The organism is Rhizobium laguerreae, from assembly GCF_002008165.1.
Classification (GTDB): Bacteria; Pseudomonadota; Alphaproteobacteria; order Rhizobiales; family Rhizobiaceae; genus Rhizobium; species Rhizobium laguerreae.
This window is the reverse complement of the sequence record NZ_MRDM01000002.1, coordinates 1-54,512: the sequence shown is the minus strand read 5'-3', so window position 1 is coordinate 54,512 and position 54,512 is coordinate 1. Positions and strand designations below refer to the sequence as shown.

The 54,512-nt window shown below is 60.2% G+C and carries 63 protein-coding genes and 4 pseudogenes; 23 read left to right on the top strand and 44 right to left on the bottom strand.

The features are described 5' to 3' along the window. Positions 1-509 precede the first annotated feature (509 nt). The 3 genes and pseudogenes from BS630_RS00390 to BS630_RS00375 form a co-directional block, all read left to right on the top strand. Positions 510-782, top strand: coding sequence for a BON domain-containing protein (locus tag BS630_RS00390; RefSeq protein WP_017959395.1), 273 nt, complete (start codon positions 510-512; stop codon positions 780-782). A gap of 397 nt (positions 783-1,179) precedes the next feature. Next, positions 1,180-1,575: a DUF1236 domain-containing protein gene (locus tag BS630_RS00380; RefSeq protein ID WP_077975751.1), complete on the top strand. Its 396-nt coding sequence runs from the start codon at positions 1,180-1,182 to the stop codon at positions 1,573-1,575. Between the two features lie 99 nt (positions 1,576-1,674). Further along, positions 1,675-1,854: pseudogene (locus BS630_RS00375) on the top strand (DUF1236 domain-containing protein); the annotation flags it as partial. Positions 1,855-1,958: 104 nt separating this feature from the next. On the opposite strand, the gene BS630_RS00370 reads toward BS630_RS00375, so the two are convergent. The 9 genes from BS630_RS00370 to BS630_RS00330 all read right to left on the bottom strand — a co-directional run bounded on the left by BS630_RS00370 (position 1,959) and on the right by BS630_RS00330 (position 12,099). Further along, positions 1,959-2,723, bottom strand: a complete 765-nt coding sequence (locus tag BS630_RS00370; RefSeq protein WP_077975750.1) for a slipin family protein — start codon at positions 2,721-2,723, stop codon at positions 1,959-1,961. 28 nt (positions 2,724-2,751) lie between these two features. Beyond that, complete coding sequence (locus BS630_RS00365) at positions 2,752-4,101, bottom strand: NfeD family protein (RefSeq protein ID WP_077975749.1); 1,350 nt, start codon at positions 4,099-4,101, stop codon at positions 2,752-2,754. Positions 4,102-4,334: 233 nt separating this feature from the next. After that, entirely contained in the window at positions 4,335-4,868 is a 534-nt protein-coding gene (locus tag BS630_RS00360; protein ID WP_077975748.1) for a DUF2062 domain-containing protein, read from the bottom strand. A 209-nt stretch (positions 4,869-5,077) separates the two neighbouring features. After that, positions 5,078-6,328 carry a glycosyltransferase gene (locus tag BS630_RS00355; protein ID WP_077975747.1) on the bottom strand — a complete coding sequence of 417 codons (1,251 nt, stop codon included), beginning with the start codon at positions 6,326-6,328 and terminating at the stop codon, positions 5,078-5,080. Between the two features lie 97 nt (positions 6,329-6,425). Then, a complete protein-coding gene (locus BS630_RS00350) occupies positions 6,426-7,676 on the bottom strand; it encodes a cation:proton antiporter (protein ID WP_077975746.1) in 1,251 nt (416 codons plus the stop codon). A gap of 50 nt (positions 7,677-7,726) precedes the next feature. Further along, positions 7,727-9,628: a potassium transporter Kup gene (locus tag BS630_RS00345; protein ID WP_077976265.1), complete on the bottom strand. Its 1,902-nt coding sequence runs from the start codon at positions 9,626-9,628 to the stop codon at positions 7,727-7,729. Between the two features lie 458 nt (positions 9,629-10,086). Then, positions 10,087-10,344: a GlsB/YeaQ/YmgE family stress response membrane protein gene (locus BS630_RS00340; RefSeq protein WP_077975745.1), complete on the bottom strand. Its 258-nt coding sequence runs from the start codon at positions 10,342-10,344 to the stop codon at positions 10,087-10,089. 167 nt (positions 10,345-10,511) lie between these two features. Continuing rightward, positions 10,512-10,730 carry a hypothetical protein gene (locus BS630_RS00335; protein ID WP_077975744.1) on the bottom strand — a complete coding sequence of 73 codons (219 nt, stop codon included), beginning with the start codon at positions 10,728-10,730 and terminating at the stop codon, positions 10,512-10,514. 493 nt (positions 10,731-11,223) lie between these two features. Continuing rightward, positions 11,224-12,099, bottom strand: a complete 876-nt coding sequence (locus BS630_RS00330) for a LysR substrate-binding domain-containing protein (RefSeq protein WP_077975743.1) — start codon at positions 12,097-12,099, stop codon at positions 11,224-11,226. A 73-nt stretch (positions 12,100-12,172) separates the two neighbouring features. On the opposite strand from BS630_RS00330, the gene BS630_RS00325 reads away from it, so the two are divergent. After that, the gene (locus BS630_RS00325) at positions 12,173-12,808 is read left to right on the top strand and encodes a permease (protein ID WP_204347583.1); all 636 of its coding nucleotides are present in this window, start codon (positions 12,173-12,175) and stop codon (positions 12,806-12,808) included. Further along, complete coding sequence (locus tag BS630_RS38610) at positions 12,784-13,002, top strand: YjiS-like domain-containing protein (protein WP_077975741.1); 219 nt, start codon at positions 12,784-12,786, stop codon at positions 13,000-13,002. The genes BS630_RS00325 and BS630_RS38610 overlap by 25 nt, the downstream gene beginning before the upstream one ends. A 42-nt stretch (positions 13,003-13,044) precedes the next feature. On the opposite strand, the gene BS630_RS00315 is transcribed toward BS630_RS38610, so the two are convergent. The 4 genes from BS630_RS00315 to BS630_RS00300 form a co-directional block, all read right to left on the bottom strand. After that, positions 13,045-13,656, bottom strand: a complete 612-nt coding sequence (locus BS630_RS00315) for an ATP-dependent Clp protease proteolytic subunit (RefSeq protein WP_077975740.1) — start codon at positions 13,654-13,656, stop codon at positions 13,045-13,047. A gap of 46 nt (positions 13,657-13,702) precedes the next feature. Further along, positions 13,703-14,062 carry an SRPBCC family protein gene (locus BS630_RS00310; protein ID WP_077975739.1) on the bottom strand — a complete coding sequence of 120 codons (360 nt, stop codon included), beginning with the start codon at positions 14,060-14,062 and terminating at the stop codon, positions 13,703-13,705. Then, positions 14,059-14,373 carry an ArsR/SmtB family transcription factor gene (locus BS630_RS00305; RefSeq protein WP_003546150.1) on the bottom strand — a complete coding sequence of 105 codons (315 nt, stop codon included), beginning with the start codon at positions 14,371-14,373 and terminating at the stop codon, positions 14,059-14,061. The genes BS630_RS00310 and BS630_RS00305 overlap by 4 nt, the downstream gene beginning before the upstream one ends. Before the next feature lie 135 nt (positions 14,374-14,508). Then, complete coding sequence (locus tag BS630_RS00300) at positions 14,509-15,120, bottom strand: TetR/AcrR family transcriptional regulator (protein WP_077976264.1); 612 nt, start codon at positions 15,118-15,120, stop codon at positions 14,509-14,511. Positions 15,121-15,257: 137 nt separating this feature from the next. On the opposite strand from BS630_RS00300, the gene BS630_RS00295 reads away from it, so the two are divergent. The 3 genes and pseudogenes from BS630_RS00295 to BS630_RS00285 all read left to right on the top strand — a co-directional run bounded on the left by BS630_RS00295 (position 15,258) and on the right by BS630_RS00285 (position 16,916). Next, a complete protein-coding gene (locus BS630_RS00295) occupies positions 15,258-15,647 on the top strand; it encodes a RidA family protein (protein ID WP_077975738.1) in 390 nt (129 codons plus the stop codon). A 336-nt stretch (positions 15,648-15,983) separates the two neighbouring features. Further along, positions 15,984-16,300, top strand: a pseudogene (locus tag BS630_RS00290) (PepSY domain-containing protein). Between the two features lie 16 nt (positions 16,301-16,316). After that, positions 16,317-16,916: a general stress protein gene (locus BS630_RS00285; RefSeq protein ID WP_077975737.1), complete on the top strand. Its 600-nt coding sequence runs from the start codon at positions 16,317-16,319 to the stop codon at positions 16,914-16,916. Positions 16,917-17,032: 116 nt separating this feature from the next. Here BS630_RS00285 and BS630_RS00280 read toward each other — a convergent pair whose 3' ends face one another. From BS630_RS00280 to BS630_RS00245, 8 genes are all read right to left on the bottom strand, one after another. Further along, on the bottom strand, positions 17,033-17,896 hold the full coding sequence (locus BS630_RS00280) for a ferritin-like domain-containing protein (RefSeq protein ID WP_143529383.1): 864 nt from the start codon (positions 17,894-17,896) through the stop codon (positions 17,033-17,035). Positions 17,897-18,085: 189 nt separating this feature from the next. Continuing rightward, positions 18,086-18,805, bottom strand: a complete 720-nt coding sequence (locus BS630_RS00275) for an RNA polymerase sigma factor (RefSeq protein WP_077975736.1) — start codon at positions 18,803-18,805, stop codon at positions 18,086-18,088. A gap of 371 nt (positions 18,806-19,176) precedes the next feature. Next, a complete protein-coding gene (locus tag BS630_RS00270) occupies positions 19,177-19,638 on the bottom strand; it encodes a DUF2231 domain-containing protein (RefSeq protein ID WP_077975735.1) in 462 nt (153 codons plus the stop codon). A gap of 235 nt (positions 19,639-19,873) precedes the next feature. Beyond that, the gene (locus BS630_RS00265) at positions 19,874-20,668 is read right to left on the bottom strand and encodes a Crp/Fnr family transcriptional regulator (RefSeq protein WP_077975734.1); all 795 of its coding nucleotides are present in this window, start codon (positions 20,666-20,668) and stop codon (positions 19,874-19,876) included. A 115-nt stretch (positions 20,669-20,783) separates the two neighbouring features. Beyond that, positions 20,784-21,020 (bottom strand): DUF6894 family protein, encoded by a 237-nt coding sequence (locus tag BS630_RS00260; RefSeq protein WP_077976262.1) that lies wholly within the window; start codon positions 21,018-21,020, stop codon positions 20,784-20,786. Between the two features lie 593 nt (positions 21,021-21,613). Next, the gene (locus BS630_RS00255) at positions 21,614-23,818 is read right to left on the bottom strand and encodes an amylo-alpha-1,6-glucosidase (protein WP_077975733.1); all 2,205 of its coding nucleotides are present in this window, start codon (positions 23,816-23,818) and stop codon (positions 21,614-21,616) included. 17 nt (positions 23,819-23,835) lie between these two features. Further along, positions 23,836-24,930 (bottom strand): glycosyltransferase family 4 protein, encoded by a 1,095-nt coding sequence (locus tag BS630_RS00250; protein ID WP_077975732.1) that lies wholly within the window; start codon positions 24,928-24,930, stop codon positions 23,836-23,838. A 209-nt stretch (positions 24,931-25,139) separates the two neighbouring features. Beyond that, a complete protein-coding gene (locus BS630_RS00245; RefSeq protein WP_077975731.1) occupies positions 25,140-25,436 on the bottom strand; it encodes a DUF982 domain-containing protein in 297 nt (98 codons plus the stop codon). 304 nt (positions 25,437-25,740) lie between these two features. On the opposite strand from BS630_RS00245, the gene BS630_RS00240 reads away from it, so the two are divergent. Both BS630_RS00240 and BS630_RS00235 read left to right on the top strand, forming a co-directional pair. Next, the gene (locus BS630_RS00240; RefSeq protein WP_077976261.1) at positions 25,741-26,418 is read left to right on the top strand and encodes a winged helix-turn-helix domain-containing protein; all 678 of its coding nucleotides are present in this window, start codon (positions 25,741-25,743) and stop codon (positions 26,416-26,418) included. A 44-nt stretch (positions 26,419-26,462) separates the two neighbouring features. Then, a complete protein-coding gene (locus BS630_RS00235) occupies positions 26,463-27,893 on the top strand; it encodes a sensor histidine kinase (protein WP_077975730.1) in 1,431 nt (476 codons plus the stop codon). Here the strand turns inward: BS630_RS00235 and BS630_RS00230 are convergent. Further along, entirely contained in the window at positions 27,841-28,662 is an 822-nt protein-coding gene (locus BS630_RS00230) for a glycosyltransferase family 25 protein (protein WP_077976260.1), read from the bottom strand. The genes BS630_RS00235 and BS630_RS00230 overlap by 53 nt on opposite strands. Before the next feature lie 702 nt (positions 28,663-29,364). Between BS630_RS00230 and BS630_RS00225 the strand changes: the two genes are divergently transcribed. The 3 genes from BS630_RS00225 to BS630_RS00205 all read left to right on the top strand — a co-directional run bounded on the left by BS630_RS00225 (position 29,365) and on the right by BS630_RS00205 (position 33,235). Beyond that, on the top strand, positions 29,365-30,060 hold the full coding sequence (locus BS630_RS00225) for a class I SAM-dependent methyltransferase (RefSeq protein WP_077975729.1): 696 nt from the start codon (positions 29,365-29,367) through the stop codon (positions 30,058-30,060). A 184-nt stretch (positions 30,061-30,244) separates the two neighbouring features. Then, the gene (locus tag BS630_RS00220; RefSeq protein ID WP_245310373.1) at positions 30,245-31,780 is read left to right on the top strand and encodes a winged helix-turn-helix domain-containing protein; all 1,536 of its coding nucleotides are present in this window, start codon (positions 30,245-30,247) and stop codon (positions 31,778-31,780) included. A gap of 951 nt (positions 31,781-32,731) precedes the next feature. Further along, positions 32,732-33,235, top strand: a complete 504-nt coding sequence (locus tag BS630_RS00205; RefSeq protein ID WP_077975726.1) for a P-loop nucleotide/nucleoside kinase family protein — start codon at positions 32,732-32,734, stop codon at positions 33,233-33,235. A 377-nt stretch (positions 33,236-33,612) separates the two neighbouring features. Here BS630_RS00205 and BS630_RS00200 read toward each other — a convergent pair whose 3' ends face one another. The 7 genes from BS630_RS00200 to BS630_RS00170 all read right to left on the bottom strand — a co-directional run bounded on the left by BS630_RS00200 (position 33,613) and on the right by BS630_RS00170 (position 40,566). Beyond that, complete coding sequence (locus BS630_RS00200) at positions 33,613-34,788, bottom strand: response regulator (protein ID WP_245310372.1); 1,176 nt, start codon at positions 34,786-34,788, stop codon at positions 33,613-33,615. 12 nt (positions 34,789-34,800) lie between these two features. Next, positions 34,801-35,148: a response regulator gene (locus BS630_RS00195; protein ID WP_245310371.1), complete on the bottom strand. Its 348-nt coding sequence runs from the start codon at positions 35,146-35,148 to the stop codon at positions 34,801-34,803. A gap of 14 nt (positions 35,149-35,162) precedes the next feature. After that, on the bottom strand, positions 35,163-37,274 hold the full coding sequence (locus BS630_RS00190; protein ID WP_077975724.1) for a sensor histidine kinase: 2,112 nt from the start codon (positions 37,272-37,274) through the stop codon (positions 35,163-35,165). Continuing rightward, positions 37,237-37,791: an SCO family protein gene (locus BS630_RS00185; protein WP_158081394.1), complete on the bottom strand. Its 555-nt coding sequence runs from the start codon at positions 37,789-37,791 to the stop codon at positions 37,237-37,239. Before BS630_RS00185 ends, BS630_RS00190 begins: the two co-directional genes overlap by 38 nt. Positions 37,792-37,817: 26 nt before the next feature. Continuing rightward, complete coding sequence (locus BS630_RS00180) at positions 37,818-38,057, bottom strand: hypothetical protein (RefSeq protein ID WP_077975722.1); 240 nt, start codon at positions 38,055-38,057, stop codon at positions 37,818-37,820. A gap of 241 nt (positions 38,058-38,298) precedes the next feature. After that, positions 38,299-39,306 carry an ABC transporter substrate-binding protein gene (locus tag BS630_RS00175; RefSeq protein WP_077975721.1) on the bottom strand — a complete coding sequence of 336 codons (1,008 nt, stop codon included), beginning with the start codon at positions 39,304-39,306 and terminating at the stop codon, positions 38,299-38,301. Between the two features lie 750 nt (positions 39,307-40,056). Next, positions 40,057-40,566, bottom strand: a complete 510-nt coding sequence (locus BS630_RS00170) for a DEAD/DEAH box helicase family protein (RefSeq protein ID WP_077975720.1) — start codon at positions 40,564-40,566, stop codon at positions 40,057-40,059. A gap of 165 nt (positions 40,567-40,731) precedes the next feature. Between BS630_RS00170 and BS630_RS00165 the strand changes: the two genes are divergently transcribed. Continuing rightward, positions 40,732-40,968 (top strand): hypothetical protein, encoded by a 237-nt coding sequence (locus BS630_RS00165; RefSeq protein WP_131641599.1) that lies wholly within the window; start codon positions 40,732-40,734, stop codon positions 40,966-40,968. Positions 40,969-41,043: 75 nt separating this feature from the next. On the opposite strand, the gene BS630_RS00160 is transcribed toward BS630_RS00165, so the two are convergent. The 9 genes and pseudogenes from BS630_RS00160 to BS630_RS00115 all read right to left on the bottom strand — a co-directional run bounded on the left by BS630_RS00160 (position 41,044) and on the right by BS630_RS00115 (position 46,448). Then, positions 41,044-42,618, bottom strand: coding sequence for a carboxylesterase/lipase family protein (locus tag BS630_RS00160; RefSeq protein ID WP_077975718.1), 1,575 nt, complete (start codon positions 42,616-42,618; stop codon positions 41,044-41,046). Positions 42,619-43,692: 1,074 nt separating this feature from the next. Then, positions 43,693-44,286: a hypothetical protein gene (locus BS630_RS00150; protein WP_077975716.1), complete on the bottom strand. Its 594-nt coding sequence runs from the start codon at positions 44,284-44,286 to the stop codon at positions 43,693-43,695. A gap of 13 nt (positions 44,287-44,299) precedes the next feature. Next, positions 44,300-44,497: a response regulator transcription factor gene (locus tag BS630_RS00145; protein ID WP_077975715.1), complete on the bottom strand. Its 198-nt coding sequence runs from the start codon at positions 44,495-44,497 to the stop codon at positions 44,300-44,302. Next, positions 44,494-44,791, bottom strand: a pseudogene (locus BS630_RS00140) (GcrA family cell cycle regulator). The gene BS630_RS00145 and the pseudogene BS630_RS00140 overlap by 4 nt, the downstream one beginning before the upstream one ends. Next, the gene (locus tag BS630_RS00135; RefSeq protein WP_077975714.1) at positions 44,788-45,186 is read right to left on the bottom strand and encodes a hypothetical protein; all 399 of its coding nucleotides are present in this window, start codon (positions 45,184-45,186) and stop codon (positions 44,788-44,790) included. Before BS630_RS00135 ends, BS630_RS00140 begins: the two are co-directional and overlap by 4 nt. Next, positions 45,152-45,517: a hypothetical protein gene (locus BS630_RS00130; protein ID WP_077975713.1), complete on the bottom strand. Its 366-nt coding sequence runs from the start codon at positions 45,515-45,517 to the stop codon at positions 45,152-45,154. The genes BS630_RS00135 and BS630_RS00130 overlap by 35 nt, the downstream gene beginning before the upstream one ends. Positions 45,518-45,568: 51 nt before the next feature. Next, a pseudogene (locus tag BS630_RS00125) lies at positions 45,569-45,848 on the bottom strand (sigma-70 family RNA polymerase sigma factor). 199 nt (positions 45,849-46,047) lie between these two features. After that, positions 46,048-46,260: a hypothetical protein gene (locus tag BS630_RS00120; protein ID WP_077975712.1), complete on the bottom strand. Its 213-nt coding sequence runs from the start codon at positions 46,258-46,260 to the stop codon at positions 46,048-46,050. After that, positions 46,257-46,448 carry a hypothetical protein gene (locus tag BS630_RS00115; protein ID WP_077975711.1) on the bottom strand — a complete coding sequence of 64 codons (192 nt, stop codon included), beginning with the start codon at positions 46,446-46,448 and terminating at the stop codon, positions 46,257-46,259. Before BS630_RS00115 ends, BS630_RS00120 begins: the two co-directional genes overlap by 4 nt. A gap of 140 nt (positions 46,449-46,588) precedes the next feature. Here BS630_RS00115 and BS630_RS00110 point away from each other — a divergent pair, with 140 nt between their 5' ends. From BS630_RS00110 to BS630_RS00090, 4 genes are all read left to right on the top strand, one after another. Next, positions 46,589-47,236, top strand: a complete 648-nt coding sequence (locus BS630_RS00110; RefSeq protein WP_077975710.1) for a S24 family peptidase — start codon at positions 46,589-46,591, stop codon at positions 47,234-47,236. Between the two features lie 860 nt (positions 47,237-48,096). Then, positions 48,097-48,360, top strand: coding sequence for a hypothetical protein (locus BS630_RS00100; RefSeq protein WP_017963219.1), 264 nt, complete (start codon positions 48,097-48,099; stop codon positions 48,358-48,360). Between the two features lie 11 nt (positions 48,361-48,371). After that, positions 48,372-48,575: a hypothetical protein gene (locus BS630_RS00095; protein WP_025393564.1), complete on the top strand. Its 204-nt coding sequence runs from the start codon at positions 48,372-48,374 to the stop codon at positions 48,573-48,575. Further along, the gene (locus tag BS630_RS00090) at positions 48,572-48,796 is read left to right on the top strand and encodes a hypothetical protein (RefSeq protein ID WP_025393563.1); all 225 of its coding nucleotides are present in this window, start codon (positions 48,572-48,574) and stop codon (positions 48,794-48,796) included. Before BS630_RS00095 ends, BS630_RS00090 begins: the two co-directional genes overlap by 4 nt. A 26-nt stretch (positions 48,797-48,822) precedes the next feature. Here BS630_RS00090 and BS630_RS00085 read toward each other — a convergent pair whose 3' ends face one another. Then, positions 48,823-49,062 (bottom strand): DUF982 domain-containing protein, encoded by a 240-nt coding sequence (locus BS630_RS00085; RefSeq protein WP_077975709.1) that lies wholly within the window; start codon positions 49,060-49,062, stop codon positions 48,823-48,825. A gap of 180 nt (positions 49,063-49,242) precedes the next feature. Here BS630_RS00085 and BS630_RS00080 point away from each other — a divergent pair, with 180 nt between their 5' ends. From BS630_RS00080 to BS630_RS00065, 4 genes are all read left to right on the top strand, one after another. Continuing rightward, the gene (locus tag BS630_RS00080) at positions 49,243-49,431 is read left to right on the top strand and encodes a hypothetical protein (RefSeq protein WP_077976259.1); all 189 of its coding nucleotides are present in this window, start codon (positions 49,243-49,245) and stop codon (positions 49,429-49,431) included. A gap of 9 nt (positions 49,432-49,440) precedes the next feature. Beyond that, positions 49,441-50,463 (top strand): DUF4440 domain-containing protein, encoded by a 1,023-nt coding sequence (locus BS630_RS00075; RefSeq protein ID WP_077975708.1) that lies wholly within the window; start codon positions 49,441-49,443, stop codon positions 50,461-50,463. 111 nt (positions 50,464-50,574) lie between these two features. Further along, complete coding sequence (locus tag BS630_RS00070) at positions 50,575-50,826, top strand: type II toxin-antitoxin system Phd/YefM family antitoxin (RefSeq protein ID WP_025393559.1); 252 nt, start codon at positions 50,575-50,577, stop codon at positions 50,824-50,826. After that, positions 50,823-51,272: a type II toxin-antitoxin system VapC family toxin gene (locus BS630_RS00065; protein WP_025393558.1), complete on the top strand. Its 450-nt coding sequence runs from the start codon at positions 50,823-50,825 to the stop codon at positions 51,270-51,272. Before BS630_RS00070 ends, BS630_RS00065 begins: the two co-directional genes overlap by 4 nt. Before the next feature lie 140 nt (positions 51,273-51,412). Here BS630_RS00065 and BS630_RS00060 read toward each other — a convergent pair whose 3' ends face one another. Next, positions 51,413-51,658, bottom strand: a complete 246-nt coding sequence (locus tag BS630_RS00060; RefSeq protein WP_025393557.1) for a hypothetical protein — start codon at positions 51,656-51,658, stop codon at positions 51,413-51,415. A 59-nt stretch (positions 51,659-51,717) separates the two neighbouring features. Beyond that, positions 51,718-51,966 carry a hypothetical protein gene (locus tag BS630_RS00055; RefSeq protein WP_077975707.1) on the bottom strand — a complete coding sequence of 83 codons (249 nt, stop codon included), beginning with the start codon at positions 51,964-51,966 and terminating at the stop codon, positions 51,718-51,720. A 220-nt stretch (positions 51,967-52,186) separates the two neighbouring features. Between BS630_RS00055 and BS630_RS00050 the strand changes: the two genes are divergently transcribed. Then, the gene (locus tag BS630_RS00050) at positions 52,187-52,426 is read left to right on the top strand and encodes a DUF6894 family protein (protein WP_077976258.1); all 240 of its coding nucleotides are present in this window, start codon (positions 52,187-52,189) and stop codon (positions 52,424-52,426) included. A 1-nt stretch (position 52,427) separates the two neighbouring features. Here the strand turns inward: BS630_RS00050 and BS630_RS00045 are convergent, their stop codons facing one another. The 3 genes from BS630_RS00045 to BS630_RS00040 form a co-directional block, all read right to left on the bottom strand. Beyond that, the gene (locus BS630_RS00045) at positions 52,428-53,150 is read right to left on the bottom strand and encodes a Crp/Fnr family transcriptional regulator (RefSeq protein ID WP_077975706.1); all 723 of its coding nucleotides are present in this window, start codon (positions 53,148-53,150) and stop codon (positions 52,428-52,430) included. Between the two features lie 292 nt (positions 53,151-53,442). Continuing rightward, positions 53,443-53,607, bottom strand: coding sequence for a hypothetical protein (locus BS630_RS37160; RefSeq protein ID WP_017959352.1), 165 nt, complete (start codon positions 53,605-53,607; stop codon positions 53,443-53,445). Between the two features lie 367 nt (positions 53,608-53,974). Then, a partial coding sequence (locus BS630_RS00040; protein ID WP_143529382.1) for a sterol desaturase family protein occupies positions 53,975-54,512 on the bottom strand: 538 nt, incomplete at its 5' end.

The following is a 54,512-nucleotide window of genomic DNA, read 5'->3' as shown; positions in this document are numbered from 1 at the left end:
CGGCTGCGAGGCGTTTGGGGAGCACCCAGCACGTCAGGGCATGGCGAAACCAACATCATTGAGATCTCCACGCGACACGAAGAGACTTGTTCTATGCCCACGATTGAGGAGCATGGCCGGTTGAAGCGTATGAAAGACCAGGCACACGGATCAACGGCATTCTTCCGAGCCGGACGAGGGAAATAACATGGCGAAAAAAGGCCACGATCCTCGACACCGAACCCAAGATTTACCGTGAAGGTGCGAGCGGCACATCACCAACCATTTACCTCGCAAGACGCGTGCTCCATCCGCTGGCATTGATCGGTAAATCATCAGGGAGGTTCTGACTGGAGTTGGGCAACATGCTGAACCTCCCTGACGTCCTTTCAGCAAGGATCAGGAGAATCTAGGCCGGATCGTGCCGGGGGAAAGCCGGACTTAAGTCCGGCTGGCGACGTCAGGACACGCTGCTCATATTAGGTCTGAGGCAATATGAAGGTCCGTGGAGGGGCGGACAGGAGGAGAAAATGAAGTTCGGCCCCGATAACTACAATCACGAAGAGCGCTGCTCGCAAGGCCATAGTTCGGCATCCACGATCGCCACAATCGAAGCAGCCCTTTCCGCCGATCCGGATATCGACAGCAGTGCCATCGAGATCAGGATGCTCGGCCCTGTCGTCCTGCTCGAAGGCTTTATAACCAAGGCTGTGGACCGCGACAAAGCCATCTCGCTTGCTGCGATGATCGTCGGCTGGGAGAACGTCCAGGACCGGATGCTCAGCCGTTTTCCCACGCAATAGCCAGGCGAATCTTACGCTAGAGCCTTTCCGGATTAGATTGCAGCATTCTGTTGGCTCAAACGGAGTCGGATGGTCGACCGGCCGGCGCGTGTCGTAGCCCAGTTCTACGGCCAAGCCGGCCGGTCGATCAGCCGGCCCGTTTCAGCCAACCCGAAGGGCCGGGCATCTTTACGTCAGGGCAAAGGCGATCGGCTCGGACGTGCCTGGGGGTATGCCCGTCGCCAATCGCCTTTGCCCTGACGAAAACCTGCTCCGGCAGAATGCTGCAATCTAACCCGGAAAGGCTCTAGGACCAAGGTCGGAGCGGCCCCGGCCTGAAGTCCCACACCTGGAACACTTCCTCCATCTTGCGGATTGTCTCCTCAGCGGAACCAACCGCATCCAAGGAGGAAAACAGATGAATATCAAACTAGTAGGGTTCGCAGTGGGCGTCCTTATGGCGTCGACTTCTGCCTTTGCGCAGTCGTCCACGGTGACGGGCGCCGCAGGCGGTGCTGCAACGGGCGCGATTGTCGGCGGCCCGGTCGGCGCTGCTGTCGGCGGCATCGTCGGCGGCGTCGCAGGTAGCGTCATCGATCCGCCGCCGCCGAAGGTGGTGACCTATGTTCAGCAGGCTCCGGCCCCGACCGAACGTGTCGTGGTGAAGGAGAGAGTGGTCGTCGGACAGCCCCTGCCGGAGACCGTGGTCGTCACGCCAATTCCCGATGATCCGAACTATGCATACGCGATCATCAACGATCAGCGTGTGATCGTCGAACCTTCCTCCCGGAAGGTCATCCAGGTCATTCAGTGACCTCGGGCGGCTCAGCCGCCCCTTACGACGATTAGGGCACGCATGCGACGCATGAGAATGCGGGACGGCATCGCGTGCCCGAAACCTCCGAGGTTGATCATGAAAAGCAAGCATCTCACCATGCTCGTAGCAGCGCTGTCACTCAGCGTGTCGCCGCTTGCCACACTGCCCGCCGCAGCCCAGCAGGACACCAGGAGCGGCGGCCAGGCCCAATCCGGTTCTCAGACGGGCACCGATGCCGGTTCGCAGTCCGGCTCCAGCGCCAAGGGCACCGCCACCGGCATTATGGCGTTGCCGGTGAAGATCTCAAACGCACTTCTTAGCTGACACCTTGACCGCAGGACCATCGCTCCATCGGCAAAAACAGCGCATTCAAGGCGTCGTCATCGGTCCGGTTTGGGCGGCATCAAATTGCCGAACTCCATCGGAAATGGAAAAATGATCGTCGAGGTCTTTTCGCCGGCGATGACGTTCAATGTACTCAAATAACGAAGTTGCATTGCCTCGGGTTGCCTGGCGAGGATTTCGGCTGCTTCAAGCAGTTTGGCTGCAGCCTGCTGCTCGCCTTCGGCATTGATGATCTTGGCACGCCGCTCGCGCTCGGCTTCCGCCTGACGGGCAATTGCGCGGATCATCGATTCGTTGATGTCGACATGTTTGATCTCCACATTGGCGACCTTGATGCCCCAGGCATCGGTCTGGGCGTCCAGGATTTCCTGAATGTCGATGTTGAGCTTGTCGCGTTCCGCCAGCATCTCGTCGAGGTCATGCTTGCCGAGCACCGAGCGCAGTGTGGTCTGGGCGAGCTGGCTCGTCGCCATCATGAAGTCCTCGACCTGGATCGTCGACCTCTCGGGATCGACAACCCGGAAATAGATCACCGCGCTGACGCGGACCGAAACATTGTCATGCGAAATGACATCCTGGCCGGGCACGTCGAGCACCCGCGTGCGCAAGTCGACCCGCATCATCTGCTGGACATAGGGGATGAGCAGGATCAAGCCAGGCCCCTTGACGCCGGTGAAACGGCCAAGCGTGAAAACCACGCCGCGTTCGTATTCCCGCAGGATCTTGATCGCAGATGCGACGACGACGAGCAGAACAAAGATAATCACAAGATAGAAGGCGAGATCTGAAAACATGCCCATGACTTTTCCTCCTGCATCCTGAAGGCGGTTAGGCCTCCTGCGAACTGCGGACCACTTCGAGCGTCAACCCATCCCGGCCTGTCACTTTCACGCCGTCGCCGGCGGAAAGCGGCTCAGTTGAAATGGCCTTCCAGCGCTCGCCATGGGCGATGACGTAGCCCGAGATGCCCGTCCAACTGTCGACCTTGCCTGAAATTCCGATCATCTGCTCGCCGCCGGTGACGACATCGTGCCGGCGCGAGATGTAGGCGAGACGGGCAATGACAAGGCTAAGAGCGAGGCAGGCGACGGCGATTGCGCCAAGCACCGACCAGGAAACCTTAAGCCCGGGTATGTCCGTGTCGAACAAGATGGTAGCGCCGAGCATCAGTGCGATGCCGCCGCCGACGCCGAGTGCGCCGAAGGAGGGCGAATGCGCCTCGGCCACCGTCAGACCCACGCCGAGAATGATCAGCCCGAGGCCCGCAAAACTCACCGGCAGCAAGGCCAAAGCATAAAGACCAAGCAGCAGGCAGATGCCGCCGATGGTTCCCGGCACCAGCGTCCCAGGCGTCAGAAATTCGAAGATCAGGCCGTAGATGCCGACCATCATCAAGATCAGCGCGATGTTCGGATTGGTGATCACCGAAAGCAGGCGGGTTCGCCAGTCCGGTTCAAGTTCCTGGACGATGAGACCCGATGTTTCGAGCCGGACATCCGTTTGACCGACCTGCACGACCCGACCCTGCGCCTGTGCCAGGAGATCGTTTATATCGGCCGCCACGAAATCTATGACCTTCTCACGCAGAGCTGCGGCGGAGGAAAGGCTTGCGGCCTCGCGCACGGCGCGCTCCGCCCAGTCGGCGTTACGATTGCGCAGTTCCGCAAGCCCGCGGATATAGGCCACCGCATCGTTGATCGCCTTCGCCTCGCCGGCAGCGCCCGGCACTTGCCGCTGCTTGCCGGTCGTATCAGGGCTGTCGTTCCGGTCATCATCGGATGGTCGGCCGCCAAGTGCGATCGGCGTCGCCGCACCCAGATTGGTGCCCGGTGCCATTGCCGCGATATGGCTTGCGTAAAGAATATAGGTGCCGGCGCTAGCGGCTCGTGCTCCGCTGGGTGCAACGAAACTCGCGACCGGTATCGGGGAGGCAAGGATCGCACGAATGATGTCGCGCATCGACGTGTCGAGACCGCCGGGCGTGTCGATCTGCAGGACAACCAGGCTGGCGCCGCGTTCATTGGCCCGCTGAAAGCCGCGTCTTACATAATCGGCCGTCGCCGGGCCAATCGCCCCGCTCATCTTCAGGACTATAGCGACACGCTCCGCTTCGGATGCGGGCGTCGCCAGGCCAAAAGCCGAGAACAACGTCAGCAGCAAAGCAAGGATTGACGGCATCCACCGCCAAAGCTCCAAACGCCACACAATCGTCCGCCGGACTCTCATATCTTGAAATATATGGCAGAACTGCGAAACGGTAAGAGACAAGTCTGAGCTGGCTTGCTCGCTGATGGCGAGCAGGAGGAAAAGCAGCCGGTCGTAGTCGTTTACAAATACGCGACGACGCTTCTCACGGACGTCAAGTCCATCTGCCAGAATTGGTCTTCGCGCGCTGCCGGCTCTTTTGGATCTTACGATCTCCGCCGCTTTCCTCGCTGCTGGAACAGGCGAACGCCTTGCCATGTCAATACATAGAAAACTGCACCGCATAGCGCGGCGAGCGGAAGGCCGCCGACAAGTATCGGCTTTAGAATTGGATGCCAAAGTGGCGCAAAATCGAGGTGCCGGAGCAGCGTGAACAGATTGGCTTCACCCACCCGCTCGGGCGCCCGACCCAAAAGAAAAATGCCGATCCGGTAAGCGGCAGCAAAGATCAGAGGAAAGGTAAGAGGGTTCCCAAACGCCGTCCCGAGCGCAGCCGCGATCATATTGCCTCTGAGGATGAAGGCTAGACAAAAGGCCAAGATGAAGTGAAAGCCGAGGAACGGCGTACAGGACACGGCCACCCCTGCTGCCACGCCAGCCGCAATGGCGTGAGGAGTAGCCTTCAAGCGAAGAACTCGAATGGCGATGTATCGGATGGACCGCAATAGCCCCTTGGATGGCCAAAAGACTTCACGGATCCGCTGAGCCGGTGAGAGCGGCTTCCGTCTCCTAAACAGCATTCCTTACCTTCCGCGGCGTGAGCGCTTGGGTTCACAATCGAATGATATATCGAGAGGCCCGTGTCCGGAACCCAAGCCATCGATCTGTGCAGGCAAGCGAATTCTTCGCGCCGGTCATTGGTACCGCTGCAGCTTATCGCGCTTTCCTGATCTTACCGGTCTGGCACGAATACGGAGTGTCGATTGGGCACGATGTCGTCCAATGCATTTCAAGGATGCGCCTGAAGTTTATCCGCAGCAGCCTCGATGAAACCGACTGCGTTCGCAACCCCATCCTCGTCCCGGATTGGTGCGCCAACCGCATCTGCCTGGCGTCGCATATGTGGATCGTCCATGGCTGCGAGTGCATCTGTCAGGCTCTCGACGGTCAATGCTCTGCGATCGAGTGACAGTCCGACGCCGAGGTCTGTTACACGCCTTGCCCAGAACGGTTGATCGCCGAAAAATGGGCAAATGATCATGGGCTTGCCGGCCCGAAGAGCGGCCGCGGTCGTTCCGGCGCCGCCGTGGTGGATGACCGCGCTCACCTCGGGAAACAACCAGTCGTGAGGGGCGTCGCGGACGACGTGAACATGCTCGGATTTATGGTCCGCGGCCAGGGCACCGCCTCCAAGAGCCAAGATGCCCCGCTTGCCCTGCCTTGCGAGGGCCTCGACAACCGTGGCTGTCATTCGGCCCGGATCGACGCCCGGCATGCTTCCGAAGCCAACGTAGATTGGCGGCTCCCCTTCCGCGAGGAATGCTGCCAAATCGTCTGGGGGTCGCCAGTTCTTGCTGTCGAGAAACCAGTAGCCACTCACCAGCACGTCACTGCCCCAGTCCGGAGGGACCGGCACGACATGGCGACTATAGGCGTAGAGCGCGCCACTCGAAGCGATAGCTGGCGTCCTGCGTCGCGCCAGACCAAGCCGTTCCACCCTCCAGGTCGAGAGCAACGTGCCGAACAGAAGTTCCGCGCCCCTGATCGCCGCGATATGGCTGATCCGGTTGAACCAGCCCAGATCTCTGAAAGGCAACATCGGGCTGGGAAAAGTGGCGGTCGGCGTAAAGCCAGGCAGGGGCGAGGCCAGAATAAATGGGCACTGAAGCGCCTCCGCCATGTGTGGCACCGCGATTGCCTTCGCATGATGCACGAAGATGTCGGGGGTGAAGGCCTGCGCTGCTTTCCATTCCGCGTCTAGCAGGGTTCGCATCATCGGACGGACGTACTTGAGCAGCTTCAAACCCGCACTGAAGCCCTTGCCGCCGGCGATCGCCGCCTTTCCTTCCGGAGTATCGAGAAGAGCGAGAAACTCTCCAGGCAGGGGGGCGAATGCGACGCCGTGGTCTTGCACCATGCTCTCGAACTGAACCGGAGCAGCGAGCTGTACGCGATGTCCTCGCTCGATCAATCCCAATGCCAGAGCGATATAGGGTTGAACGTCGCCGCGCGTGCCGAGCGCATGAATGGCTACCCTCATTGCGCCGTCACCTCGCTTCCGCCTGATTCAATAGCCGATGTTGCCAGTGTCACCGTGCGATTTCGTCGTCCACTCAAGCTACTGTTGTTCTTTACAGTCAAGGGCCGGACGGCCGCAACGAGCGGCTGGCGACTTTCCCCAGCGTGAGTCCCTGAACCACGATCGTGAAAATCACGACGGCATAAGTGGCGGCAAGCAGAGCCGCCTTGAAAGGCGTTTCCGGAAGGGACAGCGCCAAGGCGATCGATATGCCGCCCCTGAGACCTCCCCAGACGAGAACGATCACGGTCCCGCGAACGAAGTCGTACTGTCTGCGGAGCAGGGTCACGGGGATGATGGTCGACGCGAAGCGGGCCGCGAGCGCCACAGGTATCGCGGCGAGGGCGAGCGGCAGGATCGGCGCCTCGTAGCGAAGAACAAGTACCTCAAGTCCGATAAGGAGGAAGAGCACCGAGTTTAGGATCTGGTCGACCAACGTCCAGAAGCCGAAGAGATATCGCTGCGTTACGTCGCTGAGCGCGTCCTTCGGTCCGCGGTTGCCAACGAGGATTCCGGCGACCACGACGGCGATCGGACCGCTCATATGCAGTGCGGAGGCGAGGGAATAGCAACCCATCGCCAGCGCGATGGAAATCAAAACCTCGACAGGATAATCGTCGATCGCCCTCATGGCCAAGTAGGCGACGTAACCTGATAGCAGGCCGATCACTGCCCCTCCCAGTGCCTCGAGGACGAACAGTTCCGCGACCTGCGCCGCGCCAACATCGGCGCCGCCGCTCGCCAGCGCGAGCAATGCGGTGAATACGACGACCCCGACGCCGTCGTTGAACAGCGACTCGCCCGCCATGTCGGTCTCGAGCGCTTGCGGAACCTTGATGGTCTTGAGCGTCGAAAGAACCGCGACGGGATCAGTAGGGCTGATCAGCGCGCCGAACACCAGCGCCCACAGGAATGGCAGCTCTATGCCAAGCAGGGCTGCCAAGACCCACATCGCGACGCCGACGAGCGCCGTTGAAAGCAGCACGCCGAAGGTGGCCATAGCACCAACGACCGCGACTCGTGAGCGAAGGGCGGAAAAGTCGACATGGAGCGAGCCAGCAAACAGGAGGAAGGCGAGAAGCCCGTTCATGACGGTCGTCTGGAAATCGACCTGCCGCACAAGAGCTGCGACATCCGCGTAGATGGAGACGTCTGGAATCGAAAGCTCCAGCAGGACGAGCAAAGCTGAGGCCGCAAGTCCCATCACGAGGATCCCGATCGAGGGGGGAAGCCTGAAATAGCGATGGTTGACCCAGGAGAACCCGGCAGTGAGAACCAGAAGCAGCGAGATGAGATCGAAGACGGACAAGATCGGGCTTCCTCGCAATGTGACAGAAGATCGGCCCTTATCGGCAGCCGCTAGATGGTTGTCTGCAGCCCAAGTTCGACCACTCGCCCCGACGGCAGGCCGAAATAGTCTGTGGCATTGCTTGCATTCTGTGCAAGCGAGATGAACAGCCGGTCTTGCCAGAACGGCAGGCCGCCTTTCTTCGACGGCAGGATCGTTCGGCGGGACAGGAAGAACGAGGTCGACATGATATCGAACTTCAAGCCTAGCTTGCGGGCGAGAACGAGCGCACGGGGTATGTTGGGCGTCTCCATGTAGCCGAACGTGATCACCAGCCGGCTGAAGTGGCGATTGAAGCTTTCGAGGAAGATTTTCTCATCGTCCGGGACGAAAGGCGTGGTCGAGGTCACGACGCTGAGAATGACGTTCTGCTCATGGAGCACCTTGTAGTGCTTCAGGCTATGGAGGAGTGCAGTTGGCGCGCCTTCAATGTCGCTCGTCAGAAACATCGCAGTCCCGGGCACCGTGGGTGGCTTCTTCCGGGCCAGGTTGTCAATGATCGCGGAAAGTGGGATTTCGTCGGCCTTGGTGCGGGCGGCAAGCAGCCGACGCCCCGCCGTCCATGTCTGCATGATGAGCGCCATCGTCGTCGCCACCGCAACGGGAACCCATCCTCCATCTGCGAACTTCGCGATGTTGGCGGCCAGAAACCCGGCGTCGATCAGTGTCATCGGCACGATGACGGCAAGAACCGTCGCCAGCTTCCAGCTCCAGATCCGCCGCATCACGATGAAGAGGAGGATCGAAGTGATGAACATTTCGCCTGTCACGGCGATGCCATAGGCGGCGGAAAGGCCGCTCGAGTTTTGGAAGAAGAGCACCAGAGCAGCCACGAAGATGAACAGCAGGTTGTTCACCTGCGGCATGAAGATCTGTCCGGACTGAGTTTCGGAGGTGTGGAGGATGCGCAGGCGAGGAAGCAGGTTGAGGTGCATCGCCTGACGGACAAGGGAATAAGCGCCTGAGATCACGGCCTGGCTGGCGATGACCGTTGCCGCGGTGGCCAGACAGACCATAGGAATCCGCGCCCACTCCGGATGCATGCTGAAAAAGGGATGCTCAGCCATCTGCGGGTTCGCGAGCACGAACGCTCCCTGCCCGAAGTAGTTCAGAAGCAGACTGGGGAAGACGAGCGAGAACCACGCCGTGACGATCGGACGGCGTCCGAAATGTCCAAGGTCGACATAGAGGGCTTCCGCGCCAGTCACGGCAAGAAAGACGGCCCCAAGCACCGCGATGGCTGAGCCGATGTTGTTTGCGATATACCAGAGTGCGTGGACCGGATTGACTGCGCCCAACACCGACGGGTCGTCAAATATGTGGATCGCCCCGCTGAGGCCAAGGACGATAAACCACAGAGCCGTTACGGGACCGAACACCGACGCCACGCCGCTCGTGCCGAATCGCTGGACGAAAAACAGCACGGCGATGATGGTGAGAGTGATCGGCACGACCCAGTTGGACAACGCCGGTGCGACCACCTCGATGCCCTCGACCGCAGACAGTACTGAGATCGCAGGCGTGATGATCGCATCACCGATGAACAGCGAGGCGCCGATCACGCCTAGGACAAGCACCCATTTGGGGCGTCCGGCCAGACCTTCGCGGGCGAGCGTCATGAGAGACAGCGTGCCGCCTTCGCCCCGGTTGTCTGCCTTCAAAACGAACGTTACGTACTTCAAGGTGACTACGATCGTGAGCGCCCAGACGATCAGTGACAGGATTCCAAGGATGTCCGCACGATGAGCTCCAGATCCGCCGGTGGCGTGGAGAGCCTCTCTGAATGCATAAAGCGGGCTAGTTCCGATGTCGCCATAGACGACGCCCAGGGTAGCGAGAACGAGCGAGGGCAGTCCTCGCCGGCTCTGGTGTTCCAGTTCCGGATCCGCTGATCGCAGCTTTTCATCGGTCAAATGGGCTGTCCTGTTGTAGGCAAGGTGTATGCTGGAAGCTGCCACCGGCTTGTTCTGATGGCAACGCGAAAACTTATGCCAAGCGATTGCATCCACCTTCCGAAAAAGGTCGTGAGGGCATCATCACAGGCTACCCACAGTGTTAAGGCTCATTGGACATTGAGAATCGCCTTACAGAATCGATCCGTGATTTTGCCGGGCGGTTACTGACGAGTATATTCGCGAACACCCATCTTTGGCGGAACATGATGAATGTGCTGTCGCGCCGGAGAATCTATGCACCTGAATGAAGATGCCGAGCGTGCCGAGCTTGTCCAATGAACATTGCGAATAGGCGCCCGTTTATCCGCTATCTCGATCGCAATATCCAGATGTCGCCGCGACCGCGTCATGCCGAGTTGAAAACGCCGTTATGGGGATGCCGAAGGCGGCCGGTTGCGAAGCCGCCTCCTGTTTGATCAGACAGTCCGTCTGACCATTCTCGCAACAGCGATGAGGATACAGGCTCCGATGAAGCCCGCGATCAGATAACCCAGCCATCCGCCAAGGACGACGCCGAAGAGCGACAGGATAAAGTTGGCGACGATGGCGCCGACAATACCGAGAAGGATGTTCATCAGCACGCCCATGTTGCTCTTCATGAGCAATTCGGCGAGCCAGCCGGCAATGCCGCCGATGATGATGGCGGCGATCCAGCCGATACCTGCACTTTCCATAGTAATTCCCCCTTGTGAATGATGAGCAGCCGGCGCGGGCAATCACGTCTCGCAGATCCGGGCTAAACCGATTGCCGAGCGACAAGACTGTAATCTTCGCCGCGCCAGTTGGTTCCATAAGCCCCCGCCCCAAAGCGCTCGCGTGCCCCTCCCCGATCGGCTTCAGGTCACTTGTCGGCCGCCGGCCAATCGTTCGCAGGCTCCTCTATGACGGCAGCGTCGTCCTCCGCAGGATCGGGATCGCGCTCGAGGGCTGCGCGCAGATTGACGATCTCCTTGATGATCGTATCGAAGACGTCCTGCTGCCTGGCCCCGGCCACAACGCAGTCGTCGACGAGCTGCTCCAGCTTGGCGCGAAGCCCGGCCTGCCAATTATTCTTGCTCATGACCTCCTCCTCCTCTGATCGATCCACACGGTGCATGGTCGCTCGCCTGTTCCACCGCCTTTTATGGGCGGGCGGCGGTTTCCGCGCTCAGGAGACAGTGATCGATGTGTGGCCCTGGTTGACGGTTCGATCCTCGCCAATCCTGTTGTCCGGGATGAGATCGCGGCGAACGGGTAAGGTGCTCGCCTGGCATTTCGTTGCCCGCACCGAGAAATCGGAAAAACCGGTGCGTTCACCATCTCCGTCACGTCCGATTGGCACGCCGCGACCTCGGCGGATTAACCGATAGCCGCAGCAACGGTTCCGCCCCTGCCTGGACTCTTTTGCGTCCGTGAAACTGTCTCGCCTTCACCTCTAGATGTGGAGCCTTTCCGGGTTAGATTGAAGCAATCTGTTGGCTCAAACGGAGTCGGATGGTCGACCGGCCGGCGCTCTTCAATCGGGAATTTCGCCAATGCTACGGGCCATCGGCTCCCTGTTAGGGTTAGGCAGTTTATTCGAGCGATCGAACTGTCTTCGACACGATCGCGGCTAGGCTGTCTGCAAGGCCAGTTGGCGCGGTGTTTGATCGCGTGAGGACGAGCGCAGTTTCCCCGAGCTGCGGAAGGATGGCATCCGAAAGTCGCCGGACTCGATCGGTGAACGCACCTTGCGGCAGGACGCCGACAGCGATCCCGGCCGAGATGGCGGCTCGAACACCGGCGACACTTTCGCTCGTGCAGACGATTTCATAATCCACTCCTGCTTTTTGCAGCAGATCGAGACAGCGTTCCCGCCACCAGCACGCCCGATCGAACAGGGCCACGGGCAGCGGACGACGATGCTCAATCTCGTGAAATGCCGACCCGGCCCAAATGGCGGCTTCTCGGTGAACGACGATATCGCGGGCGCCGACATTCTCAGGGGTATGCAGCGCTATATCGAGATCGCCCGCCGCGAGAGCGGCAGGAAACTCCACGCTCGTGCCGCACCGCACGAGGATGCGAGCGCTGGGTTGCTCTAGCGAAAATCCGGACAAGATCGAAGGGAGCAAGGTATCGCTGTATTCTTCGGGTATGCCGAGGCGGATTTCGCTCTTGTCGTCTGGTCCCCGCATAGCGATGACGACCTGATCGAGTGCTTCAACGACCTGACGCGCGATCGGCAGCAATTGTTCGCCGCGTGCCGTGAGGGAAACACCGCGTCCATGCCGATCGAACAATTGCTGCGCCACAATTTCTTCGAGCTTCTGCACCTGAAGGCTCACAGCGGATTGCGTGCGGAGCAGACGCGCCGCGCCGCCGCTGACGCTGCCGGCCTTGGCGACCGCCAGGAAGCTACGCAGCAGGTCGCTGTCGAGCTGCGGAACTGAGGTATCGCCTTGGCTCATATCTAGTATTTAAACTATTCGTTTTATCAATGGAAGAGCCCGCCATAAACTGCCCCTCAACAGGATGGTGGTCATGAACATTGCGCTTCCGAATCTACAAAAGCCAATCATGTGGGCAACGGCCGTTATCGTCACGGCCGCCGCGGCGATCTCTTGGCCGGTGAAAGCCCAGGAAACTCTGCAGTTCGTGCTGGAGAGCTTCGTTGACGTAGCGCCGACGATTGCGATCGGGCTTGTTCTGTCGGCGTGGGTTGCAGCGAGCGGAGCCGGGGCCGTCACGGCAAAGTGGTTCCAGGGGCGGCCTGCCTCAACGATCGTGATCGCCTCCGCGATCGGCTCCGTAACGCCAGTTTGCGGCGTGACCGTACTTCCGCTGATGACGGGGTTTCTGACGGCGGGCGTGCCGCTTGCGCCCATCATGGCGTTCTGGCTTTCCTCGCCCGTCACTGATCCTGCAATGTTTGCCGCCACATGGGCCGTTCTCGGCCCTGCTTTCGCCATCGGAAAGATGGTCGCGGTCTTGGCGCTCGGGATAATCGCGGGAACAGGGACGGCGGCGCTGTCGAGTACAAGCATGGTGCAGCGTCCGCTGCGCGCATCACGGATCGCGGCGGGCGGCGAGTGCGGCACTTGCGCGTCGGCTGGCTTCTCGTTTGGTTCGCTGGCGATCGGATACGCGTTCGGATGGACTTGGGCGTTGCTGCCATGAAAGGCGGCCGGATTGGAACTACTTTGGCGGCGTTCTGGCGCACGCTTTGCGCACGCTACCACTCACAAAGAAATCGACCGCTGTCCCGGCTCGACGATCATCTGCTTAGTGATCTCGGGATAACCCGCGAGCAGGCGGGTGAACTCGACCGCCGTCACGCGCATCAAACGAAATCGAGCGACAAATCCGTTTAGTATGGTGCTCTTGTCGCGAAAATCCGGGAATTTCACGACAAGCTATAGGCTGTCCGTGTCTTCCCGAACCTTTAGAATACGGTCGATAAGACCCCATTCCAATGCTTCTTCCGCCGTCATGAAGCGGTCGCGATCCATCCCGCGTTCAAAGTCTTCATAAGAGCGCCCGCAATGCTCCGCATAGAGCCGCGTCATACGCTGCTTGGTCTTCAGAATTTCTTCGGCATGAATCAGCATGTCGGAAGCCTGCCCCTGGAAGCCACCGGATGGCTGGTGAATGAGGATACTGGCATTGGGCAAAGCAGCTCTTCCGCCGGCCTCGCCTGCCATCAGCAGGAACGATCCCATGGAACGGGCTGTGCCCATGCAAAGCGTATGAACCGGCGCGCGGATGAAGCGCATGGTGTCGTACATGGCGAAGCCGCTGGTCACGGCGCCGCCCGGAGAATTGATGTAAAGATTGATCGGCTTGTTTGGATTCTCGGCCTCGAGGAACAGCAACTGCGCGCAGACCAGAGCGGAAACGGTATCGTTCACCTCGCCGTTGAGGAAGATGATGCGTTCGCGCAGAAGGCGGGAGTAAATGTCAAAAGACCGCTCCCCTCTGCTGGATTGTTCTATGACCATAGGGACGAGTTGCATCGCTTCGCGCATCGGCGAACTCCAATCTTCCAGAATTTAAAGGGGAGAGCTTGCCGCGTCAGGCGGCGAGCATGAGGAGCGGACTGTTGCTGTTTGCGGCCGTTTCCGCCATCCGGTCAAGCCTCGCGTCGGTGAGCTCGTGGATGATGCGCAGGCGGGTGCCGCCGGTCGCGTTCGGGACGATCGTGAACGTCACCGTGCTTTCAAGGAAAGGTGGGGCATCGTCGCGCAGGCTATAACGGACTTCCTCGCCAGGAGTGATCGTGGCCGGGGTGGGATCGGCTAAAGCGTCTTTCGGCAACCAGTTTTCCCGAAATTCCGGAATGCTGATTGCCCGCCAGACCTTTTGCGGCGGTTCATCCAGATCGAATTCCAGTTCGATGCCGCCTTTCTGCTCCTTGGCCTTTCCATCCTTCATTGATCCATATCCTTCAGCAAGACCTTGAGAGCTTCGATGCGGGCAGGCCAGTAGGCGCGATATTTCGCCAACCATTGTGCGATGAGAGCCAGCCCCTCCGGATCGACTTCGTAATTCACGAACCGCCCCTGCCGTTCTTCCCTCACGAGCTTTGCGCTCCGCAAAACCGAGAGGTGTTGCGACATTGCCGGCTGGCTGATCTCCATGCCCTCGCGCAGGGCACTGGCATTCATGCCGCCCGCCGCCAGCTTCTCGAAGATCGCCCGGCGGGTTGGGTCGGCCAAGGCTCGGAAAATGTCGTTCTCGATCATGCCTACACATAAGCATACACTTATGCGATTCGCAAGTCCGCAAAACTCTGTCGCATAAGTTGGAGTTTCGCGGCGGATCTTTGCGACGCCGTTACTGCGGTGAACGTCCCTTCGCTCAACTTGGCCCTTGGTCGATCACAAAGGCTGCACCAGCAGACCTGCCGCCAAGGCATGAAATGCCTCGACCGCCTTTGGCATCACGCTCTGCGGATCTTCGCTGGCGGCGATCCAGAGGGCGGCATTGAGAGCCGCGCCGCTCAGCAACCGGGCGGCCGCCTCTGCGTCAAGCGGCTTGAGGATGCCTTGGGCGATCAGGTGCTCCACAGTGCTCTTCGTCACCTGCAGGCAACTGTTCTGGCTCGGCCACTGCGAGGGATCGCCCAGCACCGCCGGACCGTCGAGCAGAACGATGCGCTGGACCTCGGGATTGAGCGCCATCTCGATATAGGCCGCACCCTCGGCAAGCAGGCCCTGCCAATCGCTCCCCGCACGCGCCCCGATCTCCTGCGCGCGCACGGCCATCTCCGTGTCGATCTGATCGACGACCGCCGCCAGCAGGCCGCGCTTGTCTCCGAAATTGTGGTAGAGCGCGCCGCGTGTCAGACCGACGTCAGCGGTCAATTCGTCCATCGATGCTGCGGAATACCCCTTTTCCGCAAAGGTCTTGCGCGCCGCCGCGATCAGCTTGACGCGATTTTCCTGCATCGTTTCGCTGCGTTTCCTTGCCATGCAATCCCTCAATTTCATATACGAAGCGTATATGGACTTGACATACGATGCGTATCTCATACATTTCATATACGAACCGTATACCAAATTGGGCGCGAGATGTGAAGCGATACGCCGCGCTCAACGGTCGTTGTCAACAATGAAGAGAGATCAGAATGACAAAACGCGAAGCAATCTTTCCGGCCGACAGGCACGCTCTTTACGAGAAGCACGGATACTCCGCCGCGATCCGATCCGGTGATCTGCTGTTTGTGTCCGGACAGGTCGGCAGCCGTTCGGACGGGACTCCCGAACCCGATTTCGAAAGCCAGGTGCGGCTCGCCTTTGAAAACCTGAAGGCGACGCTGAGTGCCGCCGGCGCAACGCTGGATGACATCGTCGACGTCACCAGCTTCCACACCGACCCCGAAAGCCAGTTCGGAACGATCATGGCGGTCAAGCAGGAGATGTTCAGCAAGCCACCCTACCCGAACTGGACGGCCATCGGCGTCAACTGGCTCGCCGGCTTCGACTTCGAGATCAAGGTCATCGCCCGTATTCCGTGAAGTCACTGACATTGCCGGGGCCGCATCCGTCACCGCACGACCTGCCTGCAGGAGAGCGGCCCCGCGCTGCCCCTCTTGGATATAACAAAACACAACTCTAGGAGTTATAGGATGGGCCTACACCGAGGCCCTTCCTCAAGGCGCCCGTGGGATCGTCGGTTACCCCACACCGTAACTTTCTGCTTACATTGCCCCGGCGCCGCAGAGAATAACCCGCAGCGCGCCACTTTCCCATATATTTAGAAAAATCAACTACATAATCTCGCGGAACAAAGATCTCTCCTGCGTGTTCTGACCGCATGGATCTCATCTGATCCGGAAATGGAAGAAACGCATATGAACAAGATCGTCTTCGCGGCGGCAATTCTGGGCGCGTCTGCCATTGCAGCCTTTGCCCAAACCACACCGGCTCCATCCAAGGATGGAAATACACCTGCGGTTGCAACCCCGGACACCAAAAATCCGACCGCGCCCGTTGAGGGCGCCAACAGCTTTACCGAAACTCAGGCTAAGGATCGCATTGCGGAAGCGGGTTACACCGACGTCAAGGATCTCAAGCTCGACGACAAGGGGATCTGGATGGCCTCGGCATCAAGGACGGGAAAGCCGTCTCCGTTGCTCTCGATTATCAGGGCAACATCGTCGCCAAGTAACCCAAGGAGAAGCATGATGAGAACTGTAACCGGACTTTTCGACGACCACTCGGACGCTCGCTCCGCCGTCACCAAATTGGAAGCGGCAGGCTTTCCCTCAAACGACATCAGTATCGTCTCCAACAAGGCTGGCCGCGTCCATCGCGACTCTGACGTTGGCAAGGATGCCGCGACCGGCGCCGTCATCGGCGCTGCCGTCGGTGGCGCCGGCGGCCTGCTCACCGGACTGGGCCTGATGGCCATTCCCGGTGTCGGGCCGGTGGTTGCCGAAGGCTGGCTGGCCGTGACTGCGGCCGGGGCTGTCGCCGGCGCCGTCACCGGCGGTGCGGTTGGTGGCCTGATCGGCGCCCTCACTGACTCCGGCGTTTCGGAAGACGATGCCCACCTCTATGCCGAAGGTGTCCGCCGCGGCGGCAGCCTGGTCACGGCCAAGGTCGACGACGCCCGCGCCTCCGAGGCGCAGGCTATTCTCCAGGGGTCAAACTGCGTCGACCCGGTCGAACGTCGGCGTGCCTATAAGGAGCAGGGCTGGACCCACTTCGACGACACGCTCGATCCATACGCCCCCGAGCAGATCGCACAGGAGCGCGACCGGTATCCGCGGACAGGCATTTAATCGAGTTCAACCGTCCTTGCACGTCGCAAGGAGGGTTGAAGCGTTGATCTCACGCAGAGCGGCGGATACCAATCCGCTCAGTTTCCGCTGGCCAATCGTCACGCGTCGCAACTGGCTCAGGTGGTCTTGAGCGTGCCGTTCATCCCTTCCGGATAGAAGCCGCCCTTGCTCACTCCGTCCTTGTCAGTGAGGTAGACGATCCGGAGCACCTCCTGCGGCGTTCTGGTGAACGCGATCGCATCGGGCGTCGAGGGAACGATGTTGGCTTTTCCGTCCCCCTGGATCCCCTGGTCCTTATCGTCTGATCCGTCGATTTTGTCTCGGGCATCGGAGACCGCGTTGGCGGCCTTCCAGGCTTCCTCTCCCTTTCGGTATAGCGTAGATCGCGCCATTCCCATGTGATAGGCCTCGACCGCCAGGATGCCTGCGGCAGCGGCGAGGAAGTCCTTGTTTTTCAGAACTGTCGCCGCACCGGCATAGGCGGTGACGCCGACATCCTCGAACACCATCCCGCCGAGAACGAAGTTCGTCTCGTTGCCGAAAGGGTCGAAGTCCGGCCCGAGGCCCGCCGCTTCCGCGACGGCTTTGAAGCCCGCACCGAAATCGATGGCCGGCCTGTCAACCGCGTTGGTTCCAAGCGTCTTGCGGTAGAAGCGGACGTGCGCGAGTTCGTTTTCCGCGACTTCCTGCATGAATTTGCCGATGGCGGGCGTCTCGAACGAGACTTGCTTTCCACCAACGACGTCGCCGGATTTCGAACCGGCATCGGCTGCGTCGATGCCCATTCCGGTGGTGCCGCGGAGGTAGTATTCAGCCTCCATATATTCGAGGTTGAGCGCAAAGCGGAAAATGTCCTCGTCCGATATGTCCTGTGCCAATACCGGCGAAGGCCGCGCAATTCCGCTGAGTGCCGCTCCGGCACCGAGTACGATAAGTCCCTGAAGCGACTGACGCCGGGATAGGTCAAGTGGGGCCTGCATGGCGATCTCCTATGTTTGTTGATTCAGCACCGCTGTCAGCACCGCGGCACAGAATGCGTTTGCCTGACGATTAGATGATCCGGGCGGCCAAAATATTCCCGTGTCCCGCTACCAGGGCCCTGCGAAAGGAGCCGGCGTAATCTCGGCGTGGACGGCGTCTAGAATGCTGCAATCCAACCCGGAAAGGCTCTAGGTGCGGTCAGTCGCCGCGTTCAACAGCTGCGTATCCTTTCGAACCAGGCGAATTGAGAGCCGATCGAGGACTGATTGCGCGAGGCGGTCACAACGAGCGCCAGCGAAGAGAAACGTATCCGTGAACACGGCGGCGAGCTTGTCCCGCAGCGCTTCGCGGAGCAGCCGGCGTGCGCGATAAAGACGGGTGCTCACTGTCTGAGGTCGCAATGCCAAAAGAAAAGCCGTTTCCTCAATGCTCATTTCCTCGACATCCCGCATGACAAAGACGATGCGAAAGGGCTCTGGCAAGTCACCGACGGCTCGCTCCAGCAGGCCGCGGATTTCAGCGAGAGCGGCCGCCTCTTCGGGATCAGGCTTGTGTGCGCTGAACGGAGCGACCATGCCTTCGATGGCTTTCGCGTCTACGGTGGGTCGCCTTTTCCGGCGGCGTCCCAGCGCCTCGTTCAGCGCGATCCGGGTGAGCCAGGTCGACAGCCGCGCCTCCGCGCGGAATTCGGCCAGATGGGTGAAGGCGTGGATATAGGTCTCCTGAAGTACGTCCTCCGCCTCGATGTCGTCATTCAGGACGGCGCGGGCGACCCTGTGAAGCCGCAGATTGTGACGCTTGATGATTAGCCAGAATGCGGCGGGGTCAAGCTGTCGCGCGTGTTCAACCAGCCCCGCGTCGTCAAGGTCCTCGATCCTCACTGCCTCGGTGGATCCGCTCGGCTTCATCGTAGGCGCTCCAGATGCATCAGCTTACTATGAGATAAGCGTTTTCCGGCTTTTCGATCTGCGGCTAGGTGGAGACTTGGGACTCTACCGGACCAGAGGTCTGCTGACCAAGTAAATCGGACTTGTTGCGGAGCAGTTCTATCTTCCGGTTCTGGCGCAACTGAAACTTCCAGCGTGGTCGCCGGCGATGCATGCTTTCAGGAAGCGGCAAAGATAATCTCTACGGCCGGCATGAGGGTGCAAAGCAGCCTTATCCTTCGATAACCAAAAAGGTCCGCAGCCCAGGCCTCGAGCCTGGGATTCACGCGCCGCCGATGGAGGGCAGCATGGATCCTCCGGTCGACGGAGTTTGCGGAAATTTGCCGCCTTCCTCACCGCGCCGAATTGCTCGTCTCTTCGCTGACGCCGACCCGGTGGCGATACACCATTTCCCAGCCTTTCCAGCCGTTGAACAACAGCAGCGCAACGGCGATCAAAGACAGCGCCAGGCCGGTCGGCACGATGAAATCAGGGCCCTGTACGACCCGCCGCCAAAGGCTGACGGCCTCGATCAGAACGAGGACGATGTTGCCGATCATGTGGAGCCAGGCAGCCCGCAAGCTGCGGATGCGGCTATCGCCGAAGAAATCGGTCAATCCGGCGAGTGCTGCCAGGGCTGCCATGACGAGGCCGGCCGTCAGCATCCAGTTCGACGCCGCCGGCCAGAACGGGTCGTCGGATTGGCTGTGGAGGATATCGGTGACGAGCGTTCCGACAAAGAAAGCGACCGGGAACGGGATCAACATCGGATGGATCGGATGGCCGGCAATGTTCAACGTGCTTTTCGGGTTCATGTGCTCGCTCCGACGTGCTCGGCTTATGTGCTGTGAAAACAAGCAGCGGCATGTTCGGTTCCCGGTGCGTCGGGGACGAAGACAATTTCGAGCTGTTGGGAAGCAGGTTTGCGAAGGCTTCAGGTTTTCCAGGGCTTCTCTGACAACAAACTTTGAGATCACGGCTGAGCGTGATCGTCACGGCTGAGCGTGATCGTGATCACGGCTGAGCGTGACGTCCTTCTGCTTGATCATGTCAATCCCGGAGGCAGCTTCCGGGCTCCCGCGCGACGATGGCATGCTCTCTGCCTGGGCGCTCGACGAGGAAAACCACCTCAGGTTCCGGCCCCTCGATCAGCCGCTCGTATTCCTGCTCGGGTACGCCATAGCAGCCGCCGGCGATCTCGATCAGCTTGTTGCGGTCCGTGATGCGGACGTTGCCGCGTGTCGATTTGATGGCGTGCATGCCTTCGAGAATGTGCAGTTCATCGGTGACGCCCGCCCGCCTGACGCCCAGCATCAGCGCCAGGAATTCGTGGGTCAGTGGCAGATCATTGCCGTCTATGCGGTCGTGACACATGAGCAGCCAGCGGGCCAGCCGCTGATGCATGTTGAACTTTGCCGCAGCCAGCGCGCTGTGGGCAAGCTGCAGCTCGCAGGTATGCACATAGCGCAGCAGCAATTGCCGCACGCAGGGGTGCTCGAGGATCGGAAGAAAATCCTCGGTGGCCACCTGAAGCCCGAAGCCCGCCACCTGCATGAAGGTCTTGTTCGGCGTTCGGTCGACACCGAGGACGACAGGGTAGCCGGCGATGCCCTCGCGTCCGATGTGGCGGATTTCAACGCTTTTGCCGTCAGCGCTTTCCGCAACCATCGAGGCGAGGCCGCTTTCAAGAAAACAGACATGCTCGATCGGCTTGCGCGGTCGCACAAGCGAATGTTTCACAGGAAGTTCGATAGGATCGAGGAACGGCGCGAGAAGCTGGAAGGCATCCTCCGGAAATTGCCGCAACAACCTGTTTCTCACCTGCCTCTGCAGCAATTCTGTCATGACGTCGCACCACCCATTCAATGGTCAACGCGACGCTATGTCTTTCGTTCGAGTGCCTCACGCTCTGTACGGTTTTGACAATTCCAACGACCGGTCAGGCGTTTGCGCGAGGGTGCTAATCCAGGCGGATAGCGGACCGGAAGGGAACGGTTGCGACCAACGAGCCGTCTTCCGTCATAATCTCGAAAGTGTCTCCGTTTGCCCGACTGCCCATGCGGATTCTTTCCGCGACGATATCGCGGGCGGCAGCGGTTGCTTCCTCGAACGCCAGCTCGGGTGTGGCTAGGTCTATGCCTTCCGGATCTTCCTCGAAGACATCGTTCCTGCGGACGTGGAAAAAATACTTTGGCAAGCTGTATTCCTCCATCAATAAAAGGACCCCTAACTTCGCGCAAGACCAGTTGTTCCCGCGATTCTCGCAGCAACGGGGCTGGCCATGCGTGTACGGGAGCGGGTCGCACAAAAGGGACGGAAGCGTGGAACGATCGAATTTTGAACAGAAGGCCGCGCAGAGCGTTACCGAAGGCGTTAGGTGCAGGAAACACACAAAAACCTTGCCTCTGCGCGGCTAAACCCTGGGAAGGGGTGGATCGCAAGAGTGTAGGGGCGGCCGAGGCTCGCAGACTGGGTCTCTTTCTCCCGCGAATCGACTTCCAAACCGCGCGCGCGATAGCAGTTCCAGTACCATTCCTGACAAACCATCGGCGGTGCGGTGGTGCCACAGGTGTTTATTCAACTACAAATTTCCTTCTTTCATTTTGCTCCAAAACATAAATTGACTCTGATTTCGAGTGATATTCCGTATCATGCTATTGGGCCGTTCAGCGATCATTGCTTGCCCCAAGCATTGCGTCTCCTGTACGTTGGGCGGCCCCTGACGATTGCTAATGCGATCAGTCATACCAATCATTCCGCTGCTTCGGACTCCACGCCCGTGCAGGGCCTCTAAGCGGTCGTGAGAACGCGTACATCTCCCTTGCGCCCTACGACGTCTACGACGACCTGTCGGCCGGACCGGCGAATGGTGACGTCAGCCGAACCGGAGCCAACCATAAGATGCCGCAAAGTGATCTCATCCAGGAATGCCGGCAGGCGCGGCTGGTTAAAGCTGATCTGCGAGGCGTTCGGGTCGAAATCCAGACCGAGGCACGATTGCAGTAACGACAAAGGCGCTGACGCGGCCCAGGCCTGCGGAGAGCACGCCACGGGATAGAAGGTCGGTCCATGCGACCGCCGTTGGGAAAAACCGCAGAACAGCTCGGGAAGGCCGCGTAATTCGATATAGGTCGAGGCTGCGAACAGGCCTTCAAAGATTTGCGCTGCCGCTGCCTTGAAGCCGTAGCGCGCAAGCCCCATGGCGATCAGACTATTGTCGTGCGGCCAGATCGAGCCGTTGTGGTAGCTCATCGGGTTGTAGCGCGCCTCGGTGGCGGGAATGGTGCGAATGCCCCAGCCGCAGAAGGACGAGGCGTTCATCAAGGTGTGCGCCACTTGTTCAGCTCTTGCGGGGTAGGCAATGCCGGTCATGAGAGCGTGGCCGGCATTCGAAGAGCGAACCCGACAGGCTCGCTTGTCTCCGTCCAGCGCCAGCACGAACGTACCGAGTTCCTCGTCGAAGAAACGGACGTCGAAAGCACGCCGCAGCCCTTCTGCCTTCGCCAGCAATTTCGCCGCGCGCTCGGGCCGGTCGAGTTGGCGGAATATCTCCGCGCCCGCTTGCCACGCGCCATAGACATAGGCCTGTACCTCGGCAATCGCGATCGGTCCCCTGGCGAGTGTCCCGTCCTCATGAAAGACCGAATCGTGGCTGTCCTTCCAGGCCTGGTTGATCAGGCCCTCCACGGTCTGGCGCCCGTATTCGACGAAGCCGTCACCGTCGCGGTCGCCATATTCGTCGATCCAGGTCAGCGCCGCCTCGATATGCGGCAGAAGCTGATGAAGCGTCGCCGTGTCGCCGGTGCGGTCCAGGTAGCTCCCCGCAAGCATGACAAACAGCGGGGTCGAATCGACGCTGCCGTAGTAACGGCGGAACGGAACTTCCCCCAGCTCGGCCATTTCACCGAAGCGAACCTCATGGAGGATCTTGCCGGGTTCGGCATCCGAAGCGGGATTGATATCGGTCGCCTGGTTGGCGGCGAGATGGCGAAGCACCCCCTTTGCGATGGCGGGATCCAGCCAGAGCGTCTGCAGCGCGGTGATGATCGCGTCGCGGCCGAACACCGTGCTGAACCACGGCGTACCGGCATAGGGGTACGGCCCTTCAGGCGTGTCTGTTATCAACATGTAAAGGTCGGACACGCTTCGCCGCGCAAGCTGGTTGAAGATCTGATTGGAACTTGAAACCGAAGCCGCCCTTGCCATCGACGATCGCAATGCCCGTCGAGCATCGCGCATGGCCAGGAAAAAGCCGTTGACGCGGCGATCCTTGTCCGAACGGTCGCAGTCGATCTCGATGAAGATCGAGCGGCTGCCGCGCGCGCTCAAGTGGAGGTCGTAAACCGCCAGATTCGGTGCGAGTTCATCGGGAGCCGTATCGAACGAGACCCGGGTTGTCCGTGTTTTTTCATCGAGGCCGATATAGGAAAGAAGGACGCTTCCATCTTCGATGACGGCCGGCAGGCTACGGCCTCTTTTTGCCCGCACGGTGCCGCGCACTTCGAAGAGGTCAGCAAAGTCCGAAAAGAATTGGAGCTTCATCCGCAGGTGATGATCGCTGTCGTCATAGTTCTTCACTGCCAGGCGCTCATAACAACGCCCCGCCCATAGAAAGCGTGTCCGTCGAATATGGATGAGATCATGCTCGAGGCGCAGCTTTCCATCTTTGCCAAGGAAGTCCGGGTTCGTCAGATCGCAGGTGAGCGTGGCGTTGTCGTCGCGCATTGTCGACGACAGGAGCATCGGACGCCGATCCTCGAGCGTCAGGTAGAGATGCGAAAGATATCGCGTGTCGCGGTGAAAAAGCCCGTCGGGACTTCCTGGTCCGGAAAGAGCATCGCCATTGTGATCGAAGACCGCGAATGTATCGCCGTGCTTTAATGTACGTGGTTGCCGCTCCTGCAGCGACGCGGCAGCGGGAATGAAGAATTGCGCAATCGGCGCCACTTGCTTCGTTGCTGCGCGATTTGAGTTGCCGCCTGCAGATGTCGTCACATGTCGCCTCCGTTTTTTTACGCCACAACCTGGTCAATGGATATCGGGCGGTTCGCGCGCCGGCGCTGCGGGGCTTTTGCGCGCAATCCATGCAGCTGGCCGTAGACCGCAAGATAGTCTCTTGCCATGCGTCCCGCAGTAAAGCGTCTCTCGAAGTTCGCCCGCACCTTGCGCCGATCAAGCTGCAGTGCCCATTCGATGTTCTCGACAGCTTCGGCAACGGTATCGACCAAAATTCCCGAGATGCCGTCGTCGATCACCTCCGGGACCGAGCCGCTGCGGAAGGCAAGAACCGGTGTGCCGCAGGCCATCGCCTCGATCATCACAAGCCCGAAGGGCTCAGGCCAGTCGATCGGGAAAAGCAACGCGCCGGCATTGCCCAGGAAGCCCGCCTTCTGGCGATCGTTGATCTCGCCGATGAACTCAACATTCGGATGGCTCATCACCATCGGCCGAATTACCGTTTCCCAATAATGTTTGTCGACGTTGTCGATCTTGGCTGCGATCCTCAGCGGCATGCCGACCTTGGCCGCGATTTCAATCGCCCGGTCAGGTCGCTTTTCCGGAGCGATCCGTCCGAGGAACGCGAGGTAACCGCCCGCCGGCTTTTCCGTGAAAGGTAGGAGGCTAGCGGGAAGGCCGTGATAGACTGTCCCCAACCAGTTGACCGGCGGCATCGGGTGGCGCTGGTCATTGGAGATCGATACCAGGGGAATATCTGGAAACGCCTTGTAGAAAGGCCAGAGATCGGGCAGGTCGAGCCGCCCATGCAGCGTCGTGACGGTGCGGTCGGCAAAATATCGGGTCAGCGGGAAATGCAGAAGATCGACGTGGAAATGCAGGACATCGAATTCGTGCGCGCGCCTGCGGATTTCCTCAAGCATCAGGATCTGATGCGGCAGGTGGTCCTTGATGGCGGGATTTAGCCTCAGGGCAGTGTTCGAGCACGGCACGAGGCGGGCATCTGTAACGGAATCGCCGCTGGCAAACAGCGTCACATCGTGGCCTTGGGCCACCAGTTCTTCGGTAAGGTACGAAACAATCCGCTCGGTTCCCCCGTATAATTTCGGCGGAACACTTTCTGCAAGCGGGGCAATCTGAGCGATCTTCATCGGCAAAATCTCCTCAGGTGAGCAGAGAGTCGACCGCAAAAATCGGAGCCGCATACTTCAAGGCATGCGGCAGTTGAATCCTAGCTTTTGCAACGGCTGCTGTTTCCTGCGTGCTCCTTTCCAGTAAGACTTCCTCGTCCAATCAAGATTGAACTTTGCCGAACTCAGCGAGCGTGTTTTGGTTCCGGCTGCGGCGATCACCTTCGGTACTAGATACCTGAGACATTTCGATCGCTGACCCGCCGCAGGTGCAGGGGCACGTCTTCTATGTCGGCGAGCTTGCCATGCTTTTTGAGAAAGCGACTGAAATTCGCTGCGACGACCGACGCGGGTAGTTGCCGATTGGCTGCTTTCCGGCAGGCGTCCAACATCACCTCATAGGTGACATCGCGTTTCTCCTGTGGCCATTCGTCGAGAAAATCAAAGACATCGTCAAGCCCGGTGATCTCCTGCACGAAGTACTTCCGTTGCGCGTAAATCGGGTGTTCAAAAGTATCGAGTGCCATCGTTTACCTCCTTCCATGGCGTGAGTGCCGCTGATTTAGGCAACGGAATTCTGCTCTTCAAGATCGCGGATTGGCTGAAATCATCGCCGGGATGGCTTGACGCCAGGATGCATGTCCTCGTGCGTGATCATCCGGAGCGGGTGACGGACTGCCCGGTGAATAGCTTCTTCGAATCGATCGGGCGTAGATGGTTTGGAAAGCCAGATTGCCGCTCCCCACCCGTCACCTTACCAATCCGTAAGTTGTCGCCAAGCCTTCCTCTCGGCTAGATCTCGCCCCAGGCATGGCGGGAATGATCGGGCTGATGCGAATCCTGCTTATCGAGGACGATACCAAGACGTCCGATTATATTGCCAAGGGCTTTTCCGAGGCCGGGCATGTCTGCGACGTGGTCGGAGATGGCCGCGATGGGCTGTTTCAGGCGCAGCGCGAGGCCTATGACGTCATCGTCGTCGATCGCATGCTGCCGGGTCTCGATGGCCTGGCGATCGTACGTTCACTTCGGGCTGCCAAGATCGGCACATCGGCGCTGTTCCTGACCTCGATCGGCGGCGTCGACGATCGGGTCGAGGGGCTGGAGGCTGGCGGCGACGACTATCTCGTCAAGCCCTTTGCCTTTTCCGAACTCATGGCCCGCGTCAATGCGCTTGGCCGGCGCCCGCCGGTGCAGGAGCAGCGGACGGTGCTGAAGGTTGCCGATCTCGAGCTCGATCTGATCCGGCGGGAGGCCCGCCGCGCCGGCCAGGTGATCGAGCTGCAGCCGCGCGAATTCACCCTGCTCGAGGTGCTGATGCGCGGCGAAGGCCGGGTCATCACCAAGACGATGCTGCTGGAGCGGGTCTGGGATTTCCACTTCGATCCGAAGACCAGCGTCGTCGAGACCCATATCAGCCGGCTGAGAGCCAAGGTCGACAAGCCGTTCCAGGTCCAGCTTCTGCATACGGTCCGCAACACCGGATACAGCCTGCATGCGCCTCGCTAGAACAGGAAAATCTCAAATCCTGTTCGCAATTTAAGAGTAAGAGCATGATGTCGTCCGAAAACCGCGCACATTTTTCGGCATCATGCTCGAGCCTGCGCAGGAGCACGCCGTTCCGGCTTGCCGTGACCTTCGGCGTGCTCTTCGTCGTCACCTTCATCCTGAGCGGCGCGATCATCTACCACATGCTGCGCCTCGGCCTTGAGCGGGATCTCGAACAGTCGCTGAACGAGATGAATTCGCTCATCGTCTCGACCTACAATCCCGGTGACACCGAGGATCTGATCAACACACTGAACAATTATGCGAGCTTCCAGTCGACCTCCGATGGGCTCTATTCGCTGACGGATGCAGGCGGGCGCAAACTCGCCGGCAATTTCGCCGCACCCCGCATCCCGAACGGCATCTATACCGTCACCTCCAGGGATGTCGGGCTGAAGGGGCATGAACGCTACCGGATGCAGGTCTCGACCATCGGTCCCTACAGCCTGGTGGTGGCGGAAAATTTCAACGATGTCGACGAGATGCTGCGGATCGTGCTGGTCAGCTTCGAATGGGCCGCCGCGATCGTCGTCGCGACCGCGATCGGCGGCGGCGTCTTTCTCGCCGTTCGCGCCCAGGCGCGGCTGGACAGGGTCGCCCTCACCATGAACGACGTCTCCCACGGCGCGCTCGACGCCCGCATTGCCATCACCGGCAACGGCGACGATCTCGATACGGTGGCGATCCAGATCAACGCGGCGCTGGAGCGGCTGCAGAGATTGGTCGAGAGCATGCGGCAGGTGAGCGCCGATATCGCCCACGATCTGAAGACGCCTCTGAACAGGCTGCGCCTGACGCTGGATGCAGCGGTAGCCGGAAACGACCAGCAGGCGGATGTTTCGGCGCTGCTTGACGAAGCAAGACACGAGAGCGACCGGATCAACGCCACGTTCGAGGCGCTGCTGCGCATTTCCCAGATCGAGGCCGGCGCGCGCAAGGAGCGTTTTCAGGCCATCGATATCGACGCCGTGCTTGCGGTGATTTCCGAGGTCTATGGCGATGTCGCCGAAGACGCGCTGATGGCGCTTGATATCGCGGAGCGCTGTCCCGCGCTCATCCGGGGCGACCGTGATCTGCTGACGCAGATGATCGCCAACCTGGTGGAAAACGCGATCAACCACTGCCCGGCCGGAACCGGCATCACCATTTCGCTGCGCTGCCAGGGCGGCCGCGCCATCATTGCGGTCGCCGATAGCGGCCCCGGCATTCCCGCCGATGAAAGGGACAAGGTCTTCCGGCGTCTCTACCGGCTCGACAAGAGCCGCGCGACGCCCGGAAGCGGCCTCGGGCTCAGCCTCGTCAAGGCGATCGCCGACCTGCATTCGGCTGAGATCACCATGGCCGACAATCATCCCGGCCTCATCGTTTCGATCGCCTTCCCTCTCACTTCGGCAGTTGGTCCCAACCTCCCATCCGCCATGCCGCGAGCCGGCTGAAGCGGGCGGCAAAGCGGCGCAGCTCGGCGGCAGTGCGATATGGCAGCACGCTCCACGGCCGGCGGCGGCCCAGCCGGTAGGTCGAAAGCGCTGCCTGAATCTGCGAGCAGGGATCGACCCTTTGGCTGACCGGCAGCGGATCGACGAAGCAGGCGCTCAGCCCATCATCGAACTCCAGATCGAAGGCGAGATCATAAGGCAGGCGCATGGGGACAAGCACGCCGGCAATCCAGCCCGCCGCCTTGCGGTTGATGAGATAGGCGCCGGACCCCTTCTCGCGGGTGAGCGCAATGGCGAGCGAGCGCGACGCGGTCAGCGGCTCCACCTTGTGCTTTCGCCCGGAATTGACGGTCGACAGGCGCAGGATGTCCCAGCGCGCACCGTGATCGAGGGCGGCATCGAGCAGCTCGGCCAGATCGTCATCGAAATCGAGATCGTCTTCCAGAATGAGCGCGAACTCGGCATGGCTGGCGAGGAACCGCTTGGCGCATTCGACGTGGCTTAGATAACAGCCGATCTCGAAAGGGTTCGGCCGCCGGCCGTGGCGGCTGAGATAGGCAGCTTCGTCAAAGCCCGGATGCGGCAGGCTCAGCCCCGCCCCATCGACCGCCGCCACCCGCTCGAAGGCAAGGCCGAAGCTTGCCAGCAGGCGCTCCATTCGAAACCTGCGCAATGGCGCACGGTCGAGATTGATCAGGTAGGTGTTCACCCGCAGGCTGACCGGATGAAGGGCCGGCATAAGGGCGGCAGGTGCGGCGCGCATGTTCATGAAAGAGCTGACCTTCGACTTGGCAATGATGGCGCCAAGCCTGCGCTCCAAACCTCACGGGGACCTCGCCCGAACTATACATTTTGGTAAAGTGCAGCGGTCGAACGGCCAGCGCGGCAATCTTACGGATTGGTATGTTCCCGGCAAAGTGCGCGTAACAATTTCGCGCTACCAGCGTCGTGCGGCATGCAGTGGACGCCTCCCTTCCCGCGATCGAAACGACAACCCCGCGCCTTCGATGACGACAGCGACCACTGCGTGCCGCGCCGGAGGGGCCTTGGCTTGAGCAACCTTTTCAGTGCCCCCGTTCAGAGATCGCCGCCTGCCCCTCAACCGGCTGCCGCCACCTTCTCCCCGCAGGCGGGGCGAAGGCACATTCCGCAACGTCTCCGTTCCCACCTCGCTCTTGCGTGGCACGTCCGCTCTCCCGTCTTTACGGGGGTCCGCAGGACGGGTCGAGACGAGTGGCTCGACCCCGGCAAGGTTAGGGTGAGGGGCAGTCCTCGCCGTGAACCGTATAGCGCGGGAGTTCGGGCTTTCGCCGCTATTGCTTGCGGCGATCATCGAGGTCGATGCGTTGAAGGTCGGCGACGCTTACCATGTTGAGCTGTTAATGCGGTTGAAAATTGATCAGAGGTAGGCACAGTCGGTCGCATCAGAAGCCGACACACATCCTCGAACAGTCTTCGGAATGGGAAAATCTTGGCCGAGAATGATTATGATGCGTTCGCGGTGGCTTATGACGCCGATAACGAGGTCAATGCCTGGAATGCCTATTACGAGCGGCCGGCCATTCTTGCCCTGGTTGGCGATGTCGCGGGGCTTTCCGTGCTCGATGCGGGATGCGGAGGCGGGGCGCATGCGGCAGCGCTGCTCGAGCGCGGGGCTGTTGTGACCGGGATCGACGCCAGTGCCGGCATGCTTGAAATCGCGCATCGTCGCCTGGAAGGGCGCGCGCGCCTGCTAACGGCGGATCTCAACGAAGCATTGCCCTTTGCGGACAAAGCTTTCGATCTGATCCTTGCCTCGCTCGTCATGCATTATCTGCCCGACTGGTCGAGGCCCCTTTCGGAATTCAACCGGCTGCTGCCCGAAGGCGGACGCCTGGTCTTTTCCACCCACCATCCCTTCATGGATCACGCCTCGACCGGCCGCGACGATTATTTCGAGACCTACAGCTTCGATGAGACCTGGCAGTGCGGCGGCAAGGATATCGCCATGCGCTTCTGGCACCGGCCGCTGCATGCCATGTTCGACGCGCTGAAATCGGCCGGATTTCAGATCGACATCGTCAGCGAGCCCCAGCCCGATCCTCGCGCCCGGACGCTTTTTCCGCAGGCCTATCAGAGCCTGACGACCAAGCCGCGATTCCTGTTCTTTTCAGTGGTGAAAGCATGACGACGGGTAGACATCGTTTTTCGCCTCCTGCGCGGTCGTGCTTCATTGCGACCACACACCACGCCGCGTCCGAGTAACGAGCGAGTTCCGGTCGTTTGCCGAAATTGCGCCGGCCGGACCCCTGAAAGGATGAAGAGCCGTCGGCGAAGACCTGGTGTATGCTAGGCGACGGGATCCGTCACACGTGAGGATCGTCAGGGTCCGTTCGCCAGCAACTGCCACCTTTATCCTCAACGACAAGGTTGTCGTCGACCTGGAAGGCGAGACGCTCCGTCTTGAGAACGGCGATGCAATCGCCCTCAGGCCGCAGGCCTTTGCGGTCCTTCGCCACCTCGTCCAGAACGCAAACAGGCTGGTCAGCAAGGCCGAGTTGCTCGAAGCCGTCTGGGGAGGTGCCGCCGTTACCGACGACAGTCTCGTTCAATGCATCCACGAGATCCGGCGAGCGCTCGGCGACGAGCGGTATGCGGTCTTGGCCACCGTCTCGCGGCGGGGCTACCGCCTGTCCCTGGAGCGTAGCGACGAGAGTGCGCTCGGCGGCCCTTCGATCGCCGTGCTGCCGTTCGCCACCATGCGCGACGAGCCCAATGACTACTTCGCCGATGGCCTGGTCGAGGACATCATCACCAACCTCTCGAAGATCCCGGGTCTGTTCGTCATCGCACGCAATTCCTCCTTCGGCTTCAGGGGCGAGAAAGCCGATCTGCGCACAATTGCCGCCGAACTACACGTTCGCTACCTGCTGCAGGGCAGCTTGCGGCAGTCCGGGGGGAGGCTGAGGATCAATGCCCAGCTTGTCGACGGCGCATCGGCCACCAATGTCTGGGCCGACAGGTTCGAGGGCGCGGCAACGGACGTGTTCGATCTCCAGGATCGGTTGACTGAACAGATCGTGGGCTCGATCGAACCGAGTGTCCGCCGTGCGGAGATCGAGCGTGCGCACCGCAAGCGGCCCGAAAGTCTGGACGCCTACGATCTCTACCTTCGGGCGCTGCCACACGCCCACGCGAACACGCCCGTCGAGACGGACAAGGCCCTGCAATTGCTGGCGCGCTCGATCGAGCTTCAGCCCGACTATGTCGCTGCGCATGGCTATGCCGCATGGTGTTACGAGCAGCGCTACCTGCGCAACGGGTTGGATCCCGCAGACAAGGCGACCGCACTCAGCCACGCCGACATTGCGTTAGGCATCAACAGCGACGACCCGCAGGCGATGAGCATCGGCGCGTTCGTCCGCGCCAACCTCACCCGGGACTACGACGCCGCCGTCGAGGTGCTCGACCGGGCTCTCGCATTGAACAACAATTCGGCCCTGGCCTTTGGCTTCAGCGCTTTGGTCAGTGCCCACAGCGAGCGACACCAGCGGGCGGTGGAACATGCGCACAAGGCGCTGCGGCTGAGCCCGCTCGACGATCCGCTGAGCTACCATCCCTACTGCGCACTCGCCCTGACCCACCTCTTTGCCGGCGCCTTCGCCGACGCAGCCAGATACTCCGCTCTGGCGGTCCGGGCAAATCCCGGCTTCAGCATCCCGTACGCCTATCTGGCGGCCAGCCACGTCGGCCTTGGCAATGTCGAAGCCGCGCACTCTGCGGCACGACGACTGATGGAGGTGGCGCCGAATTTCTCGGTCGGCGGCTACGTGCGAACGAACCTGTTTCAGCCGTACTTGATGGACGCGCTGGCAGCGGCCTTGCGAACGGCAGGGCTTCCCGAATGAGGCCGGCCAGCGGCGACCAAACCGCGCGTCAGATGCGGCGCTGTCACAAGCCGCCGGTCCCCAGATCATATCCGTTGGAGGAATAGACCAGTCGAGCCGCGATGCGAACAACATCTGCGTCGTGAAACGTCCATGACGCATCCCCTGCCTTGGTCGGCGTCGAGGAATTCGCGGGCGACCATATCAGCAAACGATTTTCTAATTCGAAACAGGGTCGGGCAAAGATGCCGATCGGGGAAATATCGTCATTTGATCGGAGTCCGTTCGTTACATGCGGCAGGACCTCGCTCACAATTGCCGGCAGATTTGCGACCTGCCGCCCCCGGAACACAAAAGATGAATCGCGCTTTGTATTTCTCAGCTATCCTGTCGACGCTGTCTTGCTGGAATGGCGCTACCGCCCACGACACCGAGTCGGGATGGATCTATCCACCCGCTTGCTGCCGAGGGGACAAAGAACGAGGCGATTGCCACGAAATTCCGAGTACCAGCGTGAGCACCGGTTCTGACGGTTTCAGAGTGCTGCTCAATCCGGGCGACCATCACCTCGTCACAAAGCAACACTTCTTCCGAATTCCGTATGGTGACACCATTCCGTCCGGAGACAGTCATTTTCACATTTGCTTGCACCCAACCGAAGACCACGCGAACTGCTTCTTTGCCCCTCCTTACGGATCTTGATTTGCAAGGCATAGGAGGCGCCGCCTGCGAGCGGGATGCAGACAGTCAGCTCATTGTTGGAGGCACCACAAAGCAGCCAGTGGGTTGGACGACCTCACCGGTGCGCTCACCCATGCGCTCCGTCTTGACCCCCAAGCAGAGCGGTCCTACAAGACAGACCATGGCAACACACCTCTGATTGGCCGCGCCTTGCGGCCTTGAGCGAAGCGCAGTCCTGCACGACACCGCGGGGCGGCTTCCCCTTGCCAAGCCAAAATCAGAGATTTTCCAATGCCCACGCTCTACCTCACTTGCGGTCTTCCCGGTTCGGGGAAGACGTCGCTCGCCAAGATCATCGAACACGAAGCATCTGCCCTCCGTCTGACCGGAGACGACTGGATGCACAGGCTTTACCCCGGCATCTCCACGCCGGAAGCCGAAACCGGTCCGTGCCGAGGCAGAGTCGAGAGCCTGCAATGGCAGATCGCTCTGCGTGCCATCAGGCTTCAGTGTAACGTTGTCGTGGATTGGGGTGTGTGGTCACGGGCAGAACGTGATACCTGCCGGGAAGAAGCTCGCGCAGCTGGTGCCCGCGTCGTCCTCTGCTTCCTCGACGTTCCCTTTGATGCGCTTTGGGACCGAGTCTGCCGGCGAAACGCCGCGCTTCCTGCCGGCACGTTCGACATCTCGCGGGCGGACCTGCTTAGGTGGTCAAAGCTGTTCGAGCCGCCAACCGCCGAGGAGTTGGCGCTTTACGATCGGCAAACCCATCCAGCCATCACCGCCCTTGAATGAAGCGCCACAGCGCCAGGGTATTCTCAGTCGACGCCGTAGCGGGTCCGAGCCGGCTCGCTCGTGAGGACGGCCCGCCTTCTTCCCCGAGGCGCCGGAGCATGAGACGGTGGCGGAGCTGTTCCTGCCGTTGAAATAGCACCGCCGGACGGCGGCTTGCCCCTTCCGATCGTCGGAAGCGGACAGGCCGTTATCCACCCCTAAGCGGGCTTTTTCGTTATCGAAGGATAAGGCTGCTTTGCGCCCTCATGTCAGCCATTGAGGAGGCCTTTGCCACTGCCCAAATGTAGACGTCGCCGATGGCGAAACTGTAAGTCGCGGTTGCGCCAATTGTAGCCGTTCGCTTGCCTTCGCTGGAACGACTGCTTCCGCCACCTGTATCAACCTTTTAGCTCTACCTCATATGGGGCAGCGCTCGTCAGCCAAGCCACCGGACAATTTCGTAGGCCGGCATCGGGCGATGGAAGCCTTTCACTCAATTCGCCAACTGTAGCGGCTTCGACCAACGGTTCCACTGCGCCGAAGACTCGTTGGCTGACGAGGATCTGACGTGATTTGGCCTGTTCGCACAATCGGGCGGCATGGTTGGGGATGGTGCCGATGACCGCATAATCCGAGCGCTGGCCGAAGCCGATTTGCCCGATGGTTGCATGGCCACGGGCGATGCCGATGCCGAAACCAAGCAAATAGCCACGTTTGCGCCATTGTTCCAAATGCTCGTCAATGGCATCGCGCATCCCCGTGGCCATGGAGACGGCTTTTTCCGTGTGGTCAGCGCAGGGCAAAGGATCGTTGAAGACGACAAGTAGACCATCACCGACAAAACGCTCCAAAGTCCCTCCGTAGCGAATGATTAGCTCTCCTAGACAGGAATGGTACTCGCTGAGGACTGTCATCACCTCTTCGGGCTCGGTGGTCTCAGCGAAGGCCGTAAAGCCGCGCAGATCGCAGAAAACGACTGTCACCTCGCGCCGGTGGCTTTGAAGAAGCGTGTCGCCATCCCCCGCTGCGACGATAAGGTCGGCGACCTGCGCCGGCAAAAATCGCCTGAGCCGGCCCATTCGCTCGATTTCCGTTACCTGCTCAGCCACCGTTTGTTCAAGGGAACGATTCCATGCCGCCAATTGGGCGGCCTGATCCTCCAGGCGCAGTGCCTGGCTCTCGACCGTGTCGTGAAGCGCCTTTTGGCGCAGCATCGAGCGCACACGGGCGACCAGCGCCCTGTGCTCAAAGGGTTTGGTCAGATAGTCGTCGCCGCCGGCGTCCAATCCTTCGATCACGTCCCGCGTATCGGCCTTCGCTGTGACAAGGATGACCGGGATCGATCGAAGGGAGGCGTCCTGCTTAAGCGTGCGAACAACGCTGATGCCATCGAGTTTAGGCATCATGATGTCGAGGAGGATAAGATCCGGCTTGAACTCACGCACCTTCACAAGCCCTTCTTCGCCATCCGCGGCAGTCATCACTTGATAGCCGTTCGCTTCAAGGCGAAGGCGCAAGATTTCGAGATTTTCCGGAGTATCGTCGACGGCAAGAATGCGTGGCGGATCGTGCAATGTCCCATCTCCTCACGCAAGAAATGCGCGAATCTTGGCCAGCAGCACACGCGGGCTGAACGGCTTTGCAAGGTAGCCATCGCATCCCGCGGCAAGCGCTTTCGCCTCATCGCCAGACAATGCATAGGAGGTGACGGCAATGATTGGAATGTGCCGGAGTGCCGGGTCGGCCTTGATACGGCGGGCAGCTTCATAGCCGTCTATCACCGGAAGCTGAATGTCCATGAGGATCAAGTTTGGATTCTCAGCTGCTGCGGCGGCGACACCTGCGGCACCGTCGGCGGCCTCTATCAGTTCGTATTCGGTGGTGGACAAGAGATCGCGGATAATCTGGCGGTTGTCCTCGGTGTCTTCCACCATCAGGATTCGTTTGCTCATGCCGCCTCCGCGCTTTCCTCTACCCGCATCGGGATCTTCAAGCGGAATGCCGAGCCTGAATCGAGAACCGACTCGACCTCTATGGTTCCGCCATGCATTTCAACGATACGTTTCGAGATCGCCAAGCCGAGACCGGTGCCGCCCTTCTGCTTGGTACTGCTGCTGTCGACCTGCTGGAATTCTTCGAAGATGAGCGCCTGGTCCTTAGACGCAATGCCGGGACCTGTGTCGCGCACTGTGATCTCGAAGTGTCCATCGACCGCATCGGCAAGAATGTCGATCGCACCCGTTTCGGTAAACTTGACGGCATTGCCTGCAAGATTGAGGAGGACCTGGGTCAAGCGGCGTTCGTCCCCGCGTCCGATTGGCAGTTTCTCGGCAACAGTCGCCGTGAGCATGAGACCTTTCGCTCGCGCCAGCGGCTCCACCGCCGTCACAGTCGATTGAACAATCTGCCCAACGGAGTATTCCTCGAGCGCAAGCGTTAGCTGGCCCGCTTCGATCTTTGAAAGATCGAGCACGTCGTTGATGAGCCCCAATAGGTGGTGGCCGTTAGCTTGTACGCGCGCCACGGTAGCCTTCGCCTTGTCCGGGAGCTCGCCGTAGATCCCGTCGACCAATAGCTCGGTGAAGCCCAAGACGGAATTGAGCGGTGTCCTGAGCTCATGGCTCATATTCGCGAGGAACTGAGACTTGTGGCGGCTGGCTGCTTCGAGCTCCCTGCCTTTTTCCTCAATCTCGCGGAACAGCTTCGCGTTTTGGATGGCGAGCACTGATTGGGCTGCGAAGGTTTCTATGAGGTGCACGACCTGTTCGTCGAATTCACCTGGCCTACGGCGCCTGACGACAAGCGCACCGACGATCTTGTCCGGCCTGAGCAATGGAACCACGAGGACGCCACGATATCCGGCGTCGAGGACGATCTTCTGTACGGAAGACGGCGTTTGTTCGTTGAGATCAGGTACTTGGATCGGCGTGCGACGCCGTGCGGCGTCGCCGATACCCGGGTCATTCAGCCCTATCGGCTGGTTGGAAATTGCGGCAATTAGCTCGTTGCTCATCCCAAAAGTCGCGCGGAGGCGGAATTGTTGGCTCGTGCTGCTGAACACATAGATGGTGCCCGCATCGGTGTTCGACAGTTGAACCGCCTTCGCTACGATCGTCTGCAGCACAGTATCAAGATCGAGCGTCGAATTCACAGCCTTACTGACTTCCCCGAGCGCCTCCAGTTCGCCAACCGAGCGCGCAAGCTCGGCCGTGCGCGCCTGCACCTCTTGATATAGCCGCCCCAGTTGCTCGGACGTCTGGTTGACATTTCTGGCAAGCACACCAAGCTCATCCCGGTTGACGACGGCAACCTGTTGCGCAAAATCGCCGGCCGCGATCTGGCGCAGACGCATCTCGATCTTCTTTACCGGCTCGATCAATGACCAAGAGATAATGTAGCCGAGCCCGAGTGCCAGCAGGATGCTGCCCACCGCAAAGGAGACCACGATCAGTCGCGACGTCCCGTACGCGCCTTCGGTCGCCTCGATTGCCGCCACCATGTCGGATTCCGCAATGTTGACCAGTTGGTTGGCCAGCCGCTCGAGACGGTCGGACGACGGTATGATCTCATCGAGCTGCATCCTGCGCGCCTCGTCGGTTCGTCCGGCGCGGATCAGCTCGACGACACGTGTAACCTTCGCGGTAATCTGGTTGTATTGTTGCCGGACCTGGCCCAACACTTGCTCCTCACTTGCAGCGACAAACTCCATGCGGTCGAGGTCGTAGCCAAACTGGTTGAGCTGGCGCAATGCTGCATCGAGCATCCTTTCGTCCTGAAGCAAAAGCGCAGTCGAGATGCTGTAGAGTTGGTTCGTCGTGTCGTGCTGAACCTGGCGATAGGCGGCAATCTTGCGCTGCAGCTTGATCAGCTCGGTCGTCTGAGCATTGACCCCACTCAGCACCTGCAACCCGACGGCCCCAAGCACGATCAGCAGTCCGACGATCGACAGGAACGCGATCAACAGCTTGGTCTGGACGCGCGCCGGGAGCCGCGCAACCCAGCCGATCAGCCAGCTTGCTACGTTACTTGGCTTCGTCCATGAGGCTAAGAAGATCACCACGGAATTCCTCCAAGTCGAAACCAGCGCCTAGATATTGAACGCGCAACATGCCATTCGGATCTACGAGCGACGTCAGCAGAGTGTGATCGACATCGCCATTCGCCGTCTTCTTCGCGATAACGCCGTATTTGCGTCCAACTTCATGGACAATCGCCGGATCGCCAGTCAGAAACGACCAGCCCTTTGAGTCGGCGTCGAAATTCCTGGCGTACTCCTTAAGCACCTCAGGGGTGTCGCGCTCCGGGTCGAAAGTGATCGAAACGAAATCGATCTCCTTTCCGAACGCCCGGCCCAGCTTGGCTTTCACGCGCACCATATTGTCGGTCAACATCGGGCAGATGTCGGAACAGGAAGCAAAGATGAACGCAACCGCGACCACCTTGCCGCGGAGGTCGTGCAACGAGACGGGTGTCAGATTCTGCGATGTCAGGGTGAAATCCGGCGCCGGTCCGATCATCGGCAGTCGCTGGTTGTGCGGCGCGTCATGCGCATGCGCCGTCCCGGAAAGCAGCGTCAATAACAGCAGAAGTATCGGCCACCTGCTCATGTCTTCAACTCGCACTTAAGCTCGCTGAACAAGCGCCAGTCTGTCCCCCTTGCGATAATCAGCTCCTCGGCGACGTATTGTGGAGCGACGCAGATGCCGGGCGCGTCCGAGAAGCGGGCAGTGGTGGTTTCAGGCGGCACATCTTCGGCCGCCGCATTGTGACTCCCGGAAAGACCCGCTGCCGCAAGAGCGGACACGCCCGCGGGAAACCGGCGGCGACTCTGGGTAGTTTGCATTGAGGCATCCTCCTCCTGGGCTGCAAGTTTGCAGCATGCGCTCGGTTTGACGCAAAGTGCCGTCAGCGACTTGAGCGCGGCGCTTTACAAAATCAGATCGGCATTCTCGCCAATTCGATCACAGGCCTCTACATGGCGACTAAACCTTCTGTAACGTTACCCAAGTTCCTTTCCGCTCCCTATCGCTCGGCGTCGGGCTGGATGGGCCAGCCGGGCGTAAGTCCGGCCGCCGCTACCAAGCTCAGTTCTTCAGTTCGCGCTTGATTTCGTTCAGGAAGCGCCAGTCCGTACTTTCCGCGATAACCCTGTCGGGCGAGGCGCTGATCAAACCGACTTCTTTCAGCCGCAGCGCATAGAAGCGGACGGTGTCAGCGGAATCGTAGTCCCGCCATTTCCGGTAAGGCAGCTCGCTGATCGCTGCGAACGCATCATCGTAGTGGCTGGCGAACCCGCCCGCCACCAGGCGCTCGGCAACCTGGGCCGGCGCTGCGGTGCATAGATCCGCAGCCTTGAGGACGGCGCGCAGCACACGCTTGGTAGCAACTGGATGCGCCGCCACAAAATCGCTGTTGGCGGACAGCATGCAGCAGAAATATTGCGACCAGGGCCGGTCCACAGTGCTGTTGATGATCACGTTCCCGACCTTGCTGCGCCGCAATTCCTGCGGGTCCGGCGGAAAGCCGAGGAACGCATCGACGTCGCCGCGGGCGAACAGTTCCTTGGGCTTGACCGCCGGGTTCACCACCCAGTTGATGTCGTGCGCCGGATCGAGCCCGACATAGGCCGCGATGCTGGCGAGGAACAGATGCGGGCCCGTACCGAGCCCCTGGACGCCGACGTTCCTGCCTTTCAAATCGACGACGCTGTCGATCCCACGCTTGGCAAACAGCTCGAAGCAGCCGGGATGTACGCCGCCGAGCAGAGTGATCCGCGCGCCGGAGTCCAAGGCAACGATCAAATTAGTCACGTAGTTGAGGGTAAAATCGATCTCGCCATTCGCCACCGCGGAGGCCTGGGCCGCACCGGCGCCTGTGACGACATAGGCAATCTCGGTGAAGCCCTCAGCACGCAGAAGTTCCTCTGCAACATACTGGGGTGCTACGCAAATGCTCGGGATCTTCGCCAAGCGAATGCGCGTGGTCTCCAGCGGCGGCTCCGCATGGAGCGATTGCGGAGCGCCAAGAAAACCTGCGGCGACACCTGCCGAAAGGCCGGCCAAGAAGCGGCGGCGGTTCTGGATGACTTGCATGCCACGTCTCCCCTGGAGAGAATGGGATTAGGTGTTCAACTCACGCTTCAAACTCGCCGAGGAAGCGCCATTCGGTAGACGAACCGAGGTCGTTTCCAGCGGTTCCGCCTGGAGTGACTCCGGAAGACCGACGATACCAGCAGCGCCCACCGTTGCAGCGCCGGCCAGGAATCGGCGACAGGTTTGGATGATCGGCATCAGTACGCTGCTCCGAACTACAAAAAGGGGTCTGGACCGGATTCGAGCAAAAGAGATTCCGGCAAAGGGTGACATCTTGTCGGCTTGTCGGCGCGCCCGAAGGCGGGAGTCTTGCGCTCCCAGTCGCTGACGCTTGCAGGGTCCTAGCCAGCGATAAGCAAGCATACGCCCTATTTCGGCGGCTGTCATTGACGGCTTTGAGTCGCATTCTGGATGTTTGAGCTTACTCTCGCGGCACGACATCCCGTGGCTAGACTCTCATCGTGACATGCAGCATCTCGCTGCTGCCCTCCGGAACCGCCCGTCTCTGCTGTCAGTCAGCGCAGCTTGGCTGCTAGGGGATAAAGACGAACCAATTCGGGGGTTACGAGAGGCGATAGAGCGCAGACCTGCCGCCAAAGGGCATTTCAGTACTTGGGCAATCAACAATGGTGTTGCGCTCTGACCGAATCTGGACACGTGGTCGTCTCTTTGGGAACTCTGACATGGGGCTAAGCGACGGGCACCGACCCCGTCACTGCTTTTCCTCCCATTCTCAACACTTTCAGGGCGTCAGGTGAGTTGAGCGAGGATATCGTCGACGACACTTGGGACGGTACCCGTCGTGTCGATACTGATGCCGATGGGAAGATATTCCCGGGTATGATGGTAGCGGAGCACCAGCGCCCGCTCGGCCGGCTCGAAGCCCGGCTCATTCGGCCGCCCATCCAACCGTCGATTCAAGGTCTCAACGTCTATATCGAGCACGAAAACCTTGTCGAAGAGGTCCAGGAATTTGTGGAAATTGCGCGAGCCGCCACAGAAGAAGGTGGCAGGATGGGTGGTGTCGGCAGCAATAGCGCGGACCTTGTCGACAGGCCAGATCCAGTGGGCGTATCCCCAAACGATGCGGTCCGCGCCTTCGGGTGGTCCTGCGAGCGCCTGGCCCGTCTCGGGGTCGCCGACATAGGCCAAGACCCTGTCACCATGAACGACATGATAGCCCCGCCGCTCCAGTTCGGTAGCGACGGACGTTTTCCCGGTGCCGGAACCGCCTTCGATCAGATAGTTCTTGATTCCCATAGGCGCCGCTTATCATGGACTTCGGTGAGAAGACACTCTAGCTGGGAACGCTTCTGGTGGTTCATCTTCGAAAGTGGACGAAATGTTCCAATCCATTGTCACCCATTGACGTGAACAGGTTTCACCCCAATACGGTCAGGCCAGCCAGACGACAACAGGAGTGTAATCGTGAGCGAACCGACCGTAGCAGATGCAACAAACCGCATTTATGAGTCGCTCCAGGCGGACAATGCCGACATCGACGTGCATATCGCGGCCCTGAAGGCAGCGTTGACGCGGGCGGGTGCGAAAGAGGCCGTATTCGACCCGGCCAGGCTCGTGCAGAATAACCGTTCCGGCAGGAAGCGGATGGAGGCCTACTTTCGCCAGCGGGGTGTCATGGTGAAATTCTCAGCCTCGTGAAGCCTTCCAGACGGCTTCGCACCCCCCGCTGAATGGCGCGACAACGGTGCCAGAATTCGGGCGGCGCCGACCCCGTCACTCCTTTTCCTCCCAATAGCTTTGCCAGAGGTCGAGCCTCTGCTTCAGCGGATCTGCTCCGAACGTCACGCCGTGATTGGTGAAGTCGATGACCCTGTGGACGAAGGGGTCGTGGTGGGGCCATTTTGGCCGTGAGCCGCCATTGGGATCACCGCTCGTTGCAAATTGGACCCAGTAGGCACTCGCCAATGTGGCCATGGCCCAGTCGGCAGGCGTAACCTTGTCTTTCACCAGTGCGTCCGGAATGTTGAGCGTAAACGGAATTTCGAAGCCGTGCAGAGTGCCTTTCCATGCCGGATCGGTACGGAGGGCCTCGGCGACATAGGAGAAACGATACCACCACGTCGGCTGACCAGCGCGGATCATCTCGTCAGCGAGGTGGCGCGACGGTTCGACAAGCGTTTTGTCGGCCAGAACCTGCTGCTTCAGCTCATCGAGCGTCTGTTGGCCGGTCGGATCGTAGAGGGTGCGGGCTTCGGCTGCATGCTTCCCGAACAGCGCGAAGAGATCGTCTTTCGTCGCGGCCTCACCGAGACCGAGATCTCGATTATTTGCCCCGACGATGACGGGAACCGGCGCCTGGCGGCCGGCCGCAAAGGCCGCTTCAGGCGTTTCGAGCAAAAACCGTCCGTCAATGATCGGGCCTGAGACGCCGATGACGGGCTTGCCGGTCGATATTCCCGCCAGCACGTCGTGTGCCGATGCACCTTCGGTCAGCTTTTCAGCAGGCAGCGCCCGAAGGGCGGTGAGAGCGTCGGCATCGCTGCCATCGATTCCCAGAGAAGCCGCATAGTCCATCGCGGTTTTCTCTGCTTCTTTCAAAGATGATAAAGGCGTGCTCTCAGCACGCGCGCTAGGCAGACCCGGTGACTGTAGAATGGCGCCGCGGAAAAGCCCCCGTGACAGTGGCGATATCATGTGCGCCATCACCGAGCCGCCACCGGCCGACTCTCCGAATATCGTCACTTTCTTCGGATCGCCGCCGAAGGCTTCGATATTTTGCTGGACCCATTTCAAGGCTGCAAGCTGGTCCATGTAACCATAATTGCCGACGGGCTCATCAGGGGATTCCTTCATCAGCGCCGGATGGGCAAAGTAGCCTAATCGGCCTACACGGTAGTTCATGCTGACGAACACAACTCTCCGGGCGGCCAGCTGGTCACCAGGATACTGAAGGGTGTTTCCCTCGGCAAGAGCGCCGCCATAAATCCAAACCATCACCGGCAGTGGGGTCCGGGGACGCTTGGCGGGTGTCCAGACATTGAGGGTCAAACAATCTTCTGACTTCGGCAGGTCACCGGCCTGCATGCAGGACGGACCGAAATTGCGGGCATCCTTGATCCCGCTCCATGTCTCCATTGGTCTCGGATTGCGCCATCTCAGATCACCAACCGGTGGCGCCGCATAGGGTATGCCCTTGAAGCTGACGACCGTGCCCGACCTCTCACCCTTCAGCATTCCGCTGTCGATGGTAACGGTGTCGTCTGCCGCACCCAATTGTGGCGCGAACGTCAGCTGACACGATACGACGGCCAAAAAGAGCAGAAACTTGCGACTGCCGTCCACAAACACTGCACTCTCCAACGCCAAGTTGAAACAGTTTGGAGCAAAATACTCCCATGGAGCGGCAACGGAAAGGGTCCGTCAGACGTCGACCAAAGTCGCTATCGGTGGATAGGTGCCATAGCGCTCCATTGGGCAGACGACGAAGGCACCCCATTAACCGCATATAAAGCGTAAGCGGTGTGCCGCTCACACCTGAGCGGAATAATTCCGATATTCTGCATCAAACGCCACCAGCCGTGGAGCGCTATGGCGACTATGCGCCAATTGCGATCATGTCGGCTATCGTTGTAGACAAGCCGAGGCTGCAAAGTGCGGCAAGAGAGGGGAAGAGGTTGAAAACCCTATGATGAGTGGAATCGCGCAGTTGCTCGACTTGGATCGCGCAAATGAATTATCGTCGCTGCAGCCGGTGTCTGAAATAGTCGCTGTGAGGATTGCAACGCGCTACCCCAGCATTTCCAAACAATACCTTGAGTTCATTCGTGCGGTTGGGGTGGGCTCAACTACGCGAGATTTCTATATCTACGAGCCCGAGCCCGAGCCCGCGTCCTCCGTCGAACCGCATCCCTCCTTTCAGCTTTACCAGTCTGCCTCCTACCGTGCACTGTCAGGCCCACGTCCCGAAGGGCATCCTATCCCCGCCGATGCGGTCGCTATTGCGGACAGCGGTGCCTCTTGGAGGTACTGCCTTTGCCCCTCTCTCGGCGAGGGGGTCTATTGTCTCGACATGGCTGGCCCCACATTCGAGCCGGAGGCTGACGACTTTTTTTCTTTTGTGGCAAACACCGTGTGTGTGAACTAAGTCCAAACCCTTCTCAGGGTATTGCAAGCCGCAGCAAATCGATAGCGATGGCACGGCCGCTTCGGTCCATCAGCCTCATCGGTGGCACTTACGCGCTGCTGATATCCTTTCATTCAAAAAATGGCCACAGCCAACTCGGATTCGGTCAATCCCGGACGTCCCGCAATTCTCTCTTTTATCCGAGTTTCAACCGTAGCCATTCAAAATCCTCCGATGCTTTCGAGTAAGCATATAGGAACCGAGACAGCATTCGATAGCGGCAATCGGCCTCCATTTCATCACCCACCCCTCGCCCCTCGCAACGCCGTCAACCCCCGCCGCAGCCACAGCAACTGCTGCGGCGGCATCTGGCGCAGGTGGTCATAGTCCATCACCGTGACGTTATAGACCATGCTGCGCACCTGCGGGCCATCAGGGCAGCGCAGCAGGATGCCCTGCAGCGCCATCATGCGGTTGCTGGCTTTGCGGGCGCGGTCGGCGAAGGTTTCGGTCTGTTCGCCTTCATGGCCTTTGACTGTGAACAGCGATTGCGCCCTCGGGCTCGGGGCCGGGATGCCTGTGGTCTTGTGGTAGCGGGCGATCGCCTCGGCATAGTCGTCGCCGGCCTGGCGCTGTTCGGCGGTGATCAGGCCGTCCAGGAACATGCGGCCGAGTGTGTAGCCGGCAAAGGGGCTCCTGACCGTCTCGTCATCAACCGTCCGGCCGAAGCCGTGGATGCGGCGGCGGGCTGATATCGCGACGCTGATATTGTCCTTTTCGGTTTCGAAGGGCTTGATCTTGCCGCAGGGAAAACGCTCGACATTTTCCTTGCGCGGCCGGCCGGCGCCCTTGTTAACCCGTGCTGTCTTCACCTTGGTGGCTTTGCCGCCCATGCTGATGGTCCTTCTATCGAATGATGCCGTTTCTGAGTGCCGCGGCGACCAGCGCCGTCTCCTTGAAGACGCCGAGCTTCATCTTGGCGTTGGCGATGTGCGTATTCACGGTGATCGGCGAGATGCCGAGAATGGTGCCGATCTCGGCGGCCGTCTTGCCCGCCGCCATCCAGCGGATCACTTCGGTTTCGCGTGGGGTGACCTGGCTCATGGCTCCGCAGGCCCATCGATGCTCGGCACGCGCGGCATCGTCACATGCGCGCCCGACAGGGTCACCCGCGTGACGCGGTCGGGGTGGCGGATCGGCTGGACAGGCGGGCCTGCCTTCGGATGCGGATGCCAGGTCCTGCCTCGAGGGGAACCTGTCGCGGTTGCGATGCGCCATGTTGATGACGGTGTTCTTCTTCGAGCCGAACAGGGTGGCGATTTCCCTCGCCGACAGCCCTTCCTTCCAGAGCTTTTCCGCCTTGACGATCTTGTCTTCCGTCCAAAAGGTGATGGTCACTTGGCTGCCTCCTGTGCATCGCGCGCGGCGCGGGCGATGATCGGGTTGTCGGGAAACATGCGGGCGAGCTCCCGCTTGGCGCTGCGGCTGCCATTGGCCGCATCGCGCAGCAGTTGCATCTTGTAGGCCGGCACTTTCGGCCGCGGCACCTCGGGCTCGGCTTCCAGGCGAGGCCGGCGCTCGGCCTCGATCGCCGCCTGCTGCTGGCGGCACTCCTCGGCAAAGCTCGCCGAGCTCGGCGCAAAGGCGCGGTTATGATCCCTCACCTGGCCGGAGATGAAGCGTTTGGCAGCCCGCCAGACCGCCTCTGCCGGCAGGCCCTCGACGGCGACGAGATAGGCGCGGATCTGCATGTCGGGATCAGTGCCTGCGGATGCCGGGAAGCCAGAAAGCATCCCCGAAATGATCTTCACCAGAGGGGAAATCTCGTGCGGCATCCACTGCTGTCCTTCTCGTGCTGCTGTTGATCGACCCGGCTTCCCTCGCCTTCTCCTTGAGGTACCAGTCGCATTTGATCGCCTGCCAGCCGCGGAAGATCTGCATCTCGGCGGCGCCGACCGGATCGCCGGTCATCAGATATTCTCTGGCCTGCATTCGCGCTGCATAGGCCGTCAGCGGCTTCCTCAGCGTGCGCTTGCGATGCTCGATGATCGCTGCCGCCAGCTCCTCGCCGAGCACCGGCCGGAGGATTTCCATGATCTCCTCACTCACCGTGTCCTTAGCCATGCGATGTCCCCTTCCCGGTTGAGGCCGCCACGGCCGCATGAATGGTTGGCCTCAAACCCGCAGCCTCCGTCGCCCGCCGGGCAAAATTGACCGGGGCGCCGGGCCTCGCGGAGCGGCGGGGAAATCGCCGGATCTTTGAGCCGTCATGGTCCTGCTGCGCGGTGTCGCCCTTCTCGGCGCTTCGAAGCGTGTGGATCTCGGTTTCCACCGACGGCACCGACCTCCCGAGGATGGCAGCGATTTCGATATAGTCCCGGCCGGTGCGGAAGAGCTCGAGCGCATTCATGTGCGTGTTTTGCTGCGCTGGCGCGGCCTCGGCCTGGATGCTCATCGCTTGATCCTTCTTCAATTTCGGACGCGGCTCGCCGTTCCCGCCGGAGCGGGTGCTGGCCTCGTGCTTCATTTTCAAATTCATCGATGACGACCGGAGCCGGCTCTTGCGCGAGCAAAGGCTCCGGTCGTCTGCCAGGCCGCCGCCTGGGTGGGCTGGCGTCGCCGAGGGAGGGCAACGACGCCAGCGGCCGATAGCCTCAGGGAGGGGCTGGGCTATCGGGGTTGGGGATCGGCAGCGCGCCGGGCGGGATCATCGTTTCCCGCATCTCTTCCGGGCGCGTCGGCCGATCGCAATTCTCGCAGTGGCGCTCGATCACCTCGGCGATCGACAGCGCCTTTGCGCAGATCGGGCAGCCGGTGTAGCGGCCGCTCGGTCGCAGGATCTCGCGGGCGGAGGTGGCGATGCTCATATCGATTCCACCTCCCGGTTGGCGTTCAGCACCTGCTGCAGGGCCTTGGCGAGAAACGGGATATCCTCGTTGCGAACGGGGATCACCGACATCCGCCCTCCCCTTGGGCCGTGCGGCCGGTGAATGACGATGCCGGTCGGCATGACGTCCATGGCGAGCCGCTCTTCGCTTGAGATGGTGAACCTCATGGCCCCGTCTCCGCAGCCAGAAGCTATGTGGTCGCTGATGATGTCGGTGTTTGTCATGGCGATTAGGGTACAATTAATACCTTAAATGTCAAGCACATTAGGGCATGACATGTACCTTAATTTAGGGTATTTTTTATATCATGTTGAAAGATCAGGAACAATTTGAGCGCGAAGAACGCGCAAAGCGGCTGGTCATGGCCCGGAAGAATGCCGGTTTTGCCGGCCCGAAAGCGATCGTCGATCGGTTCGGCTGGAATGCCAATGTCTACAAGGCGCATGAATCCGGCCGCAACGGCTTCGGCATTGCCGATGCGAAGAAATATGCCCGCGCTTTCAAGGTCAATCTCAACTGGCTGCAGTTCGGCGCCGGCAACGCGCTCGATCCGGATGAGCTGCCCGCCTCCGTCGCCGATGTCCCGAAAATCTCCTGGGTCAGCGCCGGCCAGCTGAGCGAGCAGGCGCCGATCACCGATTTTTCGGAATTCTCGACGGTCGCCGCCCTCGATCTGCCCGATGGCGAATGGATCGCGCTCGAGGTCGACGGCAATTCGATGAACAAGATCTCGCCGCCGGGCTCGATCATTTTCGTCAATCTGCGCGACAAGCGCCTGGCGCCGAACGCGCTTTATGTCGTCGCCGACGAGACGGGGGCCGCAACCTACAAGCGCTATCGCCCGAACGACGACCCGCCCTTCCAGCCGGCTTCCTACGAAGACGTGCCGCCACCGGAATTCCAGGGCGCCGTCACCATCGTCGGCCGCGTCCGCCGATCGATCATCGAGATGTAAGGATGAGCGCTCAAGGCTCTGAAATAACGCCCCGAATCAATCATATTTAACGGAAAACAGAATGATCCGCCCTTCATCACGCGCCGGCAGAATCTGGTTCTACATCGCCACGATCGCGGTGTTTCTCCTGGCGTACAGCGCTGCGCGCGAGATGTACGGCCTGTAGGATTTCGCTCTGAAGCTCGCCGAGCTCTAGCCATGATCACGAGGGATATCGGGACGATTCCCCTCTGAAACCATAAATTGTGGAAGCTCTGGATGCTGTTCGCGCACCACTCTCGTCACCGCCACCATGGACCGGATGACTGCGGGGAACATCTCCTTCGGCAGCTTCTCCTCCCATGGACCTCAAAAATGCAGTGATCTAGACCGCCTCGATCACCTCGTCAGCGATTTCGATTTCGCGCGACCGCCTCCCTTTTTTGCTTTCATCATCATACTTCAACTTCAGTTCTCTATCCTATCTCTTAGGCTTGGGAGGAGAAGGTTCCTGAAGGCTGGTGAGGGAGGGTTCCGGCCAAAGCTTCCCCCTACCCCATGAGCAAAGCCCATGAAGCCGGGAGAGCATTGGCCAAGTCCTGAAGGCCGGAGCCGGGATGGGACACGTGCCAGAGGGGCCATTCGCTTCGCCCTCGTCCTGATTTTCTGACAGCGCACTTAAGGACTTTCGCTTCCCGCGCCGCTGGGCTTCGTCAGCTCGGGAGTTGCACCCGGTCGCCCAATCACTGGCCCCAGACATAGACCTACGATTCGTACCTCGTCAATTCCTGAGGTATTTTTTATACCTCTCATCATTGACGTGATAGGGTATTATATATACCTTTCGCCTCAAGCCGATCAAATGGGCGAGAGGACAGGCAATGCAGCACATCCGCAATATCGAGACCGAGGAAAGCAGGCGGGATGCCCGCTGGAATGGCGCGCAGACGATCGGCGACTGCCGCGCCTATATGGCGATCGAGGCCCAGCGCATGGGCGCGCTCGGCTTTGCGTTCCTCCGCCGTCCCGAACATTTAATCCGCGGCCCGTCCTGGCTGCGCGGGGCGGCAGCCTCCGTCGAGGAGCATTACCGCTATGCCCGCGAGATCATGGGTATCGCCAACAACGATCAATTCTACGCCTGAGGGGAACGGAGATGTCTGCCGCCAACCTTACACCTGGTTCAACCGAGAGCTCTTGCCTTCCTCGCGCCAAGGCCCGTTTCACGGCCGGGGCACCCGATCTCCTGAAGGCGCTGGTGGAGGCCGAACGCTTTTTCGACGGCAGCAAAGTTCACGGCTGCGCGCTTCACCGGAAGATCCTCGACGCCATCGACACGGTGAAAGGCGGTGCAGCATGAGCGATTGCCTGATCAAGGCCTTTTCCGGCTGCGCCTGCCCGCCCGGCGAATGCGCTGAAAAGCCTACCACCCCGGCGCCGGTCACCTTCGTCTCGTGGCGGGTCCAGGCCATCGCCTGCCTCACCTTCGGCTTCCTCGCGGCCATCGTCTCGGCCGCCTGGATGGAGACGCAGTTCAAAACCTGGGATCTGCGAAACCAGGAGCATGTGTCATGGAAGTGAGCCAGGGCCTTGCCAGATGCCACGGATCAGGAACTGAACTTGATGTCGCTCGCCTTCGCCGCGGTAATGAATGCCCGCCGCACCTGCTCCGGCTCGGCGGCATCGTTGAACACATCAAGCACAAGCCGCTCGGCCACCTTGGCCGCCGGCGTCTGCTCGGGCCAATCATTCAGCAAAGTGTTGCCGGCCTGGACGACATTATAGACCGTCCTCACCTTGCCATTGATGGTGATCTTCACCGGTTTGAAGCTTCGTCGCCTGCTCATGATGCAGCCCCCTCACGCTGGACACGCGACTCAACGAATCACTGCGGGACTCGTTCCGGTTGAGTTGATTCTTCGTTCGCCGGCCGGGAGCCGAGCCGATGTCCTCCGCCTGCATGACAGAGCACGGCTCGGATGCGTGCGAGGATGCAGCAGATGAAGCCCGAACCGGGAGGCAACACAATGGACCTTCAGAGTCTCGTCGCCGCGCACATGCCAAACCGCCACCGCCCGACGCAGATGGGCGCTTCGGCCGAGGACCGATACTACCGAAATCAGATCACCCTGCCGCGCCTGAGGCTTCGGCTCCTCGGGCTGATCGCAACCACCGCCGGTGCAACGCTGCTTCTGGCTGGCGTCATCAAGGCATGAGGTGCCGTCATGCTCCGACAGAGCGATCATGCTATGCTGCGATCCGTTGTCACGGGGGATCGCGCGATGAACGACGGCGAGGCTGATCGGGCGGCGATCATGGCAGTGATCCGCGCCGAAACCGAGGCCTGGCTGCAGCGGGACTTCGAGGCGCTGGCAAGCCACTGGGTGCAGTCGCCGCAGACCCGGCGGATGGAATATTTCACCTCGCTCGGCGTCCGGGTCGACGAAGGCTGGGACCCGATCGCCGCGCGAATCAAGAAGATCGTCGAGCGTTTCCCGGAGAAACACGCCTTTTCGGAGCGCGTCCGCTGGGAAAAGGTCAATATCGTCGTCGACGGCAACATGGCCTGGATGACCTTCGATCAGATCGGCAGCGACACCGGCGAGGATCGCAAGCGCCAGCTCCGGATCCTCCACCGGATCGACGGCGCCTGGAAAATTGGCTGCATGGTGATGATGGAGAGCAGCGTCGAGGAGGCGAGCTGCCCACTGATCGAGGTCGACGCGGATGCAAAGATCCTCTGGACGAACCGGCTGGCGCGGGAGCGGATGCCTGGCCATCCCGGGCTCATCGCCGCCGCCGGCCGCCTACGCGCAAGGCGGCGCGAACGCGACCCTGCACTGCGCGAGGCGGTGCGGGTGGCATTCCACGAACTGCAGAGCCAGAGACCGCTGAACATCGCGCCGAAGCAGGCCTGGTCGGTGGCGCTCGGCGAGGACGCGGCGGGGATTCCGCTCCACTGCTGGGTTCTGCTTGAGGATGGCAAGACGCTCATCTCCTTCGACGACGCCGAGACGCTGGTGCGCCGGATCGCAAGTGCGCGGGAGGTCTTCGGCCTCTCGCCGGCGCAGACCCGGCTTGCGCGCCTGATCGTCGATGGCCATGACCTCGCCGCCGCCGCCGATCGGCTCGGGGTCAGTGTCAACACGTTGCGCACTCAACTACAGCGCATCTTCGACAAAACCGGCGTCCGCAGCCAGGCGGCATTGGTGCGGGCGCTGTTGAGCGCCGGGGCTCCGAGCCAATAGCCTCGACCGCCGGCGTCTGGCCGCTACGCCCTTTGGAAAATTCCCCTCTTGATTCCGTCGGCGTCACTGTCTATTTTGACCATATATGGTCATTTAAGACGTGAGGCCGCAATGTCGACGATCAGCGTGGCAGAGGCAAAGGCCGGTTTCGCCGGTCTGGTGGATGAAGCGGCAAACGGGGAATTCGTGACGATCACGCGGCACGGAAAGCCCGCCGCCGTGCTTGTGTCCGTCGAAGCGGCCGAGGCCGCGAAAAGGGCTTTGAAGAAGCCACGGCCGAATTTCGGGGATTTCCTGTTGACGTTTCCCGGTGGAGTCGAGCTGGAGCGGAACTCTTCGAAAATGCGCGATATCGATCTGTGACCGCCTATCTTCTCGACACGAATATCATTTCCAAGCTCGCGCCGGGCAAGGTGCCGCCATCCGATCCGGTGCGAGCATGGTTTCATGAGCATGGCGAAGCCGACAGCCTGTTTCTATCGGCTTTGTCGGTCGCGGAGATCGAGAAGGGAATGCGGAGCCTTCACCGTCGCGGTGGGGTCGAGAGGGCAAAGCGCCTTTCGGCATGGCTGGACGTCATCACCGAGAGTTTCGGCGATCGGATCTTGCCGATGGATACGGTTGTCGCGCGCATCGTCGGCGCTCTGGAAGATGAAGCCGAGAGCCAAGGCCGTCATCCCGGGCTTGGCGATCTTATCATCGCGGCGACCGCGCGCGCCTATGACCTCACTGTCATTACGGAAAACTTGCGGCATTTCCAGCCGCTTGATGTCGCTGTTGATCTTCCTGCCGCGTTCCGGTCGGAATGATCGTTACCGGCGCTGCCAAGACGCCGCCGACCGAATCGCAAATATCTCGCGAGTAGGATGCTTCGCCGGCCGCGCTACGATTGCTAGGCGTTGGCTCAATGATGTCCCGCCCGCCCCGATATTCATCTAGATGGAGGCACTCATTGCTGGTTGGCTAGGCTGGAGGTTTCCGCGTCCATCTGACCGGACCAGGGGCCAAGGCGCTCCGTCAAGTTCTGGAGGAGTGTGTCCCGGGCGGAGTTCTGAACGAGATCGATGGCAAGGGTCAGGGCGCGGCGGCCTTCGTTGCTATCGATCTCACAGTGGTTCCTTGTACACCACTGCCGAACCGCAGTGATGACGACTTCGATGTCTTGATCGGACAATGTAATGAGGGACTGAAGCATTTCGATGCCTCCAAAATCCGAGAGCGCCTACGGTTCGCCAAGGGATGGGACCGATATCGCTAGTGATGAGCAGCGGACGTCGTCGCGTTGATCTTCAGCGAATGAGGGCTGTCAAACCTGGCGATCAGCAGCGTAGCGAGTTCCTCCGGCGTCCTGTGCCCCTGGCTAAAAAGATCGACAGCCGCGCTACAGAGCAATTGCGTTGCTCCTTCCGTCGGTGTGACGTGATTATGCCGGTACCAGGTCCGCACGGCCTCCGTAAGTACGTTCACGTCCTTCGTCTGGAGCGAGAGATTGAAATCGATCATATCATCCTCCGACGCGTCGCCGCTCCAGATTAGTCTTGAGTTGAAGCTCGCGTTAAAAACTTAATCCATTGGTTCCTCGCCGCCAACTATCAGTGCGGTTGCGCACAGTGGCCGTAAGGACATCGGCGCCGATGACGAAAGAATGCCCAATGCTGTTGATCTGAACGCTGCGGAACGGCAAAATAAGCGACTTATCCCGCCGGGCTTTGAAGGATTTCGAATGCCACGCTTCTACTTCAATATCCTGTCGGAAGCCGGATCGCTCGAAGACTGGGAAGGAACAGAGCTTCCTGATCCGGATGCCGCTCGCATTGAAGCGGTGCGTGATGCTCGCGCGCTGATGAGCAGTGCCGTGCTGCTTGGATATGACATTGCGTCAAGAAGCGTCGAGATCAGAAACGAAACAGGCGATATCCTGCTCGTGCTGCCCTTTTCGGAAGCGGTTAAGCGAGTGGGCTGATCTACCTGGCGCGGAGCGGACCCAGCAGCTTTTCGTATTCGCGCTCCGGCACTCCATAGCAGCCACCGGCAATTTCGATCAGTTTTTCCCTGTCCATTATTCGCACGTTTCCGCGGGTCGATCGGATGGCGTGGACGCCCTCAAGGACGTGTAGTTCATTGGTAACGCCCGAACGGCGGACGCCGAGCATCAATGCCAGAAATTCATGGGTAATGGCCAGGTTATTGCCTTCAAGGCGGTCGTGACACATCAGGATCCACCGCGCCAACCGCTCATGCATATTGTAGCGCGCATTCGCGAGCGCCGAATGGGCGAGCTGCAGCACGGTTGTGTGAACATAGCGAAGGAAGAAATCCTTCATCTCGGGATCATCGGCGAGCGCGCGCTGAAACGCCTCCATCGGCACCATAATTCCCGACCCTGCGACTTGCATGAAGGTGCGCGTGGGGGTGGTCTCTACCGCCAGAACGACGTGCATGCCGGATGCGCCTTCGCGCCCGATATGGCCTATTTCCACCACTTCTTCGTCTATGCTGCTGACAACCATGGATGCCAGACCTCTTTCCAAGAAGCAGACATGCGTGGTCGGCACGTCGCTACCGACAAGAACGTGCCGTAATGGCAGGTCGACGCGCTCCATCCCTTCCGAGAGGCGTGCGAAGCGGTCCGCGCTCAACATTTTCAGCAGGGTGTTTTCGACAGTCGATTGGTCAATGTGAGTCATAGCGGCTCCGCATGGGAGCTTGGATGTCAAAACCAAACGCCTGTGAGTTGGTGAAAAACTACGGGACGGCCGTTGGTTTGACCATAGGTCCCAAGGAACTGTGCGTTTATGACAAAACCGCACATAAGCCGCTGAAATTGTTGACAACCAGCGACGAGAAATCGGTAGCGATCTTTCGATACCTGGCAAAGACCTTAGCACATTTTGCCTCGGCATGCGCGCTCATTGCGAAAGGACGAGCGATTCCTAATATTAATATCTGCCTTTTGTGGATCGTTGACATAAATCGCAATCAATCTCGCCAGCCAAGCCGGCGGCAATGCGCTTCGGCGGTCAGGACGGCCGCCTTTCGGTCAGCATAGGGACCTGGCAGATAGACCGTGACTCCGCGGAAACTGACGATCACCGCCTTTGTCGCGCTATCGAAGACGATGGCCATATCAGGCTCGTAAGCCATTTGTTTTCCTGACGACGCTTACTCCATCGAGATGTGCTCTTATTCGGATGAAACAAGGTGCCGATATCAATCCTTCAGGCACGGGGCGCTGGGTGCGGAACCGCACAGGAACTTTTCCGACTATCTATGGGTTAGATCACAAGGATCGCACAGGTGCCCCTCTTGTGACGGGGCTGTACGTCAACCCTTCCTTCCTGTGCGATCCGTCCGTTCCCAAATTGCCCCGTTTCGGCGGGGCTTCTTTTTGATCCATAGCGGCAAACGCGCGAGGACGATCAGGGATGCGGCAGGGTTTGGCGATGATCTCACAAGCACGTTCTGCGCCACATGGAGCCGCTTATCACAACAGAGCGATGCGAGCTTTGCGCTACCGGCGCTCTTCCGGGCCCGACAGCCCCTGGGGCGAGGCAGGTTTTCCGCTTATGGGGCTTATGCCGCACGTGGCCTTGGCAGCTTGCCCCGCGCGCTGGAAGAAACGGATTTCTGTGGCGATGGTTTCGCGGAACGGATCGGTTTGGTTGAAGTAGTCGCGGTCCAGACCGAGCTTTGCACGGTCTGCATCGCCTTCGTAATAGGTACCGAACAAATGATCCCAGATCGGGAAATAATTGGCGAAATTCTTGTCATGATGTTCCCGCACTCGGGAGTGATGGATGAAGTGGTCGCGTGGTGACTGGATCACGTATTTGCCAAACCAGCCATGCCAGGGAATGGCACTGTGCTTGACCAGACCAATAGCGCCAAAGGTGATGGTCACGACGGCGAATTCGGCCGTTGGCAGGCCGACAAGCAGCGCCGGAACGACCATGATGGCCATATTTATCGCCTTCTCCAGCGGATGCTCCCGCGACGAAGTCAGCGCGTTGAACTCTTCGGCTGCGTGGTGAAATTCGTGCAGCCGCCAT

Excerpts from the sequence above, each read along its gene's own strand:
- BS630_RS00170 (WP_077975720.1), bottom strand. The coding sequence starts at position 40,566 with ATGGGAATCAAGAACTATCTGATCGAAGGCGGTTCCGGCACCGGGAAA.
- BS630_RS00310 (WP_077975739.1), bottom strand. The coding sequence starts at position 14,062 with ATGAAGGATGGAAAGGCCAAGGAGCAGAAAGGCGGCATCGAACTGGAA.
- BS630_RS00285 (WP_077975737.1), top strand. The coding sequence starts at position 16,317 with ATGAGAACTGTAACCGGACTTTTCGACGACCACTCGGACGCTCGCTCC.
- BS630_RS00205 (WP_077975726.1), top strand. The coding sequence starts at position 32,732 with ATGCCCACGCTCTACCTCACTTGCGGTCTTCCCGGTTCGGGGAAGACG.
- BS630_RS00380 (WP_077975751.1), top strand. The coding sequence starts at position 1,180 with ATGAATATCAAACTAGTAGGGTTCGCAGTGGGCGTCCTTATGGCGTCG.
- BS630_RS00150 (WP_077975716.1), bottom strand. The coding sequence starts at position 44,286 with ATGGGCGGCAAAGCCACCAAGGTGAAGACAGCACGGGTTAACAAGGGC.
- BS630_RS00085 (WP_077975709.1), bottom strand. The coding sequence starts at position 49,062 with ATGAGCAGGCGACGAAGCTTCAAACCGGTGAAGATCACCATCAATGGC.
- BS630_RS00195 (WP_245310371.1), bottom strand. The coding sequence starts at position 35,148 with ATGGTGGAAGACACCGAGGACAACCGCCAGATTATCCGCGATCTCTTG.
- BS630_RS00390 (WP_017959395.1), top strand. The coding sequence starts at position 510 with ATGAAGTTCGGCCCCGATAACTACAATCACGAAGAGCGCTGCTCGCAA.
- BS630_RS00090 (WP_025393563.1), top strand. The coding sequence starts at position 48,572 with ATGAGCGATTGCCTGATCAAGGCCTTTTCCGGCTGCGCCTGCCCGCCC.
- BS630_RS00130 (WP_077975713.1), bottom strand. The coding sequence starts at position 45,517 with ATGGCTAAGGACACGGTGAGTGAGGAGATCATGGAAATCCTCCGGCCG.
- BS630_RS00305 (WP_003546150.1), bottom strand. The coding sequence starts at position 14,373 with ATGATCGAGAACGACATTTTCCGAGCCTTGGCCGACCCAACCCGCCGG.
- BS630_RS00055 (WP_077975707.1), bottom strand. The coding sequence starts at position 51,966 with ATGATCGATTTCAATCTCTCGCTCCAGACGAAGGACGTGAACGTACTT.
- BS630_RS00340 (WP_077975745.1), bottom strand. The coding sequence starts at position 10,344 with ATGGAAAGTGCAGGTATCGGCTGGATCGCCGCCATCATCATCGGCGGC.
- BS630_RS00270 (WP_077975735.1), bottom strand. The coding sequence starts at position 19,638 with ATGAACCCGAAAAGCACGTTGAACATTGCCGGCCATCCGATCCATCCG.
- BS630_RS00120 (WP_077975712.1), bottom strand. The coding sequence starts at position 46,260 with ATGAGCATCGCCACCTCCGCCCGCGAGATCCTGCGACCGAGCGGCCGC.
- BS630_RS00330 (WP_077975743.1), bottom strand. The coding sequence starts at position 12,099 with ATGAGCCAAGGCGATACCTCAGTTCCGCAGCTCGACAGCGACCTGCTG.
- BS630_RS00295 (WP_077975738.1), top strand. The coding sequence starts at position 15,258 with ATGACAAAACGCGAAGCAATCTTTCCGGCCGACAGGCACGCTCTTTAC.
- BS630_RS00145 (WP_077975715.1), bottom strand. The coding sequence starts at position 44,497 with ATGAGCCAGGTCACCCCACGCGAAACCGAAGTGATCCGCTGGATGGCG.
- BS630_RS00135 (WP_077975714.1), bottom strand. The coding sequence starts at position 45,186 with ATGCTTTCTGGCTTCCCGGCATCCGCAGGCACTGATCCCGACATGCAG.
- BS630_RS00365 (WP_077975749.1), bottom strand. The coding sequence starts at position 4,101 with ATGCCGTCAATCCTTGCTTTGCTGCTGACGTTGTTCTCGGCTTTTGGC.
- BS630_RS00175 (WP_077975721.1), bottom strand. The coding sequence starts at position 39,306 with ATGCAAGTCATCCAGAACCGCCGCCGCTTCTTGGCCGGCCTTTCGGCA.
- BS630_RS00050 (WP_077976258.1), top strand. The coding sequence starts at position 52,187 with ATGCCACGCTTCTACTTCAATATCCTGTCGGAAGCCGGATCGCTCGAA.
- BS630_RS37160 (WP_017959352.1), bottom strand. The coding sequence starts at position 53,607 with ATGGCTTACGAGCCTGATATGGCCATCGTCTTCGATAGCGCGACAAAG.
- BS630_RS00245 (WP_077975731.1), bottom strand. The coding sequence starts at position 25,436 with ATGGCACTCGATACTTTTGAACACCCGATTTACGCGCAACGGAAGTAC.
- BS630_RS00070 (WP_025393559.1), top strand. The coding sequence starts at position 50,575 with ATGTCGACGATCAGCGTGGCAGAGGCAAAGGCCGGTTTCGCCGGTCTG.
- BS630_RS00315 (WP_077975740.1), bottom strand. The coding sequence starts at position 13,656 with ATGCGCGAAGCGATGCAACTCGTCCCTATGGTCATAGAACAATCCAGC.
- BS630_RS00045 (WP_077975706.1), bottom strand. The coding sequence starts at position 53,150 with ATGACTCACATTGACCAATCGACTGTCGAAAACACCCTGCTGAAAATG.
- BS630_RS00240 (WP_077976261.1), top strand. The coding sequence starts at position 25,741 with ATGCGAATCCTGCTTATCGAGGACGATACCAAGACGTCCGATTATATT.
- BS630_RS00360 (WP_077975748.1), bottom strand. The coding sequence starts at position 4,868 with ATGCTGTTTAGGAGACGGAAGCCGCTCTCACCGGCTCAGCGGATCCGT.
- BS630_RS00080 (WP_077976259.1), top strand. The coding sequence starts at position 49,243 with ATGGACCTTCAGAGTCTCGTCGCCGCGCACATGCCAAACCGCCACCGC.
- BS630_RS00100 (WP_017963219.1), top strand. The coding sequence starts at position 48,097 with ATGCAGCACATCCGCAATATCGAGACCGAGGAAAGCAGGCGGGATGCC.
- BS630_RS00095 (WP_025393564.1), top strand. The coding sequence starts at position 48,372 with ATGTCTGCCGCCAACCTTACACCTGGTTCAACCGAGAGCTCTTGCCTT.
- BS630_RS00230 (WP_077976260.1), bottom strand. The coding sequence starts at position 28,662 with ATGAACATGCGCGCCGCACCTGCCGCCCTTATGCCGGCCCTTCATCCG.
- BS630_RS00300 (WP_077976264.1), bottom strand. The coding sequence starts at position 15,120 with ATGAAATTGAGGGATTGCATGGCAAGGAAACGCAGCGAAACGATGCAG.
- BS630_RS00115 (WP_077975711.1), bottom strand. The coding sequence starts at position 46,448 with ATGAGGTTCACCATCTCAAGCGAAGAGCGGCTCGCCATGGACGTCATG.
- BS630_RS00075 (WP_077975708.1), top strand. The coding sequence starts at position 49,441 with ATGCTCCGACAGAGCGATCATGCTATGCTGCGATCCGTTGTCACGGGG.
- BS630_RS00060 (WP_025393557.1), bottom strand. The coding sequence starts at position 51,658 with ATGCTTCAGTCCCTCATTACATTGTCCGATCAAGACATCGAAGTCGTC.
- BS630_RS00235 (WP_077975730.1), top strand. The coding sequence starts at position 26,463 with ATGATGTCGTCCGAAAACCGCGCACATTTTTCGGCATCATGCTCGAGC.
- BS630_RS00370 (WP_077975750.1), bottom strand. The coding sequence starts at position 2,723 with ATGGGCATGTTTTCAGATCTCGCCTTCTATCTTGTGATTATCTTTGTT.
- BS630_RS00265 (WP_077975734.1), bottom strand. The coding sequence starts at position 20,668 with ATGACAGAATTGCTGCAGAGGCAGGTGAGAAACAGGTTGTTGCGGCAA.
- BS630_RS00180 (WP_077975722.1), bottom strand. The coding sequence starts at position 38,057 with ATGCAAACTACCCAGAGTCGCCGCCGGTTTCCCGCGGGCGTGTCCGCT.
- BS630_RS00250 (WP_077975732.1), bottom strand. The coding sequence starts at position 24,930 with ATGAAGATCGCTCAGATTGCCCCGCTTGCAGAAAGTGTTCCGCCGAAA.
- BS630_RS00275 (WP_077975736.1), bottom strand. The coding sequence starts at position 18,805 with ATGAAGCCGAGCGGATCCACCGAGGCAGTGAGGATCGAGGACCTTGAC.
- BS630_RS00355 (WP_077975747.1), bottom strand. The coding sequence starts at position 6,328 with ATGAGGGTAGCCATTCATGCGCTCGGCACGCGCGGCGACGTTCAACCC.
- BS630_RS00280 (WP_143529383.1), bottom strand. The coding sequence starts at position 17,896 with ATGCAGGCCCCACTTGACCTATCCCGGCGTCAGTCGCTTCAGGGACTT.
- BS630_RS00335 (WP_077975744.1), bottom strand. The coding sequence starts at position 10,730 with ATGAGCAAGAATAATTGGCAGGCCGGGCTTCGCGCCAAGCTGGAGCAG.
- BS630_RS38610 (WP_077975741.1), top strand. The coding sequence starts at position 12,784 with ATGGACTTGGGCGTTGCTGCCATGAAAGGCGGCCGGATTGGAACTACT.
- BS630_RS00325 (WP_204347583.1), top strand. The coding sequence starts at position 12,173 with ATGAACATTGCGCTTCCGAATCTACAAAAGCCAATCATGTGGGCAACG.
- BS630_RS00110 (WP_077975710.1), top strand. The coding sequence starts at position 46,589 with ATGTTGAAAGATCAGGAACAATTTGAGCGCGAAGAACGCGCAAAGCGG.